This is a genomic window from Poseidonibacter antarcticus (assembly GCF_003667345.1).
In the GTDB taxonomy this organism is placed as follows: Bacteria; Campylobacterota; Campylobacteria; order Campylobacterales; family Arcobacteraceae; genus Poseidonibacter; species Poseidonibacter antarcticus.
Window position 1 is genome coordinate 115,344 of sequence record NZ_RCWF01000002.1, and the last position, 57,671, is coordinate 173,014.

Here is a 57,671-nt window from a genome sequence, read left to right on the forward strand (position 1 = left end):
AAGCGTTGCAATACTCTATGCTTTTTACAACTATAATATCATTTGTAGTAATACAGTTTTTTAGTAGTTCAATTGGAAAAATGATACCTTTTGCAATGACAGCATCATTTATATCAGCACCTGTATTTGCCTATTTAAACTATAGTTTATCAAAGCAATATGAAAAACCAAAATGGCTTACACTTTTAGCACTTTTAGGACTTGTTTATTTGGCTTCTATGGTTGTGGTTTATTTTATCTTTTTTTAAGCATATTGAATAGATTTGATTTGTAATAAATAATCACTAACCTGCTTTTAAATTTAACTCTCTACTCTTCCACGCAACTTCTTTTGAGAACTTAGTTTCTTTTTAGAGTTCAATCGTCTGTTTACAGATCCTTTTGTTGGTTTTGTAGGTACTCTTCTTTTTTGTACTATATTCACACTTTTTATTAGCTCTACCAAACGTTCAAGTGCTTCGTCTCTATTTTGTTCTTGGCTTCTATGCTGTTGTGACTTTATAACTATAATGCCATCTTTGGTAATACGTTTATCTTTAAGTTCTAATAACTTCTCTTTATAAAACTTTGGCAATGACGAAGAATCTATATTAAAACGCAAATGAATAGCAGCAGAAACCTTATTGACCTTCTGCCCACCAGAACCTTGTGCTCTAATAGCAGATATTTCTATTTCGTTTTCATCTAGTGTTGTACTGTTTGATATTTTTAATTCTGACATGTTATTTTTATCCTAACCCAAATTATTCATATATTTTTTTATAATATTACTTAACTCTTCGTCACTAAGATTTTCTTTTTCAGTTTTAGAATAGATTGATATTAATATCAATCTATCTTCAATTTGTTTATAAAAAATCACTCTAAATCCACCACTTTTACCTGTTGGTATTGATGAATTTTTAACTCTTTTTTTAAATAAATTGAAGCCTAAATAAACACCTAAATCATTTTTTAGTTTTATTTCTTCCACAGCATCTTGTAAGTCAGGCTTTATAAGTTTGAACTTCTTTGATAGTTTTTTAGCTTCTTTTAAAAAGCTATCACTGTATTCAATAATCACAATTCATCCCATAATTTATCAATACTATGAGTTCTTCCTTTTTCTATATCTTCAAAACCATTTTCAATAGATTGTAAAATCTTTTTAGCTTCCATTTCTTTTAAAGCTTCTTTCATACTTTCGTACTCATCTTTTGAGATAATTATTGCTTCTACTTTATTGTTTTTTAGTACTGCTAGTTTATCTACACTTTGGTCTTTGATTTGTGCTAGATAAGAACCAAACTTTTTAGCAAGTTCGGATGATGATATTAGTTCATTTGTAGAATAAGTTACCATTATTATTTCCCTCTTCATTTTCCGTAAAATTTTATATAAAATTATAACACAAAATCAAGTAATATTACTTGATTATTGAATTTCTGAGTTCAATTTTTCCAATATCTTAACCATCGCCAAGGTATCCAACTTACAATACTCAATAAGTGCAGTTCGCATTCTTTCTTTTTCGCCCTCTTCCATCTTGCTCATATTTGCAAAGGCGTTCATAGCTTGGCTTCCATTTTGTACTCCATCTAGTTCTTTGTATGCTTGGGCAAATTTTGGAACTAGTGCTGGTAGTACATATTTGATAGAATATGAACCATTCATTGATGGTGTTACGTAGTATTTCTTTTGGAATGGTATCATTAAATCTTTTATATTTTCATTTATACTTAAAAAATTTGTACATAAATTAGGAAAAGAATCTGCTAGTTTTTTTATAACACCTTTTTCAAAACTCATATTATAAGCTAATACCGTTACATTATTTGGAATATTTTCACACAATGATTTTGCTATTTGCTCTCTTGGGTCAATTCCATCAAGTGCTAAATACTCTTTGTGTTCTAGTCTTCCATCTTCATACTCAATATGAAGTGAATATTGAAATGGTATTTGTTGGTATGGGCTGATAACTTTCCATTCTGGTATGGCTTGTTGGAAAGTTTCAAAATCTAAGTGATAGATAGGATAAGTTAAAGTATCTATGAATTCTTTGATTTTTTCTTTATTTATAAATGTTTCTTTTGATTTGTAGATTTGCACTGCTGCTTTTTGATTTGCTGTCATATCAAAATCATCGGGTATATCTTCAATGTTTTTTATACCTTGTGAATACAATTCAATTTGTTTTTTACTTCCTAGATTGAAGATATTGAAAATAGAATATTCAGGTATTTGTCTTTGCGTTTTCCAACAGTAATCTTTTGCATCACAAACGTATGGATCATGACAATGTTTTCCTATATCAATATTTGGTTCGTTTATCTTATCTTCTAATACTGTTTCAAACTCTTTTAAAATACTAGGAATATTTATCTGTAAGTCTACAACTTCTTGTGTAATATCTGCAATAGTAAAAAGCTCATCCAATTCTAAAGTATCAGCTCTTATATAAGAGCTATTGATATGTACTACATTTGCAGTTTTTATAGAAAATCCTAGTTGTTTTAATACATAGTATTGAATAGAAGTATCATGAACATATATATCTTTTACACTTGATGAACTTTTTACTTCATAAATACAAACTCCATCTTCATTTATTTCTAAAACATCGACCATAACCAAAATACCATCAAAAGAAAAAGTAGCTTCATAAATATACTTGATACCATCATCTATATATTTTCTAGTTTGTTTTATCATCTCATCAAAGTTTGTAGTATAGGCAATTTCTCGACCATTTGGGAAAAGTTTACAAGCTAAAGTTCCTACTTCATTACCTGTTTCAAATCTAGCTAATGCTGTTTCATCTGGTGGAGTTAGTACTTCTTTTCTGTACTTTTTTAGCCAAAGTGCTTTTTGGCATTGGATGCCTTTTGTGTATAGCGATTTAGATAGGTTCATTTATAAGTTCCTTTGTAAAAACACAAATTTCATCATCAAAATATGTTAATAAGGTATAAATATCTTCTTTTATATTAAGATATTCTTGTTTATGAATAATTCGTTCATAATGAAATATCCTATTTCTAAACTTTCGGATTTTATTTAACTCTTTATCTAGTTCATATCTTGTAATAAATTTCTCATTTTTTTTTGGAATATTTGGGAAGATATTTTTTATATCTTTTATTCTAAATAAATTTGAATATGACTTTCTAAATAACGATGTCCAAAAGCCAAAAGATAATTCAGCAATGATTTTATCATGATTTATTTTTTCTTTTCTTTGAGAGATCTTATTTTTAGATTCAATAATTCTTTGTTTTGTATCTCTATGAAGTATTTCTGAGCTTAACCAATCTTTAGAAATCTTTTCTCTAAAATAATTATCTATAGAATTTCTTAAACTAATTTCAAATATTGACAATAAAATATAATATTCTTTTGAATCTTTAATATTTTGTTTATATTCATCAAAATCTTTATAAGGACTAAGCCGAATGTCACTTATAAATTTCGATTTAATATCATCTCTCACTTGACTTTCCTTAATTATTTTTATATAATCCCAATACGACACCCAGTAAGTCTTAAGCCTTTGAGTTTAAGCTTGGGTTTTTTTATGTCTAATTTTTATCGTTTTCCCGACGTCGGCAGAATATTCTAAAATGCCTTCTTACTATATAATCTTTTGTATTATAATATAAATATTAATTGTTATTAAAATATATTTCATTTTGTAATATTTATTTTATTCTTTTTTAAGATTAGAATTCATTTATAAATTACTATTTTATGATAAAATACCAGTCTAAATTCCTTCGGGACGACCCATCTTTTGATGGGGTTAATCAATCAAATTTTTAAACTTCTTTTTCTCTTGGAAAAATATTGATAGTATCAATAAAATTTTGATTTAATATTTAAATAAATACCTTGAATTTTTAATATCTCTACAGACACAGTAATATGATTGAAAGAAAAAGTAGCTTCATAAATATACTTGATACCATCTTCTATATATTTTCTAGTTTGTTTTATCATCTCATCAAAGTTTGTAGTATAGACTATTTCTCGACCATTTGGGAAAAGCTCACAAGCTAAGTCCCCTACTTCATTACCCGTTTCAAATCTAGCTAATGCTGTTTCATCAGGTGGAGTTAGTACTTCTTTATTGTACTTTTTTAGACAAAGTGCTTTTTGGCATTGGATGCCTTTTGTGTATAGGGATTTAGATAGGTTCATAGATAAACTCATCAAGCTAATAAATTCTTAATTTCTTGTTTACAAATTTCAGGAATATCTAGAAAATTTACCTCAATATTTTGTAATGCCTTAAAACAATTAGTTGAAGACGGTTCTTCACAAGAAAAGTATTTTGATTGTTTTAGTTTAATACTAGTTAGCCTTGATAATCCCAAAGAAATTAAATTTATTACAATTAGGTCAGCTGATCCACATTCTAAATATAATGGCAAATTAGGAATATTTTCAAATTCATCATCAGTAAGCTTTTTTTCTTCAATAACTAACTTTAATATGTCTATATATGCACCTGTATATAAAACATATTTGAACCTAACATAACTTTCAATTATATTTAAAGTTTCTCTAATACTAGAATTAATTGTTCTTGATGGATTATTCTTTGCGTAGTAATTGTGATTACTATTAATAATTTCACTTAATGTATTATCATGTATCCATGAAGACGCATATTTTGAATATAGTTTATATTGAAAATTAATTTTATTTAAAAAAATGATATCAATTTTTTCAAATATTTTAGATAATCGTTCATTAGTTCCATCTTCATATGGTAATTCTTTCTTCTTTTGAAAAACATTTTTTGGTACCCACAATTTTAAATCATTTTCATTTTTAAAAAAAAGATATAATTCATTTAAACTCTTTGGATGAATAGAATAATGTTTTTTTATTATTTCGGTAGACACTTCCAACTTATATTTTTCACACTCTGTTATTACTTTTTGTAATTCATCTTTATTAATTAACTTCTTATCATCCTTTAAACGTGAATCTCCAATTAAAAAATCAGCATAAAACTTTCCAAAAACAGGTAAGTATTCAATAAATTCTAAAGAATTATGATTTTTGGATAATTCTATTAATGATTCACTATTATTATTTAAGATTTTAATATAATATGATTCAATTGTTTGAAGTTTTTCGCCCTCAAAACTCTTATTTTCCCAATCAGAAGGATCAATACACCATATATTTCCTTGAAATTCACATTTTAATCTACCTGCTCTTCCAATTAAATTAAGAAAATCTCTTCTTTCCATCGGTTTTGATTGTCCTTTAAAAGGATTAAATAATATGATGTTTTTTGTTGGAAGATTAACTCCTTGAAGAAGAGTACTTGTTGAAAAAACAAATTTTAACTTTCCATCACTTGCTAATTTCTCTATACTTGCCCTTACCGTTGATGGCACTTTCCCATAATGATAAGATACACCTTTTTTTAAACACTTTATAAGAGAATAATCTTTGTGAATATCTTCTTCAATAAAATTTATTAATGATTCTATTTCTTCATCAACTACTTCCTCCTCAATTGAGTCCGCAATCTTTAATGCTAACCTTTCTGTATCTGATGGATTATTACAATAAATTAAAGTTAACTCATCATCTTTTGTAATTTCCTTTGCTAATGTAATCATGCGATCACTTTTTCGGAATTTTCCGTTAAAGTTTATTTCACCTAAATCAATATATTCATTACTGTGTAATAACTCCATCTTTGCTAATTTTGGTTTTCTACTTATAGAAGATAGAAAAATTATATTTTGACCAACAGGAGACAAATTCTCTGTAAAATATTTTTTATCAGTATCTAAATCTAAAAGATCATTGAAATATTCAGGATTACTAATTAAAGGACTTGCAAAAAATAAATTAATATTTGGAAATCTACGGAGTATAATTTCTAATGTATTTTGGAGAACCACTCCTCTATTACTTTGTATTTCTTGTGCTTCATCAACAAATAATGTGTCCAAAGAAATTTCTGTTTCACATAATAGTGTATTTAATCTTTCTTGAGTCAATACATATATAATACCTTTATCATTAATATCATCTTCTACAAGAGGAACAGTCCTTACATTTATATCATTAGCTAAATTATATTCTTTTAATCCATTAAAAACTTTTTCACTTAATTCTTTTATCAATGCTCTTGTAGGTACAACTAACACAATTTTTTCTTTCTTATTTTGAATAAATCTTTTAATAATAGATAATGTGAAAACATAAGATTTCCCAGCGGATGTTGGAGCAGAAACACTATAAAATTTTTCATTAGTTAATATATCAAAAAACTGTTTTTGAAAATCTGTTAATAATGATTTATTACCCAATAGATTAATACTATTTTCAACTTCTCTAGAAATAGTTTCAATTTTTAAAATTGGGCTTTGATTAAGATTATTGTCATTAAAACCATAGTCATTTAATAATTCTCTATTTGGAAAATTACCTAATCTTGATAAAATTGAATATGCGATTGAATATAAGTTTGGATATGAACTATGAAAAATTTTAAATAATTTTGTAATTATTTCATAAGCTAATGCTTGTTCTTCATTATTATCACTTAATGATTTTATTGAAGAAATTTTACATAAATATTCAATTTCTTCTTCAGATATTTTACAATCATTAATTAATTCTAAACCTTCATGTAAGTTTTGACTAATATCCATAATTACTAACTTGTTTATAATTTCTGTTTCATTCATAGTATTATCCTATTATAGTTTTGCATTAAAAGAATTTCTTAACTCTTGTACACTTTGAAATGGTAGAAAAAAAACATCAAAAGAAAATTCTTTTTTTGAAAACTTATCAAATCTCGATTGAATTAAAGAAGTTAGTCGTTTGGTTTCTTCTTCGTATAATGTAACAAAATTTTCTATAAAATACTTCCTCTCATCATTATCAAGTTTCATATATTGATCCCAGTCATAACCAATAAGACAAGCATGTCTTATTTTAACTTCATCTTGTTCTATTTGATTTGTAATAAATTGATAAACTTTATCTTGCTGACTGTCATTTAAATGTTTATAATGAGTTGTAACTAAATTATATTCTCTTGAATGCATTGAGTCTTCATGAAATTTTTCTATACTCTCAAATGCGCTATCAAGTGCCCCATATATATTATTATAAAATTTAGCTTCACCAAAATATAAGTTTAAAACTTCTTCATCTATTTTTACATGTATCCCATCTGAGCCAAAAACTTCTAATTTTGAATTCGTTTTTAAATCCATTTTTGCAACTATTTGTGGAGCTTTCAAAATTACTTCCATAAGTAACCACAAAATCATTTCTCCTATTTCTCCAGCTTTAGGTTGATTGTCATCAGTTATATCCTCATCTTTCCATTTCCTAAATAAAGCCCTAGCCTCATCTTTTAATTGACTAAAAAACATTTCTTTTTCTACATCACTCATTCCATCACTATTTCTTTTTTTTGATGAAAAACAATAATGTGTAAAATAAGCAAACAATATATCAATTAATTTATCTATTTTTGGATTTCCATTTGGGTCAAATTTTAAATACTTAAAATGTAAATCAACTTCAACCCCATTAACAATATTTGTATGTTCAACATTGTCAAAAACCATATCATAATATTTTTTTGAACCAATAATATATTTTTCTAATTCATTCATATAATTTTCCTATTTTTAAACATTTACATTTCCAATATTGAATTTGCAAGTCTTTTTTCTGTTCCAATTAAAGTAGTATAATATCGTTGTTCAATTCCAAATAGTACTAACTTGAGATGATCTTCTGTTTCAATAACAAATGTATTATTACTAATATTTAAATCAACACAATAAGATTGTGTATAATCACAAATTTGAATAACTTCATCATCAGTAAAACGACTAAGAGTATCTAGTGCCATAGCAATTCTTCTTCTATTTGCAACTTTAACACTTGCCGAAGTAAAATTATTTCCTAATGAAATAAAATCTTTATTAAGAAAAGTATTAACTTCAACTTGAGTTGCTTCTCTATAAAGGTCACCTATCCCGTTAAACATTTGCTTTATTTTTACAATATCTTTAAAATAAAGGATATCTTCGTCTTTATTATAAATTGCGTCAATCCAATCATTTATTACTATAATTGGTTTATCTCTTTGTAATGAAGGAGAATCTGAAATATGAAGCCATTTTTTTGATAGTAGTTGAGTTTGTGATAATTTTTGGAATAAAAATAAATTATCTTGTTTACAACATAGGTATATAATATCTTTATATTGTATTGGTAAAATCTGATTATGATTTGTACCAGAAAAAGTTCTCTCTATTAAACCATTTCTAAAAGTACGTCCCAAAAAATTATCTAATCTAAACCACTCATCATCATCTAGCTTGTACGTAGGTGCATAATTTTCATTATTTGATAAGTCTGGTACCTCAAAGATACTATCTCTTGTTGCTATAACCTTTAAAAAGTTATCACCTCTGCCTTTTATTTTTGCTAATAAATAATTCATTCTTCTTCCTTTTTTATATCAATAAATGTATAATTTGTAATTCTTTTTAGTTCACTGAATTCAATATCTAAGGTATTCTTTAACTCTCTCTTGGTTATTAATAATACTTTTACATTATTATTATTTGTCACATAATAAAAGTTAAATCCAAAGAGAAAAAACATTGGATTAAAATAAGATATTCTTGAATAAAATATAAATATTGCAATTATTCCAAATACTACAAAAAATATTTGAATATCTGTTACGCTTAATGCTACGAAAAAATATCCCAAATAGCTTGGTAAAAAAGCATCATTTGCTGGTTCAATATTAGTTATTGTATTTTCTTCAATACTGTCATCTGATAAATATTTAATAAAAAATATACTAATACTAGATAAAATTAGTATCACTATAAAATAAATAGAATAAGAAACCATATTTAATACTTCATATAAGTTATTTATAATAAATTCAGATCCAATTTTTTTTCTACTAGATAACTACATGTTTGATAATAATAATATTCGATGCTTTCAATTGTCATTTTATTATTAATTGCAAAAATTACAAAAGATAAGGATAGAGAATTTATTATTAAAAAAAATCTAAATATATAACTCATAATCATATTAGGAATATACTCCCCAATCTCTTTCAAAAATCCAATTTGGTTCCCATTTTACATAATCTGCGGGATCAAAACTTTCAGATTCTAATACATTAATTTCTTGTATTTGATTAGGAAATAATGGTAGGTTATGTCTACTATTTGGACTGTTTAAATCAAAGAAATGATATTTATCACTTTTATCCTTTGATTTAGAACTAACTCCATAATCGAATGGAACACATTTTCTTTCTCTGATTTGACCATCACTCTTAGCAATAAACCTAACCTCTATTAACTTTTTATTATTAATCGCTTCTAAAAACTTTTCTAACATTACTTTTCCTTTTTAATTCATCTCAACAAAACTAGTCCCATCACCCCGAGGCTCAACCTTTATCTGCAATGGTATTCGCTCTTTCAGTGCTTGCACATGTGAAATCACACCGACCATTTTCCCGCTGCTTTGTAGTAGGTTTAGTGCATTTAGTGCTAACTCTAGGCTATCTTCATCTAGTGTTCCAAATCCTTCATCTAAAAACAGTGAATCTATTGCTATTTTTTGACTAGCTAGGCTTGAAAGTCCTAAGGCTAGTGAAAGGCTTACTATGAAGCTTTCTCCTCCTGATAGTGTGCTTACTGGTCTTATTGTATTTCCTTGAAAACTATCACATACATCTATTTCTAGGATTTGTTTTGGTTCACGACTTCTTTGTAGTTCGTATCTGCTTGATAATAAATTCAAGTGTTGGTTTGCTAGATTTATTAATTGGTCTAGTGTAATTCCTTGGGCAAATTTGGCGAATTTATTTCCATCCGCTGATCCTATCATTTCATTTAGTTTTACCCATACTTTAAACTTTTCTTTTTTTTCTTCTAGTTCTTGTATTTTTTCTTTGTGTTTTTGGCTGTCTTCTTCGTTTCTTTTTAGTGTTTGGCTTAATGCTCCTATATTTTCTTGGAGTTCATCTATTTTTGATTGTAATTCTTGAAGTTCTTGGACTACCTCATCTATAGTTTTTTTCTTTTCTTTTGATTCTTGATTTTTTTCTTCTTTTTCTTTGTGTTCTTTTAGTTTATCTTGTGTGTCTTGTTTTAGTGTTTTATAGTTATTGTATGTTTCATCTATTTTTTTACATAACAGAGCTAATTCTTCTCTTTGCTCTTTTTCTAAGATTGCTTTTTTAAACTCTTCAATATTTTCAAAGTCATTTGCTTGTAGTTCTATTTCTAATTTTTCTTTTAATTGCTTAGATATGTCTTCATTTGATGTTATATTTGTTTGAAGTTGGTTTTTTTGTTGTTCTTGTTGTTCTTGTGTTGTTTGAAGTTTTGTTAACTCATTTTTTAGGTTTTTTTCTTTTTCTTGTATATTTTGATAATTTGTATTAAGTTCTATTTCATATATGTCTATATCTGCTATATTTAAAATACTTGTACTTTTTTCTTTTTGCTCTTTTATGAACTCTTCATATTTAGCTTCAGTTTCTTTTTGTGTTTTTACTGTAGTTTTTATATCTGTTAGTTTTGTTTCTAGTTCTTTTATTTGTAGGGCTTTTTGATTCTTTTCTAGCTCACACTCTTTGTTTTGTTTTTGTTTTGAGATATATGTCTCTTTTTTATTGTTTAGTACTTCATAGTTTTCTTTATATGTTTTATTATTAAACTCTATATTGTATTGTTTATATTGTTCTTTTAGTTCTGTCTCTATTGTTTCTAGGTCTTTTGTATATTTTTGTTCATCTTTTTCTAACTGTGTTATATCATTTTGAATTTTTGTTAGTTCTTTTTCTTTTTGGTCAAATTCTGTATATGATTTGCTATATTTATTATTTGCTTCATCTTTTTGTTTTAGTAGTTTTTCTTTTTTTTCTCTTCTTTGTTTGATATTAGATAGTTTTGTATTTAAACTATTTAGTTCTTCTTGTATATTTTGCTTTGTATTCTCTTCATTTTCATTTACAATGTCTATATGCTCTTTTTCTATTCTTGTATATAGTGATTTTTGATTCTCTTCTAGTTTTTCTATTTCTTGCTTTGTGTTTTCTAGTTTTGAATTTAGAAGGATTAGACTATCATTTTGTTTTTTTAGTTCATTTTCTTCTTTTGTTTGTTCTTGTTCTTTTTGCTCTATTTGATTTGTTGTTTTATCTGTATCTACTGTAGTGTGATTTTCTATATTATTTATATAAGGATGAGTTGTTGAACCACATAGATAACATTCCTCGCCCTGCTTTAGTCTTTTTCTATCTTCTTCATAGCTTTTGATTAGAAGTTCTTTATCTCTCATTTGTCTTAGTGTTTGTATATGTACTTTTAGCTCATTTACTAAAGATTGTTTTGTTTGTATATTCTTTGTTATTAGGCTTTGATCTTTTATATACTGTTTTTTTATATCATTTTGCTTTGTTATTGTCTTTTTATTTTCACAATACTCTTTGTATATACTTTCTAATGCCTCTTTTGCTTTTATCTCTTCTCGTAAAGCATCTTCTTGTATATTGTCATTTGTAAAGTTTGATTCTATTTGTATATACTCTTTGTTTATATTCTCATATATAGCTTTTAGCTCTTTTGTTTGCTTATTTAATACCTCAACTATGCTTTTTTGCTCTTTTTGCTCATTTAGAGCTTTTTCTTTTGTTTGGTATATTTCATTTAGTGTATTTGTATATAAGCTATACTGCTCTATGCTTTTGTTTATTAGGGGCAATAACTCTATTAGCTTTTCATCTTTGCTATTTGTTTGTATATACGCCCTTAGCTCTTCTTCTTTTTTGTTTATACTTGTATACTCACTATGTATAGATTCTAACTCTTTTTGAATCTTCCCTTGTTCTTGTTCTTTACTTTGTATATAGCTACTTAAGACTTCGCAGCTTTTTTGCTTCTCTTTTATTTGTGTTTGTAGTGTTCTAACTTCTTTTATCTTTTTTGTTTGCTCATCGTGTGTAACTTTGGCTTTACTTGTTTGTATTTGGCTTATACTGTATTGTGTAGTAGTTAATATTAGTTTTTCTTCTACTTGCTCTAGTTCATCTTTTAATTTAACTAGTCTTTGTTTGTCTTTTTGTATATCAGATTCTAATGTGTTTTGTCTTGTATATAGGGATTCTATATTTAAAGCTTTGTTTGCTAGGTCTAATTTTTGGTATTCTTCTTTTTTATCTTCTTTTTCTTTTGATATATCTTCAAAAAGTTGTGTATATTTTATATTGTCTGATTCTAGTTTGGCTAGTGTTTCTAAGTATATTTTACTATCGTTTAGTTCTTTTTCTTTTTTATCGTATTGTTTCTTTAGCTCTTTCTTTTCTTCTAGGTCTTTTGTTTTTTGCTCAACTTCTTCTTTTTCTAGGAGTTGTGTTGAGTCTAGTATCTTTTTATCTGAATCTATTTCATTTTTTGATACTGAGTATGTATCATATATCTCTTTTGATATTTTTGCATAGATTTGTGTTCCAGTGATTTTTTCTAGTAAGCTTGACCTATCTGCTTCTTTTGCTTTTAAAAACGCATCAAAGCTTCCTTGGGCTAACATCATAGATTGTATAAACCTGTCAAAGTCTAAACCTGATAACTCTTCAATGTATTTTGGTACATCTCTTAAACTTGATTTTATAACTTTTGAAGTGCCTACATTTGATAATTCCATTTTTGCTGTTTGAAACTTACCATTTGCATTTTTTCTAGCTCTTTTTTGGCTCCAAGAAGAACGATATATAATTCCTTTGATTTCAAACTCTACTTCACAAAGGCATTCACCTGTATGTCTTGACATTAAATCATTTGGTGGATTTGTAAGTCTTGGTGTTTTTCCATACAATGCACAAGTAATAACATCAAGTATTGTACTTTTACCAGCACCCGTTGGTCCTGTGATTGCAAAGAGTGAATTATCGTTTAAAAATTCTCTAAAGTCTATTTCAAACTCACCTTTTAATGAGTTTATATTTAATGATTTTACTTTTAATATTTTCATTTAACTTGCACCTTTTCTACTACTTTTCTAAAGTTTAGATTTAACTCATCTACAAACTTTATATCTTCTAGTTCTTCTATTTCTAATCTTCTTTTAAATACATCTTGAGGTACTAGCTCATCTAAGCTTGTTACTTTTAACTCTTTTGCTTCTAGCTTCTGCTCACTTTTATCTATTTTGATTGCTAAAATAATTAGTTCTTGTTCTTGGGCATATTCTCTTAGAGCTTGATTTGCAAACATTGGGTTTTCATCTTTTAGATGTATTTCACACCATGTTGTTTTATCTTCTATTTGTTTTAATTCATTTTTTACTGATTCAAGATTGCCTTTTAGGACTTGTAGTTTTCTATATTGTGGTATTTCTATTTCTTTTACTTCTATTTTAGTTTTGTCTTCTGTATTTAAAAACTCAACGATATTGACTCTTTTTCTTTGATTTGCTTCTGAAAAACTTAAAGGAATTGGCGAACCGCTATATCTCACTTGGTTACATCCAACTGATTGATTTATATGTAAATGCCCTAAAGCAACATAATCAAAATACTTTCCTAAAAAATCACTTCCAATATCAAGAGTTCCACCTATATAAATATCTCTTTCACTTTCACTTGTACGACTTCCTACTGTTGTAAGATGTCCTGTTGCAATTATTGGAAGATTATTTTCTTTTGTAAGTGTTATTGCTTTTTTATATACATTTATATAGTGTTGTTTTATTCCATCATTTAGTGAAGATTCCTTTTGTGAGATAGTTTGACCGCTTATTGCTTTACGAACTACACTATCTCGTAAAAATGGAACAGCACAAACCACGCCTTGAAGTTTGTCTTCTTTGTATATAGGTATTAGTTCATTTTCATTTTCTTCACCTGAAGTTATTACGTGTACATTCATATATTCAAGTAATTGCTTTGAAGCTTTTAGTGTAGAAATAGAGTCGTGATTTCCTGCTGTTATGATTACATATAAGTTTTTTATAGAAAATAACTCTTTTAAAAAGTTATAATAAAGCTCCAAAGCATAATTTGGTGGATTTCCTGTATCAAATATATCACCTGCTACAATAAGTACATCAATATTTTCTTTTTTAATTATCTCATAAAGCCAAGATAAAAAAGCCTTATGCTCTTCTTCCCTGCTTTTTCCCATAAACTTTTGACCTATATGCCAATCTGATGTGTGTAATATCTTCATTTAAATCCAATAATATATTTAATAGAAGTTTACCCTCTTAATATTAAAATAATATAATAATAAAATTAGCTATTTTTAACTCTTTTTAAAATAGAGATTCTTCTTTTATTTAATGTATTTAATTCTTTTTCTAATTTATTACTAAACTCATTTTTCTTTTCTTTTATATCTAATAAAAATTTTATACGTCGTTCTGAAAAGTAAAAATATAAAAGTGTACTAATTACAGCAGCATAAAAACACCATAAAGAAGTAAATCCATAAGGTCTTAATAAAAAGATAATAACCAATCCAATAAAGTTTAATAAACCAAAAATTTGTACTGAAATACTAGTACTTAACATTAATGATCCACATGTAGTAAGAATATAAATAGATGCATCATATATATTTTCTGTCCATGGATGGCTATAATAAAGAGTATTGTTTACTACTTCTACACTACTAGGACTTTGATAAAAACCATACATAGTATAAATTGCCAAGAACAAACCAAGAGTTGAAAGAATGGCTAATAATTTCTTTCTTTTTGAATCTTTTTCTATTAAATAAATAGATAAAGGAATAATAAAAGGAAGTAAACCTTGTGCATAATAAATAAATATCCCAGAAGCAAGTTCTAAAGCACGTGCTTCTATATATCCACCAACTCCAAGCCATACAAAACCTTCTGTAAATTGGTGTAATGCAAAGAGTAATGGTAAAGCTGCAAATAAAACTTCATTTGATGTACTTGATTGTCGTAAAGTAAGAATACCTATAAAACCAATAGCTCCTGAAAGAGTGAAGTTTAAAATTGCAAAATATATATCCATTACCTTACCTTATAAAAAAATTTCATAATACAAACCTAGTATAATAGTCATTATACCAAAGATACAGATTCCTATAGCTGATTTATATAAGTTCTTTACTCCACCAAACCATAAAATATAGATAGCTTTTAAAAGATTATTGCTTCCTGCTGCTATCATAATCGCGGTAATGATTTGAATATCACTAATACTAAATTTTCCAGTTAAGATTGATAATATAAAAGGATCAATATCTGTAAAACCTACTACAAAAGATAAAACTTCTAAACCTGATGATCCATAGTTTTTTGTAACAAAATTAGTAAGTATTATCATAGTAACAAATAAACTTGCAAATAAAAATGCAGTTTTTAGCTCTAATGGATTTGCATCTACTATATCTAAGGGTTGATTATTTTCTTTTTGGTTTCTAAGAAATAAAAATGAGATTATAAATCCAGATAATGATAAACAAATAAAAGGAAGTATTAACTCTTTACCAATATTAAAATTAAATATCAATGATACAACTATTAAACGCAAATACATAACTGATGTTGCAGATATAATTGCAGCATCTAAGATATTAGAACTTCCAATTTGCTTAGCTTTTCTTGCTAAAACTACTGTTGTTGCAGTTGAAGAGTATAAACCTCCAAATATTCCTGTTAGATAGTAACCTTTTGATGGAAAAATGTATTTTTGTAAAATATATCCACCATAACTAATTCCAGAAATAACAACAACGGTAAGCCATATTTTAAAAGGTGACATTGGTATATATGGAATAACTTTTGTATCAGGTAAAAGTGGCAAGATTACAGCGGAAAGAAGTATCATTTTACCAAGTGTTTCAAATTCTGTGATATTAATATCTTTAAAAAATTTATTCATATTAACATTTGAATTTAAAATAAATACAATACTCACATATAAAAGAGCACTCATCCACAGCGCTTGTGTTTGTATAAGCGCTCCGAATGTATAAACTAATAACATAACAATAAACAATAAAATACTTCGTTTATTTTCTAATAGATTTTTGTTATATAAAATCGCATACAAACCTGTAAGAGCTAAGAAACCAAACAAATACAACATTGAAGAATCTATTTTAAATAAAATAAAACCTAGTATTCCTATAAATGTATATGTTCTAACATCACCAAAGAAATAATTATTACTATCTATTTTGGAAAACTCTCTTCTATATGACTTCACTTCTAGTCCAATTAAGAAACTAAATACTATTACAACTAAGAAATGTACTAAATCAATATTTAAACTCATTTTAAACTTCTTTTTTTATTATATTTTATAACTGCCATTTTAATAATATCATTAAATACAAACCAAATACTTACATAAACCCATAAGAATAATGCCCATTGCCAGTTAATTCTAGGAAGTAAATCAAAACTATATAAACCAAGAGCTGTTCCTAATAATGCTGTTATAAAAGATGCAAAAAATAATTGCCATGAGGGATGAGGTTTTTTAAAAAACCAATCTGCTATTCTTGTATTAAAAATAGTATAATGCCCTGCAATAATTAATTTTACAAAAAATAAAGTTTGTACAAAACCTAAAAATGATTTTTCATCATTTATATCCACCCACATTGGAAGTTCTGGTAAAAAAGCACTTTGAGGATTGGCTTTTAAATAAATCATAACTATATAAAAAATAGCAAAGGAGCTTAATACTCCTGCAATTCCCAACCAAGTTGATAAAATAAATACATTTTTCATATCCCATCTTACGGGTTTTTCTTCAACTTTTGTATTATCATAAGCTATTGCCATAATTGGAATATCATTTAAAAGAGCTAGTATAATAATCATTATTGCAGTAATAGGATAGAAATCAAACAATACTATTGAAAGTGTCATAAACATAAGTATTCTAACAGTTTCAGCTATTCTATAAACGACATAACTTTTCATTCTCTCAAATACAATTCTTGCTTGTTCAATTGCATCAACTATTACTGTAAGCCCTGGTGCCATAAGCACAATATCAGCAGCAGCTCGTGCAGCATCTGTTGCACCACTAACAGCAATACCACAATCAGCTTTTTTAAGTGCAGGAGCATCATTTACCCCATCACCTGTCATTCCTACAATATGATCTGCTTTTTGTAATTCATCAACAATAAAATATTTATCTTCAGGAAGAACTTGTGCAAAGCCATTTGCGTTTTCTATTATCCTAACTATTTCTGATTCATGTTTTTTTACATTACCTATAGGAATAGGTTTATTATTTAATTCTTTTTGTACTTCATTAACTATTTTTTCAACACTTTCATCTATTTCTTTATCTGTACTACTTGTATTTAATGTTTTAACTATTGAACGTGATAATATTTCTGAGAGATATATATACTCTTTTTGATTTTGTCCTTTTAATTCTTTGATATCCTCTATATCATCACCAATTTGAAGTATATTAGAAATATATTTAGCTACAGCAATATTATCGCCTGTTATCATTTTTACTGATACACCTTTTTTATTTGCTTCTGTTATAGCTTGTTTAGAATCCATTCTTGGCAAATCATAAAGTGCAATTAATCCTACAAAATGATATTTATTCTCATCTTTTTGTTTGTATGCCACACCTAATGTTCTAAAACCTTTTTTTGCAAAGTTTTCTACTTGTGCATAATCTGATTTCTTTTCATTTAAATTTTCATCACATAATTCAATAATAATTTGAGGTGCACCTTTTATATAACTTACTTCATTGTTGAAAATTGCTTCAGTTTTCTTATGTATAGGATCAAAAGATATAAATTTTGTTATTTTGATTTCATTTAGTTTTTCTTCTAATTTATTATCACTTATATATTCAAAAATTGGTTTTTCAATTGGGTCTTTATTCTCTTTTTTACTAGCATATGCACCATAAAGCATTAATTCATCAATTGTATAATTTCTTACTAAATATGGTTCTGCCAAACTCATTTTATTTTGTGTAAGTGTTCCTGTTTTATCAGAACAAAGAATATCCATTCCAGCTGCTTCTTCAATAGCTGAAAGTTTTGTAACAATAGCTTGTTTTGTAGCTAAAACTCTAGCTCCCAATGCCATTGTAACAGTTAGAACAGCAGGCATTGCAACAGGAATTGCTGAGATTGTTAAAATAAGTGCAAAAATCAATAATTCTAAAAGAGGTTCATTACTATTTATACCATGCCAAATAATAATACCGATTAAAAAAAGTGTCATAATGATTAAATAATTCCCAACTTTTATAACCATTGATTGAAAGTGACCATGTTCTTGTTTTTCAGCTTTTGCAACTAAACCAACTGTTTTACCAAAGTATGTATTTAATCCAGTTGCAGTTACTTTTGCAATCATTTCACCTTGTTTTATAATTGCATTTGCATATAAGCTTTCATTTATTTGTTTATTTACAGGTAAGGATTCACCTGTTAATGCCGATTGATCCACTTGAATAAAATCTTCACCACCTAAGAGAATACAATCAGCAGCAACTACATCACCAATTTTTATTTTGATAATATCATCAGGAACAACTTCTTTTGAATTAATAGTTTTCCACTTTCCATCTCTTAGAACTAATGCTTCTCTTGCAAGTTTCTTCTTTAAAACAGCTATTGCATTAAGTGCTTTTGATTCTTGATAAAAATCTACAAAAGCATTTATAAAAAGCATCAGTATAATAACTGAAAAATCTTCCCACCTTTGTGCAACAGCAGAAAGAATAGCTGCAATTTCTATCATCCAAGGAATTGGTCCCCAAAATCTTTTAAAAAGTCGATTTAGCCAATTAACTTGTTTTTCATTTAATTCGTTATAACCATATTTTTTAATTCTTTTTTGAACTTCTTCTTCACTCAATCCTGTTAAGATATCTAAATCTTTATCTTTCATAAGAAACCCCAAAAATAATAATTTTTATTAGAATTATTATACTCTTACAATTATAAATTAATTATTAATTTTATTCTAAATAATAATTTTAATTATAGGTTAAATTGAATATGATAATATTCTTTCAAATAAAATTTTTAAGGATAAAAATGGAAAAAATAAATACAAGTTGCAATTATGACAATAGTGCAAAACTTATATTAAGACTCACAATAGGTTTTTTAATGTTATTTCATGGTCTTGGAAAAATATCACATGGTGTTTCAGGTTTAGAAGGGATGTTTGCAAATTCAGGATTACCATCATTTATAGCTTACGGTGCATATTTAGGTGAAGTAATAGCTCCACTAATGCTAATAATTGGTTTTAAAGTTAGAATAGCAGCAGTATTGATTATTGGAACAATGGCTACAGCAATTGGACTTGCACATCTAAACGATATTTTTACAAGAACAGATCAAGGAGCATGGGCTATTGAACTTCAAATGTTATATCTTTTAGGATCATTAAGTATTTTATTACAAGGTGCTGGAAAATATAGTTTAGATTATTTAAGAAAATAATCTAAACTATTTATAAATACATAATCAATTTTCTTTTAAAATACTTGAACAATCTATTAAATATGTAATAGTTTTTTTTTGAGTATTTTAAGGAAATTTGTTTTTCATTAATTTCATTGTAACAAAATACTATCTTAATCCTTTGCAAATCACTCTTTAATTTTAATAAAATAATGTTATTATTATAAGAGCTTATATTTAAATTTCTGAAGGAATATTTTGAGAAAACTATCAGATGAAAACTTTATACTAAATATTGTGAAATATACTCCATCTATATTTGTAGTAGTAATAGCACTACTAGTTAACTTTTATATTTCTATTGATCATACTAAAAATTTAAAAAAAGACAAAGAAGAGATTAGAAAAAATTATATTAAATTAAATAAAGATATAAGTAAAACTAATATAAATAATGTACATAAATATATAAATAATAAAAAATTAGAATCTATTAACTCATTAAAAAAAGAAATTAAAGGTCAATCATATAATGCTCATAATGTAATGACAACAATATATAATGACTTTAAAAATATAAAATCAAAAGAAGAAATCACTCAAATAATAAAATCTGCATTAAAAAATATTAGATTTAATGATGGAAGAAGTTATTTTTTCATATACGATTTAAATGGAACAAATATTTTTCATCCAGTAAAACCTGAACGGGAAGGAAAAAACTTTTATAATCTTCAAGATTTACATAAAAAATTTATTATTCAAGAATCTATAAACATAGCAAAAAGTAAAAAAGCAGAAGGATTCCAAACATGGATGTTTAATAAACCTAATGATACTTTAAAAGAATATCAAAAAATAGGATTTATAAAAAAGTTCAATCCTTACAATTGGTTTATTGGTATAGGAGAATATAAACAAAACTTTCAAAATAAAGTTAAAAAAGAAGTCTTAGATAATATAAAAACTATAGAATACAAAGATAAAAATAATGTTTTTGTAATAGATGAAAAAGGTAATTTATTATTATCAGAATTAAACTTTTCTAATATTAGTCATTTAGATAAAAATAATATATTTTTAAAATCATATACAAATTTTATAAATTCTAAGAAAAAATCTACATATTTAGAATACACATTTGAAAATGAAGAGAAAAGATATAATAAGATATCTTATTTAGAAAAAATCAATGATTATAATTGGGTAATTGGAACTGGATTTGATTATAATAATTTAAATTCTATGATTATTCAAAAACAAAAAGAATTAGAAGAAGATTATCAAAAAAATTTAATGATTATAAGAATATCAACTTTAATTATTACATTAATATTTTTAATACCATCACTATTTGTATCAAGATTTCTAAAAAGAATTTTTCTTTCATATAAACAAAAACTTTTAGAAAATGAAACTACAAAATTTGAAACAATGATGGAAGAATTAAATCTTATTTTTGATAACTTACCTATAAATGTTATTTATAAAGATACTAAAGACAATATTATCAGAGCAAATAAGAATATGGCGGATTCTCTTAATCTAAGTACAGAAGATTTAAGAAATAAACCTTCAAAAAATATTTTTCCAGATTTTTATAAAGAATATTACAAATGTGATCTTGAAACTATAAAATCTAAAAAGACTATAGCAGATATTCTTGGAAAATATAAATCAAAAGATGGAATAAAACTTATCAATTTCTCTAATATTCCTATTTTTGATAAAAATGGAGAAGTTCGAAATATTATTGTTTTTGTTACAGATATTACTGAAAAAGAAGCTCTTAAAGAAGATAATAAAAGAAAAGAAGTACTATTATACCAACAAAGCAAAATGGCAACAATGGGTGAGATGATTGCTAATATTGCCCATCAATGGAAACAACCCTTATCAACAATCACTGTTGCTGCAACTGGAACAAAGCTTCAAAAGCAAATGAATTGTTTATCTGATGAAAGCTTATTCTCATCCTTAGATTCAATAAATAATTCAGCACAATATTTAGCTCAAACAATAGATGATTTTAGAAACTTTTTTAATCCAGATAAAAATAATTATTCTGAATTTATTATTTCATCTACTATTGAGAAAACATTAAAACTTTTACTTCCAAAATATAAAACTCAAAATATCGAAATTATAAAAGATATTGAAAATATTGAAATTATCTCTTTAGAAAATGAAATTATACAAGTGTTAATAAATATCTTAAATAATGCAAGAGATGAACTAATTAAATATAAACAAAGAAGATTGATTTTTATAAAAACATATAAAAAAGAAAATTCTTTAATCCTTGAAATTAAAGATAATGCAAAAGGTATAAACAAAGATATTATAGACAAAATCTTTGATCCATATTTTACTACAAAAAAAGATTCTGAAGGTACAGGAATAGGTTTATATATGAGTAAAAATATTCTAACAAAGCTTTTAAATGCAGAGTTTAAAGTAGAAAATAAGACTTTCTCTTATGATAATATTAAATATACTGGAGTAAAGTTTAGTATAAATATTCCCATTACTCCTTCTTAAATTAAACCTAAATTTTCTCCTATTTCATAATCATTTAAAATTAATTTATCGTGAAATAGGAAAATATTACTTAAAAATTTATGAAGCTAAATCATCTATAAATAAACAACTTTTCTTTCTTGTTTCTATATTTCTATCTTGTACTATATCCATGAAATTACTCAATATTTTATTACTTATATCACACTTATCTACTTTTCCAAGTAGCTTTTTCAAACTAATACCTGATTTTATTAATTCATCTTCTTGATTTATAATATACTCTTTCATAATATTTACATTAAACTCAGGATGAAATTGAACACCCCAAATATATTTAGTAAATCTTACAGCTTGGTGTTGTTCTTTATAATTAGAAGCTAAAACAACTGCTTTTGAAGGTAATTTTACAGCACTTTGATAATGTGTTTCAAAAGCATAAAATTGTCTTGGAAAACCTTTAAATAAGGGATCGTTTGAAGAATTTATTGTTCTTTTAATTTTAACTCTTCCTATTTCTTTTCCTTTTTTGTTAAAATCACTTTTACCACCCAAAGCCTTTGCTATAAGTTGATGACCGTAACATATACCAAGAAGAGGGATTTTTTTTGAAGCTATCTTTCTTATATATTTTTCAAGTTCAACACTCCAATTTAACTCTTCACTTACCATTGAATGTGAGCCAGTTATTATAAAAGCAGCAGCACTTTGTAAACTTGGTAATTTCTGATTTTTAAGAATATGAATAATTTTAATATTTTTATCTGTTTTACCTAAAAAGTTTATTACCCATGCATCAAAATCACCAAATTTCTCTTTTGTTGTATCAAAAGTTTCTCCAGTTTTTAGTATATAAATATATTTCATTGATTTCTCCCAATTGTTATTTATTAATTATATAGCTTTTATAAAAGCTATGGATAAAATAATATGGATATATATTATACAATTGGGATTAGATTAAGTTAATTTATTAAATAATTACTCTTTCTAAAGTTATATCAATAAATTTATATGACGGTGTAAAACTTTTATTATCAAAATCATTAAGAGAAACTAAAGGAGTAGCTTCAGGGAAATATGCTGCAGCACATCCTTGCTTAATATCATAAGATACTACTTCAAAGTTTAAGACCTCTCTTTTTATTCCATCTTTACTATGAGATTTAATATCTACTATATCTCCATTTTTAAAACCAAGTTTATTAATATCTATTTCATTTAAAAAGATAATTCTTCTTTTATTTGTTATTCCTCTATATCTATCATTTGTATCATAAACTGTAGTATTAAACTGATCATGGGATCTAATTGTCATTAAAGCAAGATGCTTTTGTTTTAAAATAAGATTAGGTGTTTTATTTATAATGAAGTTTGCTTTTTTTGTTGCTGTTTCCCAAATTTTATTCTTTGCATTATTATATAATTCAAGACCATTTTTATTTTCAATTGAATCATTATAAGAAATAAATGAAGGTAAAACTTCCTCAATCTTTTCTCTAATTTTACTATAATCACTAATTAAATCTAAAAAATCTACTTTTTCATTTCCTAAAGTTGCATTAGCAATTCCTGCAATAATAGCAGGTTCAGATTTTAAATATAAAGAAGCTGGCTTATTTCTTCCTTTTGAAGAGTGAACCATACTCATTGAATCTTCAACAGTTAAACATTGAACACCATTTTGTTGAATATCTAATTCTGTTCTTCCTAAACAAGGTAAAATTAAAGCTTCTTTTCCACAAATTAAATGACTCTTATTTAAATGAGTTGAAATATGAACAGTTAAAGAACAAGCTCTTAAAGCTTCATATGTAAATCTTGTATCAGGTGCTGCATCTGCAAAATTTCCACCAAGACCTATAAATACTTTATTTTTTTCTTTATGCATTACTTTAATTGCATGAACTACATCTACCCCATGACTTCGTGGACTTTTAAAGTTAAACACACTATCAATTTTCTTTAAAAACTCTTCTTTGGGTGCTTCACTAATCCCAACAGTTCTATCTCCTTGAACATTACTATGCCCTCTAACAGGACATGCCCCTGCTCCTTCTTTCCCAATATTACCTTTGATTAATAATAAATTTATGACTTCTTCAATAGTTGCAACACCATGCTCGTGTTGTGTTAATCCCATTGCCCAACAACATATTGTTTTTTCTGAAGATATATAAAGTTCACTAATTTCAATAATATCTTCTTTACTTAAAGATGTTTCAGCAAGTAAAGGATCCCATTGTTTTGCTAGAATTGTTTTTTTATATTCTTCAAATCCAGAAGTATGTGTTTTAATAAAATCTTCATCTATGCTATCAGAATGATTTTCAAGTATATATTTTACAATTGCTTGAATCAAAGCCATATCACTACCCATTCTTACTTGATAATAGTGCGTACTAATTGGCGTAGGATTATTTGTAATCATTTGGCTAATATTTTGGGGATGAACAAAAGATACTAATCCAGCCTCTTTTAAAGGATTAATCGAAACTATTTTAGCTCCCCTTTTTGCTGCTTTTTGTAATTCACTTAGCATTCTTGGATGATTCGTTCCTGGATTTTGTCCAAAAAGCATTATTAATTCCGCTTTATCAAAATCTTCTAAAGATACTGTACCTTTTCCAACTCCAATTGATTCAATCATACCTACACCAGAGCTTTCATGACACATATTCGAACAATCAGGAAAATTATTTGTTCCAAGCATTCTTCCCATTAATTGATATAAAAAAGCTGCTTCATTACTTGTTCTTCCTGATGTATAAAATATTGCATCATCAGGCTTATCTAAATTTTTCAAATGTTTTGAAACTACTGAGAATGCATCTTCCCATGATATGGCCTCATATTTATCATTTTGTTTATTATAATAAAAAGGTTCAGTTAAACGACCTTTATTTGTTATAGTATATACATCGAGTTTATTTAATTGGGAAACTGTATTAGCAGAAAAGAACTCTTTTGAAGCTCTTTTATTCGTTGTTTCAAAAGCTATTGCTTTAACACCATTCTCACAAAATTCTGTCATTGATCGTTCATTAGGTTTTGGATCAGGCCAAGCACAACCTGGACAATCAAATCCTCTTGTTTGGTTTAAATTAAATAATGTTTTAGAACCTTTAAAAAAGTCTTCTCTCATTAAAAACTTTCCAGAAGACAATAATGCGCCCCATCCTCCAGCCGATTTAACATTTACATGTTGATTTTTCATTTTTTCTCTCTGCAACTTCACTTGCATCATTTTGTTAATATTGACTTACTTCAACTAAAATTTTGCGAGCGACAAATTTTATTTTCCTAATCTAGTTTATTAATTAGGCTACTCTTTTTTATAGTTTTATAAATAATGTTTTAAGATTATTAAAAGAAAGATATTTATCAAAGTTTATACAATAACCATTCGTTTATGATAATATTCAACCTCGATACTAACATTATCATAACTATTCATATAGTCAATTAAAAAAGATTCAAAAATTTGAATTAACTTTAATTTTATTACTTTTTGAGTATATCAATAACAAAAATATTATTTTGTAATTAAAAAAATAGTAGTATTAATCATTTTATTGTGGCATAATATAATTTATTAATAATTTATAAAACTGCCTAAACTTTTTACTAGTTATATTTAGTTTATAAGTATAAGGAAATTCATTTGAATACTGTCGACATTTTCCCTTGGAATGAGCATTTTAATACTGGACTTAGTATTGTTGATAAACAACACAAGAAATTAGTGAAAATTCTAAATTCATTAGCAAGTCATATTGCTTGCAATTCAAACGAAAATGATTTAAACATTATATTTGATGAATTAACAGAATATACTCTCTATCATTTTAAAACTGAAGAAGCTATATGGCATAAATATTTACCTAATGATCCTCTTGACAATAATCATCAAGCTATACACCAACAATTTATTGACACTGTAGTAAAATTAAAAGAAGAACAAAATACAAGACCTTTAATTGAACTTGCAGAAGAAGCATTAGGATTTTTAGCACGTTGGTTAGCTTCTCATATTTTAGAAACTGATCGATATATGGCATATTTAATTTTTGCTTTAAAAGATGGCCTTCCCTTGAATGAAGCAAAACAATTAGCAGAAGTAAAGATGACTGGTTCAACTCGTTTACTTATTGATATTATATTATCTATATATAATATTCTTTCTACTAATACTTTACACTTAATGCGTGAGCTAAAAACTCATCAAAAGCTTGAAGAAAAAGTTAATAATCAAGATCGATATAAAGACATGCTTTTAGAACTATCAACAGATTTTATTAATTTGCCATTAGATAAAATTGATCATAATATTAATAAAGCATTAGAAAAAATGGCAAATTTTGTAGGTGCTGATCGTGCATATATTTTTAATTATGATTATAAACTCTTTACTACTACAAATACTTATGAATGGTGTGGGAAAGGAATTCTACCTCAAATTAAACAATTACAAAATATTTCAATGAGTTCTATTTTACATTGGTCTAAAGTTCATGCTAAGGGTGAATATATTTTAATTCAAAATGTAGATGCACTTGAACAAGGTACTTTACGTGATATATTAATTCCTCAAAAAATAAAAAGTCTTGTTACTTTCCCTCTCTTTGAAAATTTAGAATGTAAAGGTTTTGTAGGCTTTGATATGGTAAAAAGAATACATACTTTTACTACAAGTGAAATCTCAATACTAGAAATTTTCAGTAAACTACTTAGTAATATTGCACAAAGAAAACATAATGAATCTATACTTTCAAATGAACGTAGTTTTCTTAAGACAATTTTCCAAGTAATTCCAGACCTTATTTGGGTAAAAGATGCAAATGGGGTTTATCTTACTTGTAATTATCGTTTTGAAGATTTATTTGGTGCTAAAGAAACTGATATTATTGGAAAAACTGATTATGATTTTATAGATAAATCCTTAGCAGATTTGTATAAAATAAGTGATAAAGAAGTACTCAAGACTGGTAAGTCTTGTATAAATGAAGAAAAAGTTTATTTTAACAATGATGGTCATGAAGAAATAGTACAAACAACAAAGGTTCCCTTATATAATAAAGAAGGGGAAATTAATAGAGTTATGGGTATTTCAAGAAACATTACTTCAATGAAAAAAATTCAAAAAGAACTTGAATATAAAGAACATTATCAACGTGCACTTTTAGATAATTTTCCCTTTATGGTTTGGTTAAAAGATGAACAAAGTCATTTCTTAGCAATCAATAAACCTATGGCAAAAGCTTGTGGATATAATGAAACAAAAGATCTCATAGGTAAAACAGATTATGATATTTGGACAAAAGAACTTGCTTATTTATATACTAAGGATGATAAAGAAGTTTTATTATCTGGAAAATCAAAAATTGTAGAAGAACCAATTAAAATGCCTGAAAAAGAAATATGGGTAGAAACTTATAAGTCACCCGTTAGTATTAATGATCAAGTTTTTGGTACAGTTGGCTTTTCAAGAGATATAACAGATAGAAAGGAACTTGAACAAAAACTCATAAAAGAGAGAAACCTTTTTGAGCATTATCTTAATACGGTTGAATCAATTATTGTTTCATTAGATACAAAAGGTCACATTAAATTAGTTAATCGAAAAGCATGTGAACTTCTAGGCTATACTTCAGAAGAACTAATAGGACAGCAATGGTTTGAAATGTGTATAGATCAACCAGAAGGAATACAAGAAGTTTATCACATTTTTAAAGAATTAATAGCTGGTAAAATAGAAGGGAATGAATATTATGAAAATAATATTTTAACAAAGTCTCAAAAGAAACATCTAGTTGCTTGGCATAATTCTTATATTAAGGATGAAGATCAGAATATAATAGGTGTCTTAAGTTCGGGAGAAGATATCACTTTATTAAAAGAACAGCAAAGACGTCTTGAACATATGGCTCATTTTGATACACTTACAAACCTTCCTAACCGAATACTCTTATCAGATAGACTTAATCAAGGAATTTTATATACAAAAAGGAATAAAACATTCTTGGCAATTATCTATTTAGATCTAGATGGATTTAAAGAGATTAATGACACTTATGGACATAGTAATGGAGATATTCTGCTTAAAGTTATATCAAATAGAATTAGAGAAATTCTTCGTGAATCTGATACAATTGCACGTTTAGGAGGAGATGAGTTTGCAATAGTTTTACAAGATCAAAAAAATAAACAAGATTGTATTCCACTATTAAACCGAATTTTAAATGTTGTATCAACTCCTATTTCTTATAAGAATATCATTATGAAAGTCTCTGCAAGTATAGGAGTAACTTTCTTCAATCAAAATGATACAATAGATGCAGACCAACTTCTACGTCAAGCAGATCATGCAATGTATCAAGCCAAAGTAGCAGGTAAAAACCGTTTTCATATTTTTGATGTAATAGAAGATAAAAATCTACGTAATTATAACGAAAATCTTGATGCAATAGAACATGCTTTAAATAATAATGAATTTATTATTTATTATCAACCTAAAGTAAATATGCGTACTGGTAAATTTTTAGGAGTCGAAGCATTAATTCGTTGGAATCACCCACAAAAAGGTATACTCTCACCTTCAGACTTTTTGCCCTCTATTGAAAATCATAAACTTTATATAAAATTAGATTCATGGGTTATTAAAAATGTTGTAGAACAAATCCAAAAATGGAAAAATCAGGAGATTAATATTATAGTTAGTATTAATATTAGTCCTTTAAAATTACAAGAAAATAATTTTATAAATAATCTTCAAGATTTACTAAGTAATTATCCAGATGTTAAAACATCAGATTTTACTTTTGAAATACTTGAAACAAGTGCTCTTGAAGATATACAACATATATCTTATATAATGACAGAATGTAATAAAATTGGTATTGATTTTTTACTCGATGATTTTGGTACTGGTTATTCTTCATTATCTTATCTTAAAAGTCTTCCCGCAAAGCAATTAAAAATTGATAAAAGTTTTGTTAGAGATATGCTTGATGATATAGATGATATGGCTATTTTAGAAGGTATAATAAGTTTATCTAGCGCCTTTCGTCGTGAAGTAATTGCTGAAGGTGTTGAGAATATTGAACAAGGTAAAATGTTGTTGAGATTAGGCTGTGAAGAAGCACAGGGTTATATTATTGCAAAACCAATGCCTGAAGAGGAATTACTATACTGGATAAAAAATTGGATACCTTACTCTCAATGGAAAGATATAAAACCTTTTTCTAGAGATGATATACCAATTCTTTATGCAATTACTGAACACAAAATCTGGATTAAAGATCTTATATCTTACATTAAAGAAGAAAGTATATTGCCCCCTGAATTAAATTATAAAGAATGTAGATTTGGTATATGGTTATATAATCAAGAAAAAAAAGAGCGTATGAAAAAAGAAGACTTTAAAAAAATAGAAGACTTACATATCAAAGTACATACTAATGTAGCTACAATTATTGGGGAATATAGAGATCAATCTAAAAAAGATACCCAATTGGTTATACAAGAAATAATTAGATGTCGTGATGAATTTTTAGTAGAATTTAAAAAGCTTTTTCTTTTAGAGTAATTATCATTAAATATTGGCGACCCCGAGAAGATTTGAACTTCTGTCATTAGGAGGAAATCCTAAGGTCCTTGGCCGCTAGACGACGGGGTCATTTTTAAGAGAGTGATTATATTTTACTTTATGTTTATAATTGCTTAAATTATAAGATTTTAAGCTTTTTATTTCACTTTCCAATGAATATAATATACTTTCTTTCTAATTGTGTATCAAAATTCTTTGCTTTAGTCTTTAAATCATTATAATCATCTTCAATATTATTATCTTTTTTCCATTTACAATCTATAAAGGTTATGGTTTTTGAATCATATCCTATAAAATCTATTTCTAAATCTTTATTATTCCACCATGAACCAGTTTTTTTAGGTGTATAATTAAATAAACTCTCAAATTTTTCTTCTAATACTTCTATTACATATTTTTTATATGTAATAGAAAGAAAATTTTCATTAAAATCTTTGCTTAAATATTTAAGTAATTTATGACTGTTATTTGAATTTATATTATTCATATTTATATAGACATAACGAAACCAGAATCTTAAAAAATTATCTTCTATTTCATATCTACCAAATTTACTTTTTGATGGATTATCATTTATAGGAATAGTCTTATCAACAATCATTAAATCAACAAGTTTTTGCATATATCTAGTAAGATATGAAGATTTCAAGTTCAGAAAGTTTGCAATATTCCCAATTTTGTTATTACCCATAGATATAGCATATAAAATAGAACAATAAGTAATAGCATCACCTAAATCTTTTTTTACTATATTCATTCCTTCACTATATAAAAAACTATCAAAATTTAAAAAAGTATTTTCTATATTTTGAAGAAAATCTTTTTGTGTATTATATAAACTAAGATATCTAGGATTAGTCCCAAAAGCAGAATAAACATACATAGTATCTTCTTGATTTAATTCAGGATATAATTGTTTAATTATATTAAAATTCAGTGATTTTAACTTTATTACATTATTAACTTTTTTAGCAATTTTTAAGTTATCAAAATTATTTGGTAAAACAGCAGAAGTAATAATAAATTGGATATTCATTTTTTGTAAGTAGTTATTCCAATAATTACTAAATTTTATTAAAAAAGTTTTATCAATTTTTAAAAGTTCTTGAATATTTTCTAAAACAATAATTATTTTCTCATCTATTTTTATTTTAGATAAATAATTAATTAATTTTTCTAATGATTCTAATTTTTCTAGATTCTTTATATTAAAAAACTCATCTATTGATTCTTTTAATTTATTTATTAATAAAGAAGGCATAGTTTCAAAAGCTGTTAAATATAACGCTTGTTTATTTTTTATATATTCATTTATTAAAAAAGTTTTTCCGACTTTTCTTCTTCCGAAAATAAATGTTAAACTTGAACTAGGTTTATTAAAATCCTCTTCTAAAAGATTTATTTCATTTTTTCTGTATGTAAACATTTTAAACTCTTTTATCTAAATTAAAGACGTATAGTAATACTAAATAACTTAATTACTTCTTACCAAACTTTGTTATTTAAATGAAAGAGCTGTTAAAATAATATCAAGAGACTACCTAATAACTCTTTTAACTCTCTTATTAATCTTTATAATCATTGAAGCAGAAGACTCAAAAAAATTATTTTTATTTTCTACAATTATATCCGAATTATTAATTGCAAAATTATGTTCAAATTTTTTTCCTGTTTGATTAGCAGAAGTTGAATACAAAATCCCAAATTTATGTATAAAATCATAAAAATCTTTATCCTTATTTATAACTCTAAATGATTTTTGATTTGGATAAATAAATGTTGTTAAAGTAGATTTTCTTACTTCTTTTCTAAATTTTTTAGGTATTCTTGTATATTTCTTTAAGGTCTTAAAAGAGTCTACAGTATGAAGTATCTTTTTTGATTTTGGTCTTTGTTTTACACTTGAAAGCTTTTCATCATTTGATGATGAAAAGCCTACTGTTGTGTCTGTTTGAACTAGATAAACTAGTGAAGAATCCATAAGTACTATTTTTAGTCGTTAAGGAACTCTTGAATAGATTTAACACCTAATCCATCTTTTTTTCTTAATACTGTCATTGCTTCAACACAAGCAAGTGCAGCTGCTGCTGTTGTCACATAAGGAACATTTTCTTTTAATACAGATCTTCTGATATTTTTACCATCATCTTTTGATGATTCTTTTCCATCAGATGTATTAATAGCTAATGCGATTTCTCCATTTGTAATTGAATCAGTGATATTAGGTCTTCCTTCAGAAATTTTAAGTACTTTTTCACACTCAATTCCTGCTTTACTTATAATTTCATATGTTCCACCTGTTGCTACTACTGTGAATCCTTGACCAATTAAGCCAGAAGCAATTTTTGTTGCAAATTCTTTATCTAAATCACATAATGAAATAAATACTTTTCCTTCTGTTGGTAAATCATTTTTAGCAGCACTTTGTGCTTTTGCATAAGATTCACCAAAAGAATCTGAGATACCCATAACTTCACCAGTTGATTTCATTTCAGGTGTTAAAATCATATCAGAACCTGAAAGTTTATTAAATGGGAATACCGCTTCTTTAACTGCAAAATGGTCTTTTAAGATTGGTTTTAAAACACCGTTATCTTCCCAAATTAATTCAGAATTATATGTATCAAGTGCATTTCTTAGGCTTTCTCCCCACATAACTCTAGTTGCAACTTTTGCAAGTGGCATACCTGTAGCTTTAGATACAAATGGAACTGTTCTTGAAGCTCTTGGATTAACTTCAATTAAATAAATTTCACCTCTATGAATTGCATATTGTGTATTCATTAAACCAACAACACCAAGTCCTAGTGCCATTGCTTTTGTTTTTGTTTCTAACTCTTTGATTAGTTCAGGTGAAATTGAAATTGGAGGTAAAGAACAAGCTGAATCACCTGAGTGAACCCCTGCTTCTTCAATATGTTGCATAATCCCACCAATATAAACTTCTTTTCCATCACAAATACAATCAACATCAAGTTCGATTGCTCTATCTAAGAATTTATCAATTAAAACAGGTGCATCATTTGATACTGAAACTGCTGCATCCATATATTGTTTTAATTCTGACGTTGAGTAAACGATTCTCATTCCTCTTCCACCAAGAACAAATGAAGGTCTTACAAGTACTGGATAACCAATTCTTTCTGCAATTTCTATTGCTTCATTTACTTCTACTGCTGTTCCATTTTCAGGTTGTAATAATCCGATATTATCAACAAATTTAGAGAATTTTTTTCTATCTTCTGCTAAATCAATTACTTCAGCTGTTGTACCTATAATTTTAGCACCAATTGCAGTTAAAGCATTTGCTAATTTTAATGGAGTTTGTCCACCAAAATGTACAATAACACCATCTGGGTTTTCAGTTTCAATTACAGATCTTACGTGTTCAAAATCAATTGGTTCAAAGTATAAAATATCTGATGTATCATAATCAGTTGATACAGTTTCAGGGTTACAGTTGTACATAATAGTTTTAATACCCATTTCATTTAAAGCAAATGATGCGTGTACACAACAATAATCAAACTCAATACCTTGACCAATTCTATTTGGACCACCACCAATAATTAAAACTTTTTTATCACTTGATACTGGTTTTTCAACTTTTGGTAATTTTGTAATATTTGTAGTTGAATAAAGATAAGGAGTTAATGCTTTAAATTCAGCTGCACACGTGTCAACTTCGTTATATTCAAAGTTTACATCTAATGCTTTTCTAGCTTGATATACATCTTCTTCTGTTTTACCAATAAGTCTTGCAATCATAGGATCAGAGAAACCATTTGTTTTTGCAGTTCTCATTGCTTCTTCATTTTCTAAAATAGAAACATCCATTGATTTCTCAATATTATACATTTCTCTAAATTTGCTTAAGAACCATGGATCAACTTTACAAAGGTCAAATATATCTTCATTTGATAAACCTTGTCTCATTCCGTCCATTAAATATTGTAATCTTTCACAATTTGGTCTTCTTATTTCTTTTTTGATTTTTTCTAAATCAGTAGAAATAACATCAAATCCTACAAGACCAGTTTCAAGTGAACAAAGTGCTTTTTGAATAGATTCATTAAAAGTTCTTCCCATAGACATAACTTCACCAACAGATTTCATACCTGTTGTTAATGTTGAATCAGCTTTAGGGAATTTTTCAAAAGTAAATCGAGGAATTTTTGTAACAACATAATCAATAACAGGTTCAAACGATGCTGTTGTACCTGTAATATCATTTTCAATTTCATCTAAAGTAAATCCAACAGCAAGAAGTGTTGCAACTTTTGCAATAGGATAACCAGTTGCTTTAGATGCAAGTGCAGAAGATCTAGAAACTCTTGGATTCATTTCAATTACAATCATTCTTCCAGTTTTTGGACAAATTGAAAATTGTACATTTGAACCACCAGTATCAACACCAATTTCTCTAAGAATCGCAAAAGATGCATTTCTCATATCTTGGTATTCTTTATCTGTTAGTGTAAGTGCAGGTGCAATAGTAGTAGAATCACCTGTATGAACACCCATTGGGTCTAAGTTTTCAATAGAACATACGATAATACAGTTATCTTTTTTATCTCTGATAACTTCCATTTCATATTCTTTCCAACCTAGCATAGACTCCATAATTTCTATTTCATTAATTGGTGAAGCATCAATACCTGCTTCTGCTAAAGCTTTGAATTCTTCCATATTATATGCAACACCAGAACCACCACCAGCTAAGGTAAATGAAGCTCTTGATATTACTGGGAAACCAATCTTTTTAGCTTCAACCATTGCTTCTTCAACAGTATATGCATTTGCACTTTTTGGTAAATCCATACCAATTTTTATCATTGCATCATTGAAAAGATGTCTATCTTCACCTTTTTTAATTGCATCAGGATGAGCTCCTAAAAAATGAATACCTTCTAGCATACCTTTATCATACATAGATGTTGCAACATTTAATGCAGTTTGTCCACCCATTGTTGGAAGTATTGCATCAATATTTTCTTTTTTAATAATCTTAGAAACAACATCTTCTGTAATCGGTTCTATATAAGTTTTGTCAGCAAACTCTGGATCAGTCATAATAGTAGCTGGATTTGAATTAATTAAAACAACTCTGTATCCTAGTTCTTTTAGTGTTTTAGTAGCTTGAGTACCTGAGTAGTCAAACTCACACGCTTGACCAATAACAATTGGTCCAGAACCAATAAGTAATATTGATTTTATATCTTCTCTTTTTGGCATAAAAATTCCCCACATATATTTTTATAAATTTGGAGATTGTATCTATAAAGTGCTTAAAATTCAGTTATATGAAGAAAAAATAAAAAACTTCAATAAAAAAACAAGCAAAAAATAGTGCTTGTTTTTTATGAGTTTAAGAAGTAGGTAAATTGAACCTTTTCGTATCTAAAACACCTTCATTATCAAATGCTAGATAATACAATATATCTTTTTTTACAGGTAAACCAGTTAAATATCTAATAGCTAGATTTGCTTGAAGTGACGCAATATGCATTACAATTGGACAAGCAATACCATTTGGTTTTCTATCATTGATTTGAAAAACTGCTTCATAAGATGCTTTTTCAAAAAAACAAACTTGACCGTGAAACTCTTCAACTGATCCATAAATCCACGGTTGATTATTTTTTATACAATATTCATTTATAGCAGCACGTGTTGGAAGATTATCAGTCCCATCAATCACTAAGTCAAACTCTAAATCACGTTTTATAAATTCTTCAAAACTCTCAACATAAGAAGTTACTTTAGTATAAGGGCATCTTGACTCAACTAGTTCTTTTAAAACATCAGCTTTAAACTTGCCATCATCTCCAACTTTAAAACCAATTTGTCTATGAATATTGTGAACCCCTACTTCATCGAAATCAACAAGTGCAAACTCACCAATTCCAGAAGCTCCAAGTGCAATAGCAAGGGAACAACCAAGCCCTCCACTTCCAATAATCGCTACTTTTTTATTCGCAAGAGAATCTTGTGTTTGCTCTCCCCAAAGTTTTATCTGTCTATTAAAAAATTCATGTGCTTCGTTCATAATATAATCCTTAGTTAATAAGTATAGTTTATTTTTATTATTTTATTCTGTAATAGTAGCAAAATAAGGTTAAAAAAACTTTGACTTAAATTAAGTAAATAAAGAGGAGTGCGAACCAACTCTTGTAAGTGCTAATTCTAAAAGTTCTTTATCTTTGGAGTTTAATTTTTTATAATCTTTTTTAAAACTGTTAGTTCTAAATATGCTTAACACTTATGAATCCAGTTCTTTAAATAAATCATCTACATTAGTATAAGATCTACCTTTTTTTTCTAATTTACTCAAAGCTTTTTGTGTTTCTTTTGTAGGAACTTTAACATCAAATGGTAAGCCATTATTTAAAACAATCATATTATTAAAAACTGAAATTGCTTGCGAGTAAGAAAGTCCTAATTTTTTTAAAATATCTTTTGCTTCAAAATAGTTTTCTTCATCAACTCTAATTGTTGTTTGTGTTTTCATTTTGATTTCCTTTTATATTCATAATTATATTTAGGTTTTGGTTGGGCAACTAAAAGTTCATTTTCAAATCTTGTATTTCATTCATCGCTTTATTCTCCAAACTTTTCACAATCAAAACCATACATCTCTTTATAATAAAAGTTTATAAATAACTTGCATTAAAAAATAATTATTTTCTACTGATTAGTATAAAAAATGTCTATTTTTTTAGCTTAAAATTATTTATTATGGTATATAATTATTTATTAATAATTATTAAAAGGAGTGAAGATGAGAGGTTTAGCAATGATGGGTATTGGTAAGATTGGTTGGGTAGACAAAGTTCGTCCTAGTTGTGGTCCAATGGATGCAATTTGTCGTCCTATTGCTGTTGCACCTTGTACTTCAGATATTCATACTGTTTGGGCTGGAGCTTTAGGTGATAGACATGAACTTATTTTAGGGCATGAAGCTGTTGGTGAAGTTGTAGAGATTGGTTCAGAAGTTAAAGATTTCAAAGTTGGAGATAGAGTTTTAGTTCCTGCTATTACTCCTGATTGGAATTCTCTTGCAGCTCAAGATGGATACTCTATGCACTCAAATACGGCACTTGGTGGGTGGAAATTTTCAAACTTTAAAGATGGTGTTTTCGCTGATTTTTTTCATGTAAATGATGCAGATGGGAACCTTGCTTTAGTTCCTGAGGGTATGGACTTAGCTGATGCTTGTATGCTTTCTGATATGGTTCCTACTGGATTTCATGGGGTTGAATTAGCTGATATTAATTTTGGTGATATTGTTGTAGTTATTGGTATTGGACCTGTTGGACTTATGTCTGTTGCTGGTGCTGCTTTACATGGTGCTTCTGAAATTTTAGCAGTTGGTTCAAGACCAAATTGTGTAGCCTTAGCAAAAGAGTTTGGTGCTACTGATATTATTGATTATCATAATGGTGATATTGCCGAACAAGTTATGAGTAAAGTTGGTTTAGTAGATAGAATTATTATAGCAGGTGGGACAGTTGATACTTTTGCACAAGCGATTAAAATGCTTAAACCAGGTGGTAAAATAGGAAATGTAAACTATCTAGGTGAAGGTGACTTTATAAAAATACCTCGTGTTGAATGGGGATTTGGAATGGCTCACAAACAAATAAATGGTGGATTAATGCCAGGTGGACGTTTACGAATGGAAAAATTAGCAAGAATGATTACAACAAAAAGAATCCACCCTGGAAAATTGATTACTCATAGATTTGAAGGCTTAGATAGTGTTGAAGAAGCACTTCTTCTTATGAAAGAAAAACCAAAAGATTTGATTAAACCTTTAGTTATTTTCTAAATTATACTTGTAGAAGTTTTTACTTCTACAAGTTTTGATTAAAATATATTTATGCAACTTATAAAATACCCTCTTCTTTAAAAGAATAAAAACCATCACTTGTAAATATCACATGATCAAGTATTTCAATACCTAAAATCTTCCCTGCTTTTTGTAATCTTTTTGTTACATTTATATCCGCCAAACTAGCTTCTAGTATTCCACTTGAGTGATTGTGGGCGATTATTATACTTGCACATCGCATTTGTATTGCATAAGAAAACACTTCTCTTGGATGAACTAGGCTTTGATTTAGTGTTCCTATACTTATTACTTCTATATTTACAAGATGATTTCCTCCATCTAAGTATAGGGCTAAAAAGTATTCTTGTTGTTTATCTTTATAGGGGATTAACACTTCATACATCACGTGAGCTTGATATTCTAGGCTTTTGTTTTTTGCCTAAGTATCTTTTATATAACTTTTCCCTAGGTTTATTTATATCTTCTAAATCTTGAATTGTTTTCATCTTAAATCCTTAGACTTTACATTATTGAAAAGTCTATCAGATTTTTTTCTTTGTTTTAAGAAATATTACAGATTGTAAGATTTAGTTTTTTTCTTGTGTAGTAAAAATTAGTTTTGCTTCATCTAGCAGTTTTTGAGCTTCTTCTAGCTCTTTGATTCCTGTTTTATATACTTCTATTGAATCACTTAATGTGATTTGTGGGTTTGATAGTTTTTCTAAAAGCTGTTTTGCTTCTATTATTTTATCTTCAAAAACTAGTTTCTCGATTTTTGTACTCATTATTTTCCTTTTAATATTTTTTTTACATGATCTTCAAATTTTTCTACTTCAACTAAGAATGAATCATGACCTGATTTACTATCAATAAGCTTATATGTAACTTCGTCTTTTCGTCCTAATTTAATCATAATATCTCTTATCTCTTCCATTTCTTCAGGAAAAAATAACATATCATCTTTAAATGCTATTAAATGTAAATTACATTTTAATTTAGCAAAAGCATCTTCTAAATTATCCTCATTTCTTCCTGCATCGAAAATATTCATAGTTTTACAAATATAAAGATAAGATAATGGGTCAAATATTTTTGGAAAACTATATGCATTATATTCTAAATATCTCTCAACTTCAAATCTTCCAAATAATTCGTATAAACCATCGGTTCTACTGTATTCTCTTGAAAACTTATTATTAAATAATGTAGGAGATAAATATGCAATTAATCCAGCCATTCTACCAATTGCAAGACCTGGCAAACCTTTTGCTTGTAAATCTTCTTTAGAATAGAGTCCATTTTTAAAACTTGGATCATGTCTTATTGCTTCAATTGCGATTTTATTAATAGCAATTGCCCATGGTCTTGTATATGCAGTTGTTGCCATTGCTATTACTGTATTAGTGAATTCTGGAAATTCTATTGCATAACAAAGTGCTTGCATTCCACCCATAGAACCGCCAATAACAGCAACTGCTTTTTTAATACCTAGTTTTTCATAAAGTTTCGTTTGCGCTTTTACAACATCAGAGATTGTTAAAATTGGAAACTTTAACCTATACTCTTTTTTAGTCGTTGGGTCAATGCTTAAAGGATTTGTAGAACCAAAAGTACTTCCTAAATTATTTGAACAAATTACAAAATACTTTGTAGTATCTACAACTTTTCCATCACCTATAAATTTGTCCCACCAACCAGGCTTGGCTTCATCAGCATATCTTCCTGCTGCATGATGTGAACCTGCAAGAGCATGACAAATAACAATTACATTAGATTTGTCTTCATTTAATTCACCATATGTTTCATATGCAAGTTCATATGATTCTAATATCCGTCCACTTTCTAAGTGTAATGGCTCATCAAATTTTTGTATTTTCGTTTCTATTTTCAAATTTTTCCAATCATAAAGTAAAGTACTTGACTTTTTTCATTATGGAATATTATCAAAAATCACAATAAGACTAGCTTTTATTTATACTTTATAATCATTGTTATTATGCTTTTTTTATTTCTTCTAATGATATTTTTATAATTTCTTGCCATTTTGTATCAGGCAGCCACTCTTGAAATAGTGAAATATTAATATCATCAAAAGCTGTTTGAAGTACATATTTATGATAAATATACATAAAAGCACTTACTCTATAATTTAAAGCACAGTGAACCCAAACTTTATTTGCACCCAATGCTTGTAAGGTATTTAAAAATAGTTTTACATCTGATGGTTTTGGATTATCAAAATCTACTGGAATATGAAAATATGCCATTTCTAGGTCTGTTACTATTTTGTCTTCGTTTTCAATTGCATTTGATGCATCATGTAAAGCTAGGTTTATTACTACTTCAAAATCATTTTGAGCAATTTCTTTAAATTGTTCAACACTTGGTTGACCTGATGTTGATATTAATTCATTTATTTTTATATAATTTAAGATTTCTTCCATTTCTTTGTCCTTTTTATTTTACTATTTCTTCTACTCTTTTGATATATTCTTTTTTCAAATCTTCACTTATAAATGATGAATTAAAAGAGTTTTTTACTAGTTGAATAATATCATCTTTACTTAAATCTAGATTTTCATATAAATTTATAAAGTTTTGATTTAAATATCCTTTGAAATATGCAGGGTCATCTGAGTTTATTGTCACATTTAATCCATAATCTAAAAGCTCTTTTATATTATGTTGTGCATAGTTTTCAAATACTTTTAACTCTATATTTGAGTTTGGACAAACTGTTAAGGGGATTTGCTCTTTTTTTAGTCTTTTCATTAAAGAATCTGATTTGATTGATTGAACTCCATGGTCGATTCTTTGAATATCTAATAAATCTAAAGCTTCAAAAATATATGAAACATCCCCTTCTTCTCCTGCGTGTGCTACAAGTCTAAAGCCTTGTTCTTTTGCTTTTTTGAATACTTGCTCAAACTTTGAAGGTGGGTTTCCTATTTCAGAAGAATCAAGTCCAACACCTAAAATATACTTTTTATAAGCTAATGCCTCTTCTAAAGTTTTTAAAGCATCATCTTGTGATAAATGTCTTAAAAAACACATTATAATAGCCGTTGTGATTCCAAACTTTTCTTTTGCATCCTTTAGTGCTTCAACTATTCCTGAGATTATAGTTTCAAATGCAATTCCTCTTTGAGTGTGAGTTTGTGGGTCAAAGAATATTTCTGTATGTATGATATTATTTTCTACACATTTTAAAATATACGCCCATGTTAAATCGTAAAAATCCTGTTTTGTAATAAGTACATTTGCACCTGCATAATAAATATCTAAAAAGCTTTGTAAATTTGTAAAGTTATATGCATTTTTTACATCTTCAATATTTTTATAAGGTATTTTAATATTGTTTCTTTTGGCAAGTTCAAACATAAGTTCAGGTTCTAGTGAGCCTTCAATATGAAGATGAAGTTCTGCTTTTGGTAATTTTTCTATAAGTTTTATCATTTAATTCTTTCAATTTTATTAATATTTTCTGAAGATTATACACTATTAGAATAGTTGATTAAGTTAATTTCTATATAATTTCTTTACAAAAAAGTATTTAAATTATAGAAAAAAAGAGAATAGTAAAATGAGTATGATAAAAGCAAAATCACAAGATGCTATAAAAGCATTAGAAGTAGTTTCCTCTTTACAAAAAAGATTTGTAGAAAAGTTAGATAATCTTAGTAAAAATTTAGGCGAAAGTAAAAAGTTTGAAGAAGTTACATGGTTAAGAGATGCAGGAATTCATGGTGGTGGAAATAGATATGAAGCAAGAGATAAAAAACTTTTCAATACTGCAAGTGTAAATGTTTCTCAAGTTCATTATGATGAAGATGAAAGTAAAAAACTACAAAGTGCTAGTGCTCTTTCTACTATTATTCATCCAAAAAATCCAAATGTTCCTTCTATTCATATTCATATTTCTTTGACTTGTTTAAGAAATGCTGGTTCATATTGGCGAATTATGGCTGATTTAAATCCAAGTATTACAAATGAAGAAGATAAAAAGATATTTGATGAGAGTATAAAAGATTTAGCAAAAGATACCTATGAAGAAGGAATCAAACAAGGTGAAAAATACTTTTTTATTCCTGCTTTAAATAGACATAGAGGTATTTCTCATTTTTATTTAGAAAATTTTAAAACAGATGATAAGCAAAAAGATTTTGATTTTGCATTAGATTTTGGAAAAGGGATTATTGATACATATATAAATATTATTGAAAATGCTTTTAAAAGAAGAGAAACTTTTACAAATGAAGATATTGCAAAACAACTAGATTATCATACTTTATACTTATTCCAAGTTTTAACACTAGATAGAGGTACAACTTCAGGGCTTTTAGTTCATAATCAAAATGATGTAGGGATTATGGGTTCTCTTCCTAGTTTTATAAATAAAGATTTATTAAAATCTTGGCAAAACAATGTACAAGAAGAACAAAAAGAGCTAGTTTTAAATTTAGCAAATGTTATAGATGATAATGGGAAAGTTGATACAAAAATAAAAGAAAAACTAGCAAATACTGTTCGTGAATTTTATAAAAAATATCCAAAAGCATTGGCAAATCAAGCAAGTGGAAATGTAATTCCAACAACTGTATCAAATCATAAGGAATAGAAAATGGTAATCTTTGGAAGAGTAAATGATGTAAAAAAACAAATATCTAATAAGTATTTTCAAATTGCTTTTGATTATTTAGAAAATAATAGCAATGATTTTACAAATATAAAAGAAAATGAATGTGTAAAAGAAGAGTTAAGCGATGGTATGTTCATATTAAAACAAATTTATAAAACAAAAAATAGAAGTGATTGTTTTTTTGAATCTCATAAAAAATATATTGATATTCAGTTTATGGCAAAAGGTGAAGAATATATGGATGTTACAGATATTTCATCTTTGAAACAGTTAAATGAATATGATGAAAAAACAGATTTTATTAAATATGAGGGAAAAGAAGAAGATATATCAAAACTGCTTATTAAACAAAATGAATTAGCAATATTTTATCCAAGTGATGCTCATCAACCTTGTATAAAAACAAAAAAAGAAGAGATAATATATAAAGTAGTTATAAAAATTCCAATGGAATTAGTATAGTAAAAACTAGTATAAAAGAAAAAAGTAAACTAAATTTTCCAATGACTTAGTTTGCTTTGGTCTAAATCTTTTTTAATGTGTTGGCATAAAAGTGGGAAAAACTCTAAAAAGTCTTTTTCTATTTCATCCATATTCTTGCATACAGTTTGAAAATATTCAGATGCTGTTTCTCTTTTTCGTAAACGTTGGGATAATCTTAAATCCATTCTTTTAAATGATTTATTTAATTGCTCTAAAGTATGATAATCATTCAACAAATCTCTATTTATCAAATTTGTAACTATTTCATTTGCTCTGCTTGGTAAAAAGTCTAATCTTTGATTTGCTTTTTCATAAAAATTATTTGTAAATTCTTCTATTGATATGTTTGAGTATAAATTCCAATTCTTTGTTAGTAAATAATCATAAGTTAAATCAATAATTACAGGTTTTAATAAACCTTTTTCTCTTAATCTTTTTTTGCTTGTTTTTACAATTTGATGAGTATCAGTGAAAGAATCAATTTTTATATGTGTTTTCATACCATTTTGTACATGATAACTTGCATTCTCCCAAGTTTTTGCTTTTAAAGGGTCTGCAAGAATATTTCCAATCTTAAAATCTATATGTTCTTCTGATAAGAATGCATGTGCTAGCCAATTCATTAAATTCCTTTTAAAAATGTACTTTATATTAATAAACTTAAATCACAATAAAACAAATATTTATACATAATAGTATATACTTCGCTTATAAACAAAAAGGAACTCATTTGAACGTAGATATGACAAAAGTAGCTAATGTAATTTTATATATGTTGCATAAAAAAGTTGATCATTTAAATGATAAGAAATTATCAATTATGCTTTTTTTAATGGAATATAACCATCTTAAATTTTGTAATAAGAAAATATTTAATGAAGAGTTTATAAAAAACTCAAGAAACCCAGAACCTGTATTATTAGATGAATTGTTTGATGTTATTGGAAACAATGAAGATTTAGATGAAGAAGATGAAAGACTTTATTTTATTCAAGAATTATTAGATTATATTGATATTGAAGTTGTTGAAAGAAAGAAATTTGTTGAATTACGATTTATCAAAATGGAAGAAGAATTTGATGAATCAATTTTTGATGAAGATGAAATGAAAACAATTCATAAAGTAGTATCAGAATATAAAGAATCAAGTCCAAGAACAATTGCAAACGCTTGTTTCCAAATTGATGACTTTAGAAAAGTAAAAAATGGTGAAGTTATTATTTAATTAGAAAAAATTTTGTAAATTTGGATTCATCAATACTTAATTTAGTGTAATTTGAGTTAATTTAGATATTATAAAAATTCTAAAAATAAGGATAATTATGGCAATTAAAGAAAAACAAAACGTAATTTTAAATTATGAATTAAAAATAAATGATGAAATAGTAGATACAAATATAAATAAAGAACCAATCCAATTCGTTTATGGTTCAGGACAAATAATCCAAGGCCTAGAAGATGGAATAAAACAGATGAATCAAGGTGAAACAAAAGTAATCAAAATACCATCATCAAAAGCTTATGGTGCTTATGATGAAGAACTTAGCGAAGTTGTTGACATAAAAGAATTTGAAGGAATTGATTTACAAATTGGAATGATTTTAGAAGCCCAAAATGACAAAAATGAAGTTATAAAAGCAACAGTTACAGAAGTGACGAATGATAAAGTAACAGTTGATTATAATCATCCTTTAGCAGGATGTGACTTAGAATTTAAAGTTATAATTCATTCTATTATCTAAGTAAATTTTATAATTTACTTAGTTTAATCTTTTAGTAAAGTGACACTTTTTCTAAGAATAAATAACACAACTTTTCTAAGAAATTTGATAAAGGGATAAACTATTTTTCTAAAAAAAGTGTTATTTGCAAAATAAATCTTTCTTTTTGAAAGAGTATTTAAAAAAATAATAGCCTGTGCTCCTTGATAAATTTTTTTATCATCAACTTTTACAATAAATCCTTGATCAATATCAAATCCCATTGATTTTAGTTTTTCTAGCTCTTTTATATTTTCTCTAGCATTTGATAAAATAAGTGTATGATTTTCTTTTATATCTAAATATTTAGAATAAAAACTACAAAATGGACACTCTTTATCATAATAGACTTCTATTTTCATTTTATTAAATCTTTTTTCCTTTTAACAAAGTTACTAACTTTTGAACGATTTCCGCATATTTCCATACTACACCAACGTCTAGAATGATTTCTTGAAGTATCAATAAAGTATAAAGAACATTTGTGATTATCACATTTTTTAAGATATTTAAACTCTTTTGAGTTCAAAAGTTTGATAAGTTCTATTGCAATTTTTGTTAAAAGTTCATTGTATTTACTTGCATTTGGAATATATTCTAATACAAAAGAATCATTTTCATTAATAATTTGAGGGTGAACTTTTGCTTTTAAAAGTATGTTATTTGTTGTTTTTATTAACTTATCTAAAGATATTTGTTCTTTTATATAATCTTTAAAACTATTTCTTACTAATGTTCTATAATCAATTAATTCTTTAAAATATAGCTCATTCTCTTTTATATTATTTAATCTTTTTTCATCTAATAAACCTACTTTCAAAAACCAATCTTTTATATCGCAAAAACTTTCAAAGTTCTCTACAATCTCACCATGTGGAGTAAATTGAGTATTTATAAAATCTGTAATGTAATGTTCACCTATAAGTAAAAATGATTTAATATCACGTCCTTTTTATTTGGATAATAACATTTGTATTATTAATTTAAATTGATATTTATGCTAACTATTAAAAATTACTTGACAGGTTAGTAAAAAGATGCTAACATTTTACTAACCACCTAATATAACTTTAGTGGTTAGAAATAAAAAAGGACATAAAATGAAAGTTGGACACGTAGGAATAAATGTAAGTAATATGGAAAAGTCAAAAGAGTTTTATCTGAATCTATTTGGATTTGATGTATTGTTTGAAGAAACACTAGAAGATAAAAAATATATGTTTTTAGGTAAAGATGGTGAAATAATTGTAACTTTATGGGAACAAGCAAATAAAGAATTTTCAAATTCTACAGCAGGACTTCATCATTTGGCTTTTTTAGTTGATAGTGTAGAAGAATTAAAAGCATTTGAACAAAAATTAGATGATAATAAAATTACAAAAATATACAAAGGTATAGTATCTCATTGTGAAGGTGCAAGTTCTGGTGGTGTATTCTTTATAGACCCAGATGGTGTAAGACTTGAAGTTTGTATTGCAGATGGAATTAATGATTGTAATCCAAGTCATAGTGATCATTCATCATGTGGTTTTTTCTAGAAGTATTATAAATGAATACTGTATTTCATGAAGGTGAATATCATATACAAGAGATAATGGGAGTTAGGAAATCTTCTGACACATTATCTTCCATGATAAAAGATAATATTCCGCCTATTGCATCTAAGTTTTTAAAAGATTTAAACTTTTGTATAATCACAATAAGTACAAAAAAAGATGATTTATTTACATACACTGTATATAATCATAATAATTTTATTGAAATAGTAAATCAATCACAAATATCAATAAATTTAGAAAATCATTCATATATTCCAAAAGAGTTTTACAATATAAAAAATATAAATATTGGAATGATTGGATTAAATTTTGAAAAAGCAATGCGTATTAGAATAAATGGAAAAGGAAAAATAAAGAGTAATAAACTATATCTTTCAATAGATGAGATATATTCAAACTGTCCTAAGCATATAAAAAGAAGAGTTTTACAAGAAGATACAAAGATATTAGAGAATCAAACTATTCAAAAAGGAAGAAAATTAAATGAAGAAATAATAAATATAATCTCAAATATTGATACTTTTTTTATAGCAACATCACATAAAGAAAAAGGTTTAGATGTTTCACATAAGGGCGGTAATAAAGGCTTTTTAAAAGTATTAGAAACAAATCAATTAGCATTTAAAGATGTCCCAGGAAATAATTTATATAATACTATTGGAAATATTTATACTAATCCAAATATAAATATATTCTTTATAGATTTTAAAAACTATGATACTTATCATATAAAAGGAATTGCTAGTATAAAAGAAATTCAAGTTGAGAATAAAAAAAGATTGTTAATAACAATAACTTGTAAAGAAATAATCATAAATAAAAATAGTTTTAATCTAATTTATTCAGATGATTATCTATAAGTGTTTTAATTTTTATTTTATCATCATCAGAAATAATAAAATGAGCTTGCATGGAAGAGTTAGAAATATCACCTAATAAAATATTATCATCTTTATTTTTAAAAAGATGAACTTTTGAAGCTGATATTCCACCAATTGATATTTTTAAAGAATTATTGTCTAATTTTTTAAAATATCTAGAACCACGTGAGAATCCTATGTAAATTTTTGCCTTTGGTAAAGTAATTCCAGATAAATTCTTGGCATTTGATTCGATAATATTATATGAATATTCTTTAATTAATTCAAAAATAGAATTATTTATCAAATTATGCTGTAATTTTGAGCCTGAAAGTGGATTTCCTTTTATATAAACAATATCATATTTAATCATATATTATCAATTTTAGCAGTATTGATTATCAGAAGGATTAATATTATTAAACAAAACTATCTTATCTAATCTTATTTTTTGCATATTCTCAAGTATCATAAATTCAGCTTTATCTATAATCTTAAAATCTATAACTTTTTGCTCTATTTGTTTATCTTCATCATCTTCTTTATATACTATTTTACATAAAACTCTTTTTACAGCAGCCACTTCTAGCACATCATAAAAATGACACGAAACTCTTTTGTATTCATCCATATTATTTATCCTCATACTTTATCATAGTTTATACTATAAAAATGCTTATTCTAAATATATTTATGTATACTATCAAAAAAATAAAAGAGAAAAAATGTATAACCCAATATCATGCGAATTTTTTGACCAATTAAATGTAGCAATGCAAAGAAAAATACCTTCAACAATTGTTTATTTAAAAGATGAAGAAACAAAAGAAACAGTAAAAGGAATAGTTTTAACAATGGAAGTAAAAGATGGAATAGAATATATGATTTTAAAATCTAGTGAAAAAATAAGATTAGATACTGTGCTTACTTTTAATGGAAAAAAACATAGAGAAGAATAATACTCTAATCTATGTTCTTTTGAATTTATATAATATTAAATTTTAATTTCACTAATTTGAAGTTGTGGTTGGCAATTTGTAAAATTAGCAATATCTGAAAGAATTTCATCAGAATGTGGTCCAAATGATTCTTGAAATGATTCTAGAGAGTCAAAAGTCATATGAGTCATAACTACAAAAGCAGCTTTTGAATCAGGAGTCCCTCCTGCAATTCCAAAATCAACTTGAGCATTTTTTAGAGCATCACCTAATCTTTCAGATACCAAAGCAACATGTTTATTAATATAATATTCTTTATCAAATACTAAATCATCTGTATTTGGGTATAGTACGCTTACTTTAATCATAATATTTTCCTATTTTTAATTTTAACTCTTTTAAAGTTTGTACAAGTTTATCATATGAATATAGCATGAGTATACATAATACAACAATACTTTTTTTCTATAAATCAATCATAATATCAATAATATCACTAGTAGAATGAGGTCTTTTCTTTTCAATATATACTAAACTTGAATTACTAACTGGCTCTTTTATTTCTTTTTCTAAAACTTCAAAAAAACTTTCTTCGGGTATACATTCCTCATTATGCTTACTTTTTAACTTTTCAAAAAATATTTCTTTATTCGGTTCTATTTTCATAATTGGCCTTTTTTTAAATTAATTATGTTACTTAAGAAATTTAGCTTTTTATTGTGTAGTGCACATTAAGTCCTAAAAAAGATGATTTAATAGCCTTTTTGATAGAATTTGAAGCAATAAAACAAATACATGATAGCTTATACTATATCAGGATAGAAGAAGTTCTAGCAATCAAAGTAAAACTAGAAAATACTAGAAGTTGAAAAAGAATATAAAAAAGCTATTTTAAATGAAGAAAAAAACTTATTTATAAACAATTAGTTAAATATCAAACTTTTAGTATTAAAGATTTTATTCATTATAGAATCTAGAGCTTAATAAAATCAACTCTTCTTTTTTGGTGGAGGCAGTAACTTATTAAAATCATAAGGAATAATATTTCTTTCTATTTCTTCACTAAAATCATATAATTTTATACAAACTCCAAGTAGTATTGGCCAAACTGCTATTTCTCTTATAATAGGAGTGAATACAAACCCAATTAAAACACCTAAAATACCAACATATATTAATATATTATCAACTTTTTTTTCTTTTAATAATTTATAATAATATTTTATTTTTTGTATAAACATATTTTTTCCTTTTTTAAAGTTAATAGATACTATAGTATCAAAAATTATCTAAAAAATATAGAATGCAATGGAGTAATTAATGCAAATAGACGAAGAAATAAAACAAATATTTGATAACTTACGTAAAATAGCTTTTTACGTAGGTCATGGAAAATATAATGATTATATGACTACAGATGAAGTTCTTAAAATAAAAGCTAAACTTGAGAAAATATTAGAAATTGAAAAAGTGTATGAAAAAGCTAAATTGAACGAAGAAAAAGAAATTATACATAAACGATTACTTAAGTATCAAACTTTTAGTATAAAAGACTTTATTGATTATAAGATTGAAGATATTTAAAAATATTAGATTTTGATTTCACTAAGACAAAATAAAGCGATATTATCGCTTTATTTTAGTTTTTAAACGTGGTAATTTGGTGCTTCATTTGTAATTGTTACATCATGAACATGAGACTCTTTAAGTCCAGCAGATGTAATTTCAACAAACTCAGCAGTTTCTTGGAAGATTTTAATATCAGCAGAACCTAAGTAACCCATTGATGATCTTAATCCACCAACCATTTGATGAATAATATCAGCAATAGAACCTCTATAAGCAACTCTACCTTCAATACCTTCAGGCACAAGTTTATCAGCAGCTGTTCCTTCTTGGAAATATCTATCAGTACTTCCTTTTGTCATAGCTCCAATAGAACCCATTCCTCTATAAGTTTTGAACTTTCTTCCTTGGTATAAAATTAATTCACCAGGAGATTCATCAGTTCCAGCTAATGCTGAACCCATCATAACAGAAGATGCACCAACTGCTAATGCTTTTGCAACATCACCAGAGTATTTAATTCCACCGTCAGCAATAATTGGAACACCATATTTAGCACCTTCAGCTGCACATTCATCAATTGCAGAAATTTGGGGAACACCAACACCTGCTACGATTCTAGTAGTACAAATAGAACCAGGACCGATACCAACTTTAACCCCATCAGCTCCTGCATCAATAAGCGCTTTTGTACCTTCAGCAGTTGCAACATTCCCAGCTATGATTTCAACATTTAATGCTTTTTTAATAGCAGTAACTGAATCTAAAATACCTTTTGAATGTCCATGCGCAGAATCCATAACTAATACATCAACACCAGCTTCAACTAATGCAGTTGCACGATCAAGTTGTCCAACACCAATAGCAGCACCTACTCTTAATCTACCAAAAGTATCTTTACAAGCATTTGGATGTTCTCTTTTTTTATTAATATCTTTAATTGTGATTAAACCAATTAATTTATTAGCATCATCAACAATAGGTAATTTTTCAATTTTATTTGCATGCATAATTTCTGCAGCTTCTTCTAAAGTAGTACCTTTAATAGCAGTAATTAATGGAGAATGAGTCATTTTATCAGCAATAACTTTTGTAAAATCTTTTGTAAATCTCATATCTCTATTTGTAATAATACCTAATAAAGAGTTATTATCATCAATTACAGGAATACCTGAGATTTTATAAGATGCCATAATATCTTCAGCATCTTGTAGAGATTGATCTTTTTTAATTGTAATTGGATCTGTAATCATTCCTGATTCTGATCTTTTTACTTTTCTAACTTGCATTGCTTGAGTTTTAATATCCATATTTTTATGAATAATACCAATTCCACCAAGTCTTGCCATTGCAATTGCAGCTTCAAATTCAGTAACTGTATCCATAGCAGCAGATATAAAAGGTACGTTTAACCCAATTGTTTTTGTTAACATCGTTTTTAAACATACTTCTCTTGGTAAAACTTCTGATTTTGCTGGTACTAATAAAACATCTTCAAATGTCAATGCTCTTTTTCTTATTCTCATAATATTCCTTTCTTATTTTTTGTAATTAACAGCTTTTTCTAATGATAAAGCTCCGTCAAACATTGTTTGCTCATTAAAAGCAGGTCCAATTAATTGAAGCCCAACTGGCATTCCATTTTCATCTTTATCTACAGGTATAGAAATAGCAGGTAATCCAGCTAAGTTAACCGAGATTGTATAAATATCACTTAAATACATTTCAAGTGATGTTTTAAAACTACCAAATTCTGGTGCAGTTGTTGGAGCAACTGGTGATAGAATTAAATCAGCATCTTTAAAAATCTCTTCATATTCATCTTTTATTAAATGTCTAACTTTTTGTGCTTTAATATAATATGCATCATAATAACCAGAACTTAATACAAAAGAACCTAGCATAATTCTTTTTTGTACTTCATCTCCAAATCCTTGCGATTTAGTTTGAATATACATATCTTTTAAACTACCATTACCTTTTCTATTTCCAAATCGTACACCATCCATTCTAGAAAGGTTTGCTGATGCTTCTGCAGTTGCAACAATATAATAAGAAGAAAGTATTTTCCCTGTATCAAGCATATTTTTATGAATAATTTTATGTCCATGAGCTTCTAATGCTTCAATAGCTTTTGTAAATGCATTTTTAATAGCAGGACTAGCTTGTTCAATAAAGTTATCGATCACTGCAATTGTTAACTTTTTATCTGAATCAAGTTTAGGAGTTATAGCTTCATAATCAACATTTGCAGAAGTAGAATCCATTGGATCATGACCTGAAATAATATCATATAAAATAGCTGCATCTTCTACATTTTGAGTAATAGGGCCACATTGATCTAAAGAAGATGAATATGCTGTAATACCATATCTTGAAACTCTTCCATAAGTAGGCTTCATTCCAACTACACCACAATAAGCAGCAGGTTGTCTGATTGATCCACCCGTATCAGTTCCTAAAGCAGCTATAGCAATACCAGCAGCAACTGCTGCAGCACTTCCACCTGAACTTCCACCTGGAACTTTATTATTATCAATTGGATTTAAAGTTTTACCATAACAAGAAGTTTCAGTTGAACTTCCCATAGCAAATTCATCCATATTAGCACGACCAAATGGACTTAATCCTGCTTTTTCTAAATTATTGATTACTGTCGCATTATATGGTGAAATATAGCCTTTTAAGATATTACTAGAACAAGTAATTTCCCAATTTTTAACATTAATATTATCTTTAATGGCAATTGGTATTCCTGAACCAGTAGTAGAAATATCGGTTGAAGTTAACTGTTCAACATATGCACCAATATTATTTTCTTTTATTTTTGTACTTAAATCATCTCTTAAATTTTTTATATCGTCACTACTTAGAGTAAGTGCTTCTTTTAGTGTTACCAAATGGTTCTCCTGTGATTACATTTATAGTATTCTCCGGATTTTATCTAAAAAATGATTAATTTAGGGTAAAGAGATTATTAATTGAAAATAAAAATAAAAATTTAAGTTTTGAGATATTTTAGAGTAAAAAAAAAGCTAGAAGTTAAAACTTCTAGCTTTTTTAAGAATGTATAAATTTATTATTATACGAATGAAATGAATGCCATTTGAGTAGCATCACCTCTTCTAATTCTTGTTTTAATAATTGAAGTATATCCACCATTTCTAGCTTCATACTTTGGTGCAATTTCATTAATTAATTTTTTAGTAGCTTCTTTACTTTGTAATGCAGCAAATACTTGTCTATGAGTATTTAAATCTGCATTTCTAGCAGTAGTTACTAATCTTTCAATATATCTTTGTAATTCTTTTGCTTTTGGAACAGTTGTTTCAATCTTTTCTCTTTCGATAATCGCAATTGCCATATTTTTTAACAATGCTTTTCTGTGAGAAGAAGTTCTACTTAACTTTCTATATCCGTGCTTATGTCTCATCTTCTAACCCTTAATTATGCTTTAAGTTGCTCTAATTTTCTTCTTAACGCAGAAGCAACATTTTCTGGAAGTGTATCTTCAACTGGGAAACCAAGTGATTCAAGCTTTTCAGCTATTTCATCATAAGATTTTTTTCCTAAGTTTTTGATATTTTTAACTTCAACTTCACTCATAAGTACTAATTCACCTAAGAATTTTAGTCCAGCTCTATCTAAAGAGTTGAATGATCTAGCACTTAAATTTAAGTCATCAATTTTGATAACTAAATCTTTTAGTTCTACTGGTTCTTCACCTGCATCACTAACTGTTACTTCTGATAAATCAAATACTTTATTAAATACTGACATTTGAGCATACATAACAGAAACTGCTTCTTTAAAAGCAGTTATTGGAGAAATTTGTCCATTTGTTTGTACATTAAATACAGCTTTTTCAAAGTTAGGATTATCTTCAACTAACATTTTTTCAATACCATAAACTACTTTTTTTACTGGAGTAAAAAAAGCATCAACTGGAATATAATCAGGTCCAACAATATCTCTAGTATCTTCAGAAGGCATATAACCTATACCTTTTTGAATAATAACAGAGAATGTTAAATTACAATCCGCGTTAATAGTAGCTAAGTGAACATCAGGAGAAACTACTTCAACATCAGAGTTGATTAAGTCTTCACCTTTAATTTCTTTTGGACCATCAAAAGAATATTCTACTACTACTTGTTCTGCTTCACTATTAATTTTAAATTTAATATTTTTTAGATTAATAATAAAAATAGCTATATCTTCTAGCATCCCTCTTAACGAGTCAAACTCGTGAGAAGCACCTTCAATTTTTACTGCAATTGGTGCGTAACCAACTGAAGAACTTAAAAGAAGTCTTCTTAAAGGGTGTGCCAAAGTTATTGCAAAACCACTTTCAAATGGATATGCAGAAATCTTTGCTTCATTATCATTGATAGTTTCGATCTCAACTTCTGTTGGTAAAAACGGTGTGTCTGCAAACTTTTTCATTGGCTACCTTTACTTATTACTTAGAATATAACTCTACGATTAATCTTTCTTCAACTGGAATAACTACTTCTTCTCTTGTAGGAATTCTAGTAAAAATACCAAATGCTTTAGTTGTATCAACATCAACCCAATCAACTAAACCAGTTTGATTTGTTAATTCTAAAGCTCTAACTACTTGTGGGTTAGATTTAGATTTTTCTTTAATTTCAATTTTTTGTCCAGGTTTTACAACGTAAGAAGGAATATCAACTTTTTTACCGTCTACTAAAACATGTCCATGAGTTGTAAATTGTCTAGCATTTGCTCTAGTTGTAGCAAATCCCATTCTATAAACAACATTATCTAATCTTTGCTCAATTGAAGTAATTAAGTTTGACCCTGTATTACCTTCAGTTGTTGAAGCTTTTTTGAAGTATTTTCTGAATTGTTTTTCAGAAACACCATACATAAACTTAGCTTTTTGTTTTTCTCTTAATTGTAAACCGTACTCAGAAATTTTAGTTCTTCTTTGTCCGTGTTGTCCTGGAGCAAATGGTCTTTTTTCTAAAGCAGATTTTCCGTTAAGTCTTCTCTCACCCTTTAATCCAAGGTCTGCATCAAGTCTTCTCTCGATTTTTTCTACTGGTCCTCTATATCTAGCCATAACTACTCCTTACACTCTTCTTCTTTTAGGAGGTCTACAACCATTATGTGGTAATGGTGTAACATCCTTTAACCATGTAACTCTGATACCTTCAATTGCACCAACAGCTTTAACTGCAGTGTCTCTACCAGATCCTGGTCCTTGAATTTTAATACCAACGTTTTTAATTCCGTGTTCCATAGCTTTAGCAACAGCATCTTCAGTTGCAGCTTGAGCAGCAAATGGAGTAGATTTTTTAGAACCTTTGAATCCTAAGTTTCCAGCACTTGACCATGCAATAGCATTACCTACGCTGTCTGTAACTGTAACCATAGTATTATTAAAAGTTGCCGCAATATGTACGATACCGTCAGCAATATTTTTTCTTACAACTTTTTTTCTAGTAACTTTTCTTTTTGCCATTAGTTATCCTTACTTCGCTGCTGCGCCAACAGTTTTCTTTTTACCTTTTCTAGTTCGAGCATTAGTTTTAGTTTTTTGCCCTCTACATGGTAAACCTTTTCTATGTCTTAAACCTCTGTATGAACCTAAGTCCATTAATGATTTAATATCCATAGCAACTTTTTTTCTAAGATCACCTTCAACTTCATAGCTCTTGTGAATTTCTTGTCTAATTGCTGCAGCTTCATCTTCAGTTAATTCGTGTGCTCTTTTGTTTCTATCGATTCCAACAGCATCTAAAATTAATCTTGAGTTATATAGCCCTATTCCGAAAACATACGTTAATGCATATTCCATTCTTTTTTTATTTGGTAAATCAACACCTGCGATTCTTGCCATGTGTTTTATCCTTGTCTTTGTTTGTGTTTTTTAGTTTCGCAAATTACTCTTACGACACCTCTTCTTTTAACAATTTTACATTTGTCACACATCTTCTTTACTGAAGCTCTAACTTTCATAAGTCGTCCCTCTTTTTTTGTGTATTTCCAAATACTACATTAGGTATGAATGATTACTTCATACTTTATATCATTCATCCAACTCTTTATAAAACACAAAAACATTTTATAAAAACTTCTTTTATGCTTGTAGAAATGGAGTCGGATTATAATCAAGACTTACTTAAAGCTTTATTAATCTGGTTTAAAATAGTGCCTACAATTGTTTTTTTAATAAATCTTGTTGTAAAATCATCAAAATTATTTATAAAAGGTTTAATATGTCAGAAATTTACAAAAACTCATTAATAAAAGTTGAAATAGAAAATAGTGAGATTCCATGGCTAAAAGTATTTACACAAAAAGATATAAAAGAGTTTTCTCAATGTGATAATGAAACAAAAATAGAAATATTTAGATGTTTAGATATTATTGAAAAAGAGATGTTGGATTATTTTAAACCTGCAAAAATAAACATAGCTTCATTTGGAAATTATGTTCCTCATGTTCATTTTCATATTATGGCAAGATTTGAAGAAGATTCATATTTTCCTGAACCTATGTGGGGAAAACTTCAAAGAGAAGCAAAACTTGATTTGCCCTCTTTTAAAGATTTCTTTGAAATTGTTAAAAATAAGTTATAAATATAAAGAAGGAAAATCCTTCTTTATTATTTATTTATATAATTAGCAATTACATCACCCATTTCAGTAGTTGATAAAACTTCTTTAGCATCAAACTCAGCTAAATCTTTTGTTCTATACCCATCTTTTAATACATTTCTAATAGCATTTGTAATCATATCTGCTGCTTTATCTTCACCAAGTGAATATTTAAGCATCATAGCAGCTGATTCAATTGTAGCAATTGGATTTGCAATACCTTGTCCTGCAATATCAGGTGCTGAACCATGAATTGGTTCATAAACAGCTGTTTTATCACCTGTTGATGCAGATGGTAATAATCCAATAGAACCAACAACCATAGATGCAGTATCAGATAAAATATCACCAAAGATATTTCCAGTTACGATAACATCAAATTGTTTTGGATTTCTTACTAATTGCATTGCTGCATTATCTACATACATATGAGTTAATTCTACAGAAGGATAATCAGCAGATAATTCAATCATAGTATCTCTCCATAATTGAGAAACTTCAAGAACATTTGCTTTATCTACAGAACAAACTCTCTTATCTCTTTTCATTGCAAATTCAAAAGCTTGTTTACCAATTCTGATAATCTCATCTTTTGTATATACCATAGTATTATATGCTCTTTGACCATCGTTAGCTCTTGGTTGTCCAAAATAAATACCACCAATAAGTTCACGTACTACCATAATGTCACAACCTTCAATTACTTCAGGTTTTAAAGTTGATGCATTAACCAACTCATCATAAACAATAGCAGGTCTTAAGTTTGCATAAACACCTAATTCTTCTCTAAGTTTTAAAAGTCCTGTTTCTGGTCTTAATTCTCGAGGAAGGTTATCCCATTTTTCTCCACCAATTGAACCAAATAAACAAGCATCAGATGCTAAAACACCTGGAACTGTTTCAGGAGGTAAAGGAACACCTGTTTCATCAATTGCAATTCCACCCATTAAATATTCTTTATAATCTAATGTGAAATTACAAGCTCCTGCTACTGTATCTAAAACTTTAATTGCTTCATCAACGATTTCAGGACCGATTCCATCACCTTTAATAACTGAGATATTATATTTTTTCATACTTACTTTCCTTCTGCCATTTCTGCTTTTGCATAATTAATTAATCCACCACTTGCAATTAATTCTTGCATGAAAGGAGGAATTGGAGTGAATTCATATTCTTTTTTTGTTGTATCATTAGTAATAACACCATTATCTAAGTTAATACTAATTGTTTCACCCTCTTTAATTTCTAAAGATTCTGGTAATTCAAAAATTGGTAATCCCATATTAAATGCATTTCTATAGAAAATTCTTGCAAAAGATGGAGCAACAATAGCAGCAACACCAGCAGCTTTTAAAGCAATAGGAGCGTGTTCTCTTGAAGAACCACAACCAAAGTTTTCACCAGCAACAATAATGTCACCTCTTTGTAACTTATTAGGAAATTCAGGGTCTGCATCTTCCATTACGTATTTAGCTAAATGCTCTGGGTCTGAACTATTTAAATATCTAGCAGCAATAATAACATCTGTATCAATATTAGCTCCAAAATTCCATACTTTTCCAGTAATTTTATTCATATTTTGTGTCCTTAGTCTTCAATAAAATTTTCAATATTTTCAAAGAATTATTTTTTAAAAGATGCATTTTATCTAATACTTTAGTAATTTTTGATTAAATATAAAAAACTAATTAGATTTTTAGCTATTTTCGGTATAATATCAACCTATCTTAAAAAGAGGATGTTCGATATATGAGCGCAAAAGATCTAAACAAAGCAATTGAACAAACGGTTAAAGA

At 27.1% G+C, this 57,671-nt stretch carries 61 protein-coding genes and 1 tRNA gene (2 of these 62 cut by a window edge); 15 read left to right on the forward strand and 47 right to left on the reverse strand.

The features are described from left to right. Positions 1 to 248, forward strand: partial view of an NRAMP family divalent metal transporter gene (locus D9T19_RS03215; protein ID WP_121626775.1) — the final stretch only. 958 nt of this gene lie to the left of the window's left edge; 248 of the gene's 1,206 nt are visible here — the last part of the coding sequence; its start codon lies beyond the left edge, outside the window; its stop codon occupies positions 246 to 248. A gap of 53 nt (positions 249 to 301) precedes the next feature. Here the strand turns inward: D9T19_RS03215 and arfB are convergent, their stop codons facing one another. The 16 genes from arfB to D9T19_RS03295 all read right to left on the reverse strand — a co-directional run bounded on the left by arfB (position 302) and on the right by D9T19_RS03295 (position 18,951). After that, positions 302 to 721, reverse strand: coding sequence for an alternative ribosome rescue aminoacyl-tRNA hydrolase ArfB (gene arfB, locus D9T19_RS03220; protein ID WP_121626776.1), 420 nt, complete (start codon positions 719 to 721; stop codon positions 302 to 304). 12 nt (positions 722 to 733) lie between these two features. Continuing rightward, positions 734 to 1,063, reverse strand: coding sequence for a type II toxin-antitoxin system RelE/ParE family toxin (locus D9T19_RS03225; RefSeq protein ID WP_162984531.1), 330 nt, complete (start codon positions 1,061 to 1,063; stop codon positions 734 to 736). Then, entirely contained in the window at positions 1,060 to 1,341 is a 282-nt protein-coding gene (locus D9T19_RS03230; RefSeq protein WP_162984532.1) for a type II toxin-antitoxin system Phd/YefM family antitoxin, read from the reverse strand. The genes D9T19_RS03225 and D9T19_RS03230 overlap by 4 nt, the downstream gene beginning before the upstream one ends. A gap of 72 nt (positions 1,342 to 1,413) precedes the next feature. Then, on the reverse strand, positions 1,414 to 2,895 hold the full coding sequence (locus D9T19_RS03235) for a DUF2779 domain-containing protein (RefSeq protein WP_121626779.1): 1,482 nt from the start codon (positions 2,893 to 2,895) through the stop codon (positions 1,414 to 1,416). Continuing rightward, positions 2,882 to 3,472: a hypothetical protein gene (locus D9T19_RS03240; RefSeq protein WP_121626780.1), complete on the reverse strand. Its 591-nt coding sequence runs from the start codon at positions 3,470 to 3,472 to the stop codon at positions 2,882 to 2,884. Before D9T19_RS03240 ends, D9T19_RS03235 begins: the two co-directional genes overlap by 14 nt. Positions 3,473 to 3,834: 362 nt before the next feature. Further along, on the reverse strand, positions 3,835 to 4,179 hold the full coding sequence (locus tag D9T19_RS14660; protein WP_228197957.1) for a hypothetical protein: 345 nt from the start codon (positions 4,177 to 4,179) through the stop codon (positions 3,835 to 3,837). 11 nt (positions 4,180 to 4,190) lie between these two features. Next, positions 4,191 to 6,701: a DEAD/DEAH box helicase gene (locus tag D9T19_RS03250; protein WP_121626781.1), complete on the reverse strand. Its 2,511-nt coding sequence runs from the start codon at positions 6,699 to 6,701 to the stop codon at positions 4,191 to 4,193. A gap of 12 nt (positions 6,702 to 6,713) precedes the next feature. After that, positions 6,714 to 7,646 carry a HamA C-terminal domain-containing protein gene (locus D9T19_RS03255; protein WP_121626782.1) on the reverse strand — a complete coding sequence of 311 codons (933 nt, stop codon included), beginning with the start codon at positions 7,644 to 7,646 and terminating at the stop codon, positions 6,714 to 6,716. Positions 7,647 to 7,669: 23 nt separating this feature from the next. After that, on the reverse strand, positions 7,670 to 8,485 hold the full coding sequence (locus D9T19_RS03260) for a hypothetical protein (RefSeq protein ID WP_121626783.1): 816 nt from the start codon (positions 8,483 to 8,485) through the stop codon (positions 7,670 to 7,672). Then, complete coding sequence (locus tag D9T19_RS03265; RefSeq protein WP_500043840.1) at positions 8,482 to 8,952, reverse strand: KwaA family protein; 471 nt, start codon at positions 8,950 to 8,952, stop codon at positions 8,482 to 8,484. The genes D9T19_RS03260 and D9T19_RS03265 overlap by 4 nt, the downstream gene beginning before the upstream one ends. 147 nt (positions 8,953 to 9,099) lie before the next feature. Continuing rightward, positions 9,100 to 9,414, reverse strand: a complete 315-nt coding sequence (locus D9T19_RS03270) for a hypothetical protein (RefSeq protein ID WP_121626785.1) — start codon at positions 9,412 to 9,414, stop codon at positions 9,100 to 9,102. Positions 9,415 to 9,426: 12 nt separating this feature from the next. Further along, positions 9,427 to 13,056, reverse strand: coding sequence for an AAA family ATPase (locus D9T19_RS03275; protein ID WP_121626786.1), 3,630 nt, complete (start codon positions 13,054 to 13,056; stop codon positions 9,427 to 9,429). Further along, entirely contained in the window at positions 13,053 to 14,252 is a 1,200-nt protein-coding gene (locus tag D9T19_RS03280) for an exonuclease SbcCD subunit D C-terminal domain-containing protein (protein ID WP_121626787.1), read from the reverse strand. Before D9T19_RS03280 ends, D9T19_RS03275 begins: the two co-directional genes overlap by 4 nt. A 65-nt stretch (positions 14,253 to 14,317) precedes the next feature. After that, on the reverse strand, positions 14,318 to 15,067 hold the full coding sequence (locus D9T19_RS03285; RefSeq protein WP_121626788.1) for a DUF6629 family protein: 750 nt from the start codon (positions 15,065 to 15,067) through the stop codon (positions 14,318 to 14,320). A 9-nt stretch (positions 15,068 to 15,076) separates the two neighbouring features. Further along, positions 15,077 to 16,336, reverse strand: coding sequence for an MgtC/SapB family protein (locus D9T19_RS03290; protein WP_121626789.1), 1,260 nt, complete (start codon positions 16,334 to 16,336; stop codon positions 15,077 to 15,079). Next, positions 16,333 to 18,951 carry a plasma-membrane proton-efflux P-type ATPase gene (locus D9T19_RS03295; protein WP_121626790.1) on the reverse strand — a complete coding sequence of 873 codons (2,619 nt, stop codon included), beginning with the start codon at positions 18,949 to 18,951 and terminating at the stop codon, positions 16,333 to 16,335. The genes D9T19_RS03290 and D9T19_RS03295 overlap by 4 nt, the downstream gene beginning before the upstream one ends. A 149-nt stretch (positions 18,952 to 19,100) precedes the next feature. Between D9T19_RS03295 and D9T19_RS03300 the strand changes: the two genes are divergently transcribed. Next, positions 19,101 to 19,514, forward strand: coding sequence for a DoxX family protein (locus tag D9T19_RS03300; RefSeq protein WP_121626791.1), 414 nt, complete (start codon positions 19,101 to 19,103; stop codon positions 19,512 to 19,514). A gap of 219 nt (positions 19,515 to 19,733) precedes the next feature. Beyond that, complete coding sequence (locus D9T19_RS03305) at positions 19,734 to 22,016, forward strand: cache domain-containing protein (RefSeq protein WP_121626792.1); 2,283 nt, start codon at positions 19,734 to 19,736, stop codon at positions 22,014 to 22,016. Positions 22,017 to 22,094: 78 nt separating this feature from the next. Here D9T19_RS03305 and D9T19_RS03310 read toward each other — a convergent pair whose 3' ends face one another. Together D9T19_RS03310 and D9T19_RS03315 are read right to left on the reverse strand one after the other, a co-directional pair. Further along, complete coding sequence (locus D9T19_RS03310; protein ID WP_121626793.1) at positions 22,095 to 22,862, reverse strand: glutamine amidotransferase; 768 nt, start codon at positions 22,860 to 22,862, stop codon at positions 22,095 to 22,097. Positions 22,863 to 22,968: 106 nt separating this feature from the next. Further along, positions 22,969 to 25,212: an FdhF/YdeP family oxidoreductase gene (locus D9T19_RS03315; protein ID WP_121626794.1), complete on the reverse strand. Its 2,244-nt coding sequence runs from the start codon at positions 25,210 to 25,212 to the stop codon at positions 22,969 to 22,971. Between the two features lie 447 nt (positions 25,213 to 25,659). Between D9T19_RS03315 and D9T19_RS03320 the strand changes: the two genes are divergently transcribed. After that, complete coding sequence (locus tag D9T19_RS03320) at positions 25,660 to 29,583, forward strand: bacteriohemerythrin (RefSeq protein WP_121626795.1); 3,924 nt, start codon at positions 25,660 to 25,662, stop codon at positions 29,581 to 29,583. A gap of 14 nt (positions 29,584 to 29,597) precedes the next feature. Here D9T19_RS03320 and D9T19_RS14495 read toward each other — a convergent pair. The 6 genes from D9T19_RS14495 to D9T19_RS03345 form a co-directional block, all read right to left on the reverse strand. Then, positions 29,598 to 29,673 (reverse strand) — tRNA-Glu (locus tag D9T19_RS14495). 73 nt (positions 29,674 to 29,746) lie between these two features. Then, entirely contained in the window at positions 29,747 to 31,030 is a 1,284-nt protein-coding gene (locus tag D9T19_RS03325; RefSeq protein ID WP_121626796.1) for an ATP-binding protein, read from the reverse strand. Positions 31,031 to 31,141: 111 nt separating this feature from the next. After that, positions 31,142 to 31,585 carry a Sua5 YciO YrdC YwlC family protein gene (locus tag D9T19_RS03330; RefSeq protein WP_121626797.1) on the reverse strand — a complete coding sequence of 148 codons (444 nt, stop codon included), beginning with the start codon at positions 31,583 to 31,585 and terminating at the stop codon, positions 31,142 to 31,144. 11 nt (positions 31,586 to 31,596) lie between these two features. Further along, positions 31,597 to 34,839 carry a carbamoyl-phosphate synthase large subunit gene (carB, locus tag D9T19_RS03335; RefSeq protein ID WP_121626798.1) on the reverse strand — a complete coding sequence of 1,081 codons (3,243 nt, stop codon included), beginning with the start codon at positions 34,837 to 34,839 and terminating at the stop codon, positions 31,597 to 31,599. A 133-nt stretch (positions 34,840 to 34,972) separates the two neighbouring features. After that, positions 34,973 to 35,653 carry a HesA/MoeB/ThiF family protein gene (locus tag D9T19_RS03340; protein ID WP_121626799.1) on the reverse strand — a complete coding sequence of 227 codons (681 nt, stop codon included), beginning with the start codon at positions 35,651 to 35,653 and terminating at the stop codon, positions 34,973 to 34,975. 213 nt (positions 35,654 to 35,866) lie between these two features. Continuing rightward, entirely contained in the window at positions 35,867 to 36,115 is a 249-nt protein-coding gene (locus tag D9T19_RS03345) for a type II toxin-antitoxin system RelB/DinJ family antitoxin (RefSeq protein WP_121626800.1), read from the reverse strand. A 270-nt stretch (positions 36,116 to 36,385) separates the two neighbouring features. On the opposite strand from D9T19_RS03345, the gene D9T19_RS03350 reads away from it, so the two are divergent. Continuing rightward, entirely contained in the window at positions 36,386 to 37,435 is a 1,050-nt protein-coding gene (locus tag D9T19_RS03350) for an NAD(P)-dependent alcohol dehydrogenase (RefSeq protein ID WP_121626801.1), read from the forward strand. Between the two features lie 58 nt (positions 37,436 to 37,493). On the opposite strand, the gene D9T19_RS03355 is transcribed toward D9T19_RS03350, so the two are convergent. The 5 genes from D9T19_RS03355 to D9T19_RS03375 form a co-directional block, all read right to left on the reverse strand. Continuing rightward, complete coding sequence (locus tag D9T19_RS03355) at positions 37,494 to 37,841, reverse strand: JAB domain-containing protein (protein ID WP_121626802.1); 348 nt, start codon at positions 37,839 to 37,841, stop codon at positions 37,494 to 37,496. Between the two features lie 184 nt (positions 37,842 to 38,025). Further along, positions 38,026 to 38,223: an exodeoxyribonuclease VII small subunit gene (xseB, locus tag D9T19_RS03360; protein WP_121626803.1), complete on the reverse strand. Its 198-nt coding sequence runs from the start codon at positions 38,221 to 38,223 to the stop codon at positions 38,026 to 38,028. Beyond that, positions 38,223 to 39,329, reverse strand: a complete 1,107-nt coding sequence (gene metX / locus D9T19_RS03365) for a homoserine O-acetyltransferase MetX (protein ID WP_121626804.1) — start codon at positions 39,327 to 39,329, stop codon at positions 38,223 to 38,225. Before metX ends, xseB begins: the two co-directional genes overlap by 1 nt. A 103-nt stretch (positions 39,330 to 39,432) precedes the next feature. Beyond that, complete coding sequence (locus tag D9T19_RS03370; RefSeq protein WP_121626805.1) at positions 39,433 to 39,882, reverse strand: protein tyrosine phosphatase family protein; 450 nt, start codon at positions 39,880 to 39,882, stop codon at positions 39,433 to 39,435. A 13-nt stretch (positions 39,883 to 39,895) separates the two neighbouring features. After that, positions 39,896 to 40,894: an adenosine deaminase gene (locus D9T19_RS03375; protein WP_121626806.1), complete on the reverse strand. Its 999-nt coding sequence runs from the start codon at positions 40,892 to 40,894 to the stop codon at positions 39,896 to 39,898. Positions 40,895 to 41,021: 127 nt separating this feature from the next. Here D9T19_RS03375 and D9T19_RS03380 point away from each other — a divergent pair, with 127 nt between their 5' ends. After that, positions 41,022 to 42,056, forward strand: coding sequence for a coproporphyrinogen III oxidase (locus D9T19_RS03380; protein WP_121626807.1), 1,035 nt, complete (start codon positions 41,022 to 41,024; stop codon positions 42,054 to 42,056). A gap of 3 nt (positions 42,057 to 42,059) precedes the next feature. Then, a complete protein-coding gene (locus D9T19_RS03385) occupies positions 42,060 to 42,539 on the forward strand; it encodes a NanQ anomerase/TabA/YiaL family protein (RefSeq protein ID WP_121626808.1) in 480 nt (159 codons plus the stop codon). Between the two features lie 29 nt (positions 42,540 to 42,568). On the opposite strand, the gene D9T19_RS03390 is transcribed toward D9T19_RS03385, so the two are convergent. Continuing rightward, on the reverse strand, positions 42,569 to 43,183 hold the full coding sequence (locus D9T19_RS03390; RefSeq protein WP_121626809.1) for an acyl carrier protein phosphodiesterase: 615 nt from the start codon (positions 43,181 to 43,183) through the stop codon (positions 42,569 to 42,571). Between the two features lie 107 nt (positions 43,184 to 43,290). Here D9T19_RS03390 and D9T19_RS03395 point away from each other — a divergent pair, with 107 nt between their 5' ends. Together D9T19_RS03395 and D9T19_RS03400 are read left to right on the forward strand one after the other, a co-directional pair. After that, positions 43,291 to 43,785: a type II toxin-antitoxin system antitoxin SocA domain-containing protein gene (locus D9T19_RS03395; protein ID WP_121626810.1), complete on the forward strand. Its 495-nt coding sequence runs from the start codon at positions 43,291 to 43,293 to the stop codon at positions 43,783 to 43,785. Positions 43,786 to 43,882: 97 nt separating this feature from the next. After that, positions 43,883 to 44,302 carry an FKBP-type peptidyl-prolyl cis-trans isomerase gene (locus tag D9T19_RS03400; RefSeq protein ID WP_121626811.1) on the forward strand — a complete coding sequence of 140 codons (420 nt, stop codon included), beginning with the start codon at positions 43,883 to 43,885 and terminating at the stop codon, positions 44,300 to 44,302. Between the two features lie 23 nt (positions 44,303 to 44,325). On the opposite strand, the gene D9T19_RS03405 is transcribed toward D9T19_RS03400, so the two are convergent. Beyond that, on the reverse strand, positions 44,326 to 44,682 hold the full coding sequence (locus D9T19_RS03405; RefSeq protein ID WP_121626812.1) for a thiol-disulfide oxidoreductase DCC family protein: 357 nt from the start codon (positions 44,680 to 44,682) through the stop codon (positions 44,326 to 44,328). Continuing rightward, positions 44,679 to 45,260 (reverse strand): CGNR zinc finger domain-containing protein, encoded by a 582-nt coding sequence (locus D9T19_RS03410; RefSeq protein WP_121626813.1) that lies wholly within the window; start codon positions 45,258 to 45,260, stop codon positions 44,679 to 44,681. Before D9T19_RS03410 ends, D9T19_RS03405 begins: the two co-directional genes overlap by 4 nt. A 160-nt stretch (positions 45,261 to 45,420) precedes the next feature. Here D9T19_RS03410 and D9T19_RS03415 point away from each other — a divergent pair, with 160 nt between their 5' ends. Continuing rightward, complete coding sequence (locus D9T19_RS03415; protein ID WP_121626814.1) at positions 45,421 to 45,858, forward strand: VOC family protein; 438 nt, start codon at positions 45,421 to 45,423, stop codon at positions 45,856 to 45,858. Between the two features lie 11 nt (positions 45,859 to 45,869). Continuing rightward, positions 45,870 to 46,739 carry a pyridoxamine 5'-phosphate oxidase family protein gene (locus tag D9T19_RS03420; RefSeq protein ID WP_121626815.1) on the forward strand — a complete coding sequence of 290 codons (870 nt, stop codon included), beginning with the start codon at positions 45,870 to 45,872 and terminating at the stop codon, positions 46,737 to 46,739. Here the strand turns inward: D9T19_RS03420 and D9T19_RS03425 are convergent. Beyond that, positions 46,708 to 47,112, reverse strand: a complete 405-nt coding sequence (locus D9T19_RS03425; RefSeq protein ID WP_121626816.1) for a hypothetical protein — start codon at positions 47,110 to 47,112, stop codon at positions 46,708 to 46,710. The two genes, D9T19_RS03420 and D9T19_RS03425, sit on opposite strands and share 32 nt — an antisense overlap. Before the next feature lie 12 nt (positions 47,113 to 47,124). Further along, positions 47,125 to 47,370, reverse strand: coding sequence for a hypothetical protein (locus tag D9T19_RS03430; RefSeq protein WP_162984534.1), 246 nt, complete (start codon positions 47,368 to 47,370; stop codon positions 47,125 to 47,127). A gap of 94 nt (positions 47,371 to 47,464) precedes the next feature. Between D9T19_RS03430 and D9T19_RS03435 the strand changes: the two genes are divergently transcribed. Further along, positions 47,465 to 47,698, forward strand: a complete 234-nt coding sequence (locus D9T19_RS03435; RefSeq protein ID WP_121626818.1) for a transcriptional antiterminator Rof — start codon at positions 47,465 to 47,467, stop codon at positions 47,696 to 47,698. Between the two features lie 35 nt (positions 47,699 to 47,733). Here D9T19_RS03435 and D9T19_RS03440 read toward each other — a convergent pair whose 3' ends face one another. From D9T19_RS03440 to D9T19_RS03450, 3 genes are all read right to left on the reverse strand, one after another. Then, on the reverse strand, positions 47,734 to 48,045 hold the full coding sequence (locus tag D9T19_RS03440; RefSeq protein ID WP_121626819.1) for an EthD family reductase: 312 nt from the start codon (positions 48,043 to 48,045) through the stop codon (positions 47,734 to 47,736). A 97-nt stretch (positions 48,046 to 48,142) separates the two neighbouring features. Next, positions 48,143 to 48,343 (reverse strand): hypothetical protein, encoded by a 201-nt coding sequence (locus D9T19_RS03445; protein ID WP_121626820.1) that lies wholly within the window; start codon positions 48,341 to 48,343, stop codon positions 48,143 to 48,145. Between the two features lie 323 nt (positions 48,344 to 48,666). Next, on the reverse strand, positions 48,667 to 48,918 hold the full coding sequence (locus D9T19_RS03450; RefSeq protein WP_121626821.1) for a hypothetical protein: 252 nt from the start codon (positions 48,916 to 48,918) through the stop codon (positions 48,667 to 48,669). Between the two features lie 79 nt (positions 48,919 to 48,997). Between D9T19_RS03450 and D9T19_RS03455 the strand changes: the two genes are divergently transcribed. Then, positions 48,998 to 49,261, forward strand: a complete 264-nt coding sequence (locus D9T19_RS03455) for a hypothetical protein (RefSeq protein ID WP_121626822.1) — start codon at positions 48,998 to 49,000, stop codon at positions 49,259 to 49,261. Between the two features lie 62 nt (positions 49,262 to 49,323). Here D9T19_RS03455 and guaB read toward each other — a convergent pair whose 3' ends face one another. The 8 genes from guaB to rpmJ form a co-directional block, all read right to left on the reverse strand. Continuing rightward, entirely contained in the window at positions 49,324 to 50,769 is a 1,446-nt protein-coding gene (gene guaB, locus D9T19_RS03460) for an IMP dehydrogenase (RefSeq protein ID WP_121626823.1), read from the reverse strand. Positions 50,770 to 50,781: 12 nt separating this feature from the next. Then, the gene (gene gatA, locus D9T19_RS03465) at positions 50,782 to 52,143 is read right to left on the reverse strand and encodes an Asp-tRNA(Asn)/Glu-tRNA(Gln) amidotransferase subunit GatA (protein WP_121626824.1); all 1,362 of its coding nucleotides are present in this window, start codon (positions 52,141 to 52,143) and stop codon (positions 50,782 to 50,784) included. A gap of 182 nt (positions 52,144 to 52,325) precedes the next feature. Continuing rightward, a complete protein-coding gene (gene rplQ / locus D9T19_RS03470; protein ID WP_121626825.1) occupies positions 52,326 to 52,676 on the reverse strand; it encodes a 50S ribosomal protein L17 in 351 nt (116 codons plus the stop codon). Between the two features lie 14 nt (positions 52,677 to 52,690). Then, positions 52,691 to 53,689 (reverse strand): DNA-directed RNA polymerase subunit alpha, encoded by a 999-nt coding sequence (locus D9T19_RS03475; RefSeq protein ID WP_121626826.1) that lies wholly within the window; start codon positions 53,687 to 53,689, stop codon positions 52,691 to 52,693. 16 nt (positions 53,690 to 53,705) lie between these two features. Further along, the gene (rpsD, locus tag D9T19_RS03480) at positions 53,706 to 54,332 is read right to left on the reverse strand and encodes a 30S ribosomal protein S4 (protein WP_121626827.1); all 627 of its coding nucleotides are present in this window, start codon (positions 54,330 to 54,332) and stop codon (positions 53,706 to 53,708) included. Positions 54,333 to 54,341: 9 nt separating this feature from the next. Continuing rightward, positions 54,342 to 54,734 carry a 30S ribosomal protein S11 gene (gene rpsK / locus D9T19_RS03485; RefSeq protein ID WP_121626828.1) on the reverse strand — a complete coding sequence of 131 codons (393 nt, stop codon included), beginning with the start codon at positions 54,732 to 54,734 and terminating at the stop codon, positions 54,342 to 54,344. A 9-nt stretch (positions 54,735 to 54,743) separates the two neighbouring features. Next, the gene (gene rpsM / locus D9T19_RS03490) at positions 54,744 to 55,112 is read right to left on the reverse strand and encodes a 30S ribosomal protein S13 (protein WP_121626829.1); all 369 of its coding nucleotides are present in this window, start codon (positions 55,110 to 55,112) and stop codon (positions 54,744 to 54,746) included. A gap of 5 nt (positions 55,113 to 55,117) precedes the next feature. Continuing rightward, positions 55,118 to 55,231 (reverse strand): 50S ribosomal protein L36, encoded by a 114-nt coding sequence (rpmJ, locus tag D9T19_RS14800; protein ID WP_072682678.1) that lies wholly within the window; start codon positions 55,229 to 55,231, stop codon positions 55,118 to 55,120. Positions 55,232 to 55,491: 260 nt separating this feature from the next. On the opposite strand from rpmJ, the gene D9T19_RS03505 reads away from it, so the two are divergent. After that, positions 55,492 to 55,854, forward strand: a complete 363-nt coding sequence (locus D9T19_RS03505; RefSeq protein ID WP_121626831.1) for an HIT family protein — start codon at positions 55,492 to 55,494, stop codon at positions 55,852 to 55,854. A gap of 26 nt (positions 55,855 to 55,880) precedes the next feature. Here D9T19_RS03505 and leuB read toward each other — a convergent pair whose 3' ends face one another. Together leuB and D9T19_RS03515 are read right to left on the reverse strand one after the other, a co-directional pair. Then, on the reverse strand, positions 55,881 to 56,948 hold the full coding sequence (gene leuB / locus D9T19_RS03510; protein ID WP_121626832.1) for a 3-isopropylmalate dehydrogenase: 1,068 nt from the start codon (positions 56,946 to 56,948) through the stop codon (positions 55,881 to 55,883). Between the two features lie 2 nt (positions 56,949 to 56,950). After that, positions 56,951 to 57,451 carry a 3-isopropylmalate dehydratase small subunit gene (locus tag D9T19_RS03515; protein ID WP_121626833.1) on the reverse strand — a complete coding sequence of 167 codons (501 nt, stop codon included), beginning with the start codon at positions 57,449 to 57,451 and terminating at the stop codon, positions 56,951 to 56,953. Between the two features lie 173 nt (positions 57,452 to 57,624). On the opposite strand from D9T19_RS03515, the gene rpoD reads away from it, so the two are divergent. Beyond that, positions 57,625 to 57,671, forward strand: partial view of an RNA polymerase sigma factor RpoD gene (rpoD, locus tag D9T19_RS03520; protein WP_121626834.1) — the beginning only. The gene runs 1,804 nt beyond the window's last position; 47 of the gene's 1,851 nt are visible here — the first part of the coding sequence; it begins with the start codon at positions 57,625 to 57,627; its stop codon lies off the right edge, out of view.

Coding starts and splice junctions, on each gene's coding strand:
- arfB (WP_121626776.1), bottom strand. CDS start 721: ATGTCAGAATTAAAAATATCAAACAGTACAACACTAGATGAAAACGAA.
- D9T19_RS03230 (WP_162984532.1), bottom strand. CDS start 1,341: ATGGTAACTTATTCTACAAATGAACTAATATCATCATCCGAACTTGCT.
- D9T19_RS03235 (WP_121626779.1), bottom strand. CDS start 2,895: ATGAACCTATCTAAATCGCTATACACAAAAGGCATCCAATGCCAAAAA.
- D9T19_RS14660 (WP_228197957.1), bottom strand. CDS start 4,179: ATGAACCTATCTAAATCCCTATACACAAAAGGCATCCAATGCCAAAAA.
- D9T19_RS03250 (WP_121626781.1), bottom strand. CDS start 6,701: ATGAATGAAACAGAAATTATAAACAAGTTAGTAATTATGGATATTAGT.
- D9T19_RS03255 (WP_121626782.1), bottom strand. CDS start 7,646: ATGAATGAATTAGAAAAATATATTATTGGTTCAAAAAAATATTATGAT.
- D9T19_RS03260 (WP_121626783.1), bottom strand. CDS start 8,485: ATGAATTATTTATTAGCAAAAATAAAAGGCAGAGGTGATAACTTTTTA.
- D9T19_RS03270 (WP_121626785.1), bottom strand. CDS start 9,414: ATGTTAGAAAAGTTTTTAGAAGCGATTAATAATAAAAAGTTAATAGAG.
- D9T19_RS03275 (WP_121626786.1), bottom strand. CDS start 13,056: ATGAAAATATTAAAAGTAAAATCATTAAATATAAACTCATTAAAAGGT.
- D9T19_RS03280 (WP_121626787.1), bottom strand. CDS start 14,252: ATGAAGATATTACACACATCAGATTGGCATATAGGTCAAAAGTTTATG.
- D9T19_RS03285 (WP_121626788.1), bottom strand. CDS start 15,067: ATGGATATATATTTTGCAATTTTAAACTTCACTCTTTCAGGAGCTATT.
- D9T19_RS03290 (WP_121626789.1), bottom strand. CDS start 16,336: ATGAGTTTAAATATTGATTTAGTACATTTCTTAGTTGTAATAGTATTT.
- D9T19_RS03295 (WP_121626790.1), bottom strand. CDS start 18,951: ATGAAAGATAAAGATTTAGATATCTTAACAGGATTGAGTGAAGAAGAA.
- D9T19_RS03300 (WP_121626791.1), top strand. CDS start 19,101: ATGGAAAAAATAAATACAAGTTGCAATTATGACAATAGTGCAAAACTT.
- D9T19_RS03310 (WP_121626793.1), bottom strand. CDS start 22,862: ATGAAATATATTTATATACTAAAAACTGGAGAAACTTTTGATACAACA.
- D9T19_RS03315 (WP_121626794.1), bottom strand. CDS start 25,212: ATGAAAAATCAACATGTAAATGTTAAATCGGCTGGAGGATGGGGCGCA.
- D9T19_RS03325 (WP_121626796.1), bottom strand. CDS start 31,030: ATGTTTACATACAGAAAAAATGAAATAAATCTTTTAGAAGAGGATTTT.
- D9T19_RS03330 (WP_121626797.1), bottom strand. CDS start 31,585: ATGGATTCTTCACTAGTTTATCTAGTTCAAACAGACACAACAGTAGGC.
- carB (WP_121626798.1), bottom strand. CDS start 34,839: ATGCCAAAAAGAGAAGATATAAAATCAATATTACTTATTGGTTCTGGA.
- D9T19_RS03340 (WP_121626799.1), bottom strand. CDS start 35,653: ATGAACGAAGCACATGAATTTTTTAATAGACAGATAAAACTTTGGGGA.
- D9T19_RS03345 (WP_121626800.1), bottom strand. CDS start 36,115: ATGAAAACACAAACAACAATTAGAGTTGATGAAGAAAACTATTTTGAA.
- D9T19_RS03350 (WP_121626801.1), top strand. CDS start 36,386: ATGAGAGGTTTAGCAATGATGGGTATTGGTAAGATTGGTTGGGTAGAC.
- D9T19_RS03355 (WP_121626802.1), bottom strand. CDS start 37,841: ATGTATGAAGTGTTAATCCCCTATAAAGATAAACAACAAGAATACTTT.
- xseB (WP_121626803.1), bottom strand. CDS start 38,223: ATGAGTACAAAAATCGAGAAACTAGTTTTTGAAGATAAAATAATAGAA.
- D9T19_RS03370 (WP_121626805.1), bottom strand. CDS start 39,882: ATGGAAGAAATCTTAAATTATATAAAAATAAATGAATTAATATCAACA.
- D9T19_RS03375 (WP_121626806.1), bottom strand. CDS start 40,894: ATGATAAAACTTATAGAAAAATTACCAAAAGCAGAACTTCATCTTCAT.
- D9T19_RS03380 (WP_121626807.1), top strand. CDS start 41,022: ATGAGTATGATAAAAGCAAAATCACAAGATGCTATAAAAGCATTAGAA.
- D9T19_RS03385 (WP_121626808.1), top strand. CDS start 42,060: ATGGTAATCTTTGGAAGAGTAAATGATGTAAAAAAACAAATATCTAAT.
- D9T19_RS03390 (WP_121626809.1), bottom strand. CDS start 43,183: ATGAATTGGCTAGCACATGCATTCTTATCAGAAGAACATATAGATTTT.
- D9T19_RS03400 (WP_121626811.1), top strand. CDS start 43,883: ATGGCAATTAAAGAAAAACAAAACGTAATTTTAAATTATGAATTAAAA.
- D9T19_RS03405 (WP_121626812.1), bottom strand. CDS start 44,682: ATGAAAATAGAAGTCTATTATGATAAAGAGTGTCCATTTTGTAGTTTT.
- D9T19_RS03415 (WP_121626814.1), top strand. CDS start 45,421: ATGAAAGTTGGACACGTAGGAATAAATGTAAGTAATATGGAAAAGTCA.
- D9T19_RS03420 (WP_121626815.1), top strand. CDS start 45,870: ATGAATACTGTATTTCATGAAGGTGAATATCATATACAAGAGATAATG.
- D9T19_RS03425 (WP_121626816.1), bottom strand. CDS start 47,112: ATGATTAAATATGATATTGTTTATATAAAAGGAAATCCACTTTCAGGC.
- D9T19_RS03430 (WP_162984534.1), bottom strand. CDS start 47,370: ATGGATGAATACAAAAGAGTTTCGTGTCATTTTTATGATGTGCTAGAA.
- D9T19_RS03435 (WP_121626818.1), top strand. CDS start 47,465: ATGTATAACCCAATATCATGCGAATTTTTTGACCAATTAAATGTAGCA.
- D9T19_RS03440 (WP_121626819.1), bottom strand. CDS start 48,045: ATGATTAAAGTAAGCGTACTATACCCAAATACAGATGATTTAGTATTT.
- D9T19_RS03445 (WP_121626820.1), bottom strand. CDS start 48,343: ATGAAAATAGAACCGAATAAAGAAATATTTTTTGAAAAGTTAAAAAGT.
- D9T19_RS03450 (WP_121626821.1), bottom strand. CDS start 48,918: ATGTTTATACAAAAAATAAAATATTATTATAAATTATTAAAAGAAAAA.
- D9T19_RS03455 (WP_121626822.1), top strand. CDS start 48,998: ATGCAAATAGACGAAGAAATAAAACAAATATTTGATAACTTACGTAAA.
- guaB (WP_121626823.1), bottom strand. CDS start 50,769: ATGAGAATAAGAAAAAGAGCATTGACATTTGAAGATGTTTTATTAGTA.
- rplQ (WP_121626825.1), bottom strand. CDS start 52,676: ATGAGACATAAGCACGGATATAGAAAGTTAAGTAGAACTTCTTCTCAC.
- D9T19_RS03475 (WP_121626826.1), bottom strand. CDS start 53,689: ATGAAAAAGTTTGCAGACACACCGTTTTTACCAACAGAAGTTGAGATC.
- rpsD (WP_121626827.1), bottom strand. CDS start 54,332: ATGGCTAGATATAGAGGACCAGTAGAAAAAATCGAGAGAAGACTTGAT.
- rpsK (WP_121626828.1), bottom strand. CDS start 54,734: ATGGCAAAAAGAAAAGTTACTAGAAAAAAAGTTGTAAGAAAAAATATT.
- rpsM (WP_121626829.1), bottom strand. CDS start 55,112: ATGGCAAGAATCGCAGGTGTTGATTTACCAAATAAAAAAAGAATGGAA.
- rpmJ (WP_072682678.1), bottom strand. CDS start 55,231: ATGAAAGTTAGAGCTTCAGTAAAGAAGATGTGTGACAAATGTAAAATT.
- D9T19_RS03505 (WP_121626831.1), top strand. CDS start 55,492: ATGTCAGAAATTTACAAAAACTCATTAATAAAAGTTGAAATAGAAAAT.
- leuB (WP_121626832.1), bottom strand. CDS start 56,948: ATGAAAAAATATAATATCTCAGTTATTAAAGGTGATGGAATCGGTCCT.
- D9T19_RS03515 (WP_121626833.1), bottom strand. CDS start 57,451: ATGAATAAAATTACTGGAAAAGTATGGAATTTTGGAGCTAATATTGAT.